The organism is Streptomyces sp. PsTaAH-137 (assembly GCF_003259365.1).
In the GTDB taxonomy this organism is placed as follows: Bacteria; Actinomycetota; Actinomycetes; order Streptomycetales; family Streptomycetaceae; genus Streptomyces.
This window is the reverse complement of record NZ_QLLY01000011.1, coordinates 189,680-245,081: the sequence shown is the minus strand read 5'-3', so window position 1 is coordinate 245,081 and position 55,402 is coordinate 189,680. Positions and strand designations below refer to the sequence as shown.

The 55,402-nt window shown below is 72.0% G+C and carries 57 protein-coding genes and 1 tRNA gene; 41 read left to right on the top strand and 17 right to left on the bottom strand.

All coding sequences use genetic code 11. The features are described from left to right. Positions 1 to 86 precede the first annotated feature (86 nt). The 10 genes from infC (at position 87) to K377_RS25095 (ending at position 11,079) form a co-directional block, all read left to right on the top strand. Positions 87 to 785, top strand: a complete 699-nt coding sequence (infC, locus tag K377_RS25140) for a translation initiation factor IF-3 (RefSeq protein ID WP_111665766.1) — start codon at positions 87 to 89, stop codon at positions 783 to 785. Positions 786 to 909: 124 nt separating this feature from the next. Continuing rightward, the gene (rpmI, locus tag K377_RS25135; RefSeq protein WP_007829094.1) at positions 910 to 1,104 is read left to right on the top strand and encodes a 50S ribosomal protein L35; all 195 of its coding nucleotides are present in this window, start codon (positions 910 to 912) and stop codon (positions 1,102 to 1,104) included. A gap of 96 nt (positions 1,105 to 1,200) precedes the next feature. After that, positions 1,201 to 1,587 (top strand): 50S ribosomal protein L20, encoded by a 387-nt coding sequence (rplT, locus tag K377_RS25130; protein ID WP_030493496.1) that lies wholly within the window; start codon positions 1,201 to 1,203, stop codon positions 1,585 to 1,587. A gap of 167 nt (positions 1,588 to 1,754) precedes the next feature. Next, on the top strand, positions 1,755 to 2,597 hold the full coding sequence (locus K377_RS25125; protein WP_111665765.1) for an RNA methyltransferase: 843 nt from the start codon (positions 1,755 to 1,757) through the stop codon (positions 2,595 to 2,597). A 57-nt stretch (positions 2,598 to 2,654) separates the two neighbouring features. After that, positions 2,655 to 3,791 (top strand): ATP-binding protein, encoded by a 1,137-nt coding sequence (locus tag K377_RS25120; protein WP_111665764.1) that lies wholly within the window; start codon positions 2,655 to 2,657, stop codon positions 3,789 to 3,791. A gap of 166 nt (positions 3,792 to 3,957) precedes the next feature. Next, positions 3,958 to 5,094: a phenylalanine--tRNA ligase subunit alpha gene (gene pheS / locus K377_RS25115; protein WP_111665763.1), complete on the top strand. Its 1,137-nt coding sequence runs from the start codon at positions 3,958 to 3,960 to the stop codon at positions 5,092 to 5,094. Further along, entirely contained in the window at positions 5,094 to 7,616 is a 2,523-nt protein-coding gene (gene pheT, locus K377_RS25110; RefSeq protein ID WP_111665762.1) for a phenylalanine--tRNA ligase subunit beta, read from the top strand. Before pheS ends, pheT begins: the two co-directional genes overlap by 1 nt. A 234-nt stretch (positions 7,617 to 7,850) precedes the next feature. Continuing rightward, a complete protein-coding gene (locus tag K377_RS25105; RefSeq protein ID WP_111665831.1) occupies positions 7,851 to 8,873 on the top strand; it encodes a PP2C family protein-serine/threonine phosphatase in 1,023 nt (340 codons plus the stop codon). 261 nt (positions 8,874 to 9,134) lie between these two features. Further along, positions 9,135 to 10,475 (top strand): transcriptional regulator, encoded by a 1,341-nt coding sequence (locus K377_RS25100; RefSeq protein WP_111665761.1) that lies wholly within the window; start codon positions 9,135 to 9,137, stop codon positions 10,473 to 10,475. A 73-nt stretch (positions 10,476 to 10,548) separates the two neighbouring features. Further along, entirely contained in the window at positions 10,549 to 11,079 is a 531-nt protein-coding gene (locus K377_RS25095; protein WP_111665760.1) for an NUDIX hydrolase, read from the top strand. 23 nt (positions 11,080 to 11,102) lie between these two features. On the opposite strand, the gene K377_RS25090 is transcribed toward K377_RS25095, so the two are convergent. Further along, the gene (locus K377_RS25090) at positions 11,103 to 11,360 is read right to left on the bottom strand and encodes a hypothetical protein (RefSeq protein ID WP_111665759.1); all 258 of its coding nucleotides are present in this window, start codon (positions 11,358 to 11,360) and stop codon (positions 11,103 to 11,105) included. Between the two features lie 214 nt (positions 11,361 to 11,574). Next, positions 11,575 to 12,435, bottom strand: a complete 861-nt coding sequence (locus K377_RS25085; protein WP_111665830.1) for a 3-hydroxybutyryl-CoA dehydrogenase — start codon at positions 12,433 to 12,435, stop codon at positions 11,575 to 11,577. A 198-nt stretch (positions 12,436 to 12,633) separates the two neighbouring features. On the opposite strand from K377_RS25085, the gene K377_RS25080 reads away from it, so the two are divergent. Continuing rightward, positions 12,634 to 13,863, top strand: a complete 1,230-nt coding sequence (locus K377_RS25080) for a glycoside hydrolase family 10 protein (RefSeq protein ID WP_111665758.1) — start codon at positions 12,634 to 12,636, stop codon at positions 13,861 to 13,863. Here the strand turns inward: K377_RS25080 and K377_RS25075 are convergent. Further along, positions 13,847 to 14,044 carry a DUF1918 domain-containing protein gene (locus K377_RS25075; protein ID WP_111665757.1) on the bottom strand — a complete coding sequence of 66 codons (198 nt, stop codon included), beginning with the start codon at positions 14,042 to 14,044 and terminating at the stop codon, positions 13,847 to 13,849. The genes K377_RS25080 and K377_RS25075 overlap by 17 nt on opposite strands. 80 nt (positions 14,045 to 14,124) lie before the next feature. Continuing rightward, positions 14,125 to 15,081: a DMT family transporter gene (locus tag K377_RS25070; RefSeq protein WP_111665756.1), complete on the bottom strand. Its 957-nt coding sequence runs from the start codon at positions 15,079 to 15,081 to the stop codon at positions 14,125 to 14,127. Between K377_RS25070 and K377_RS25065 the strand changes: the two genes are divergently transcribed. The 3 genes from K377_RS25065 (at position 15,080) to K377_RS25055 (ending at position 17,700) form a co-directional block, all read left to right on the top strand. Then, complete coding sequence (locus tag K377_RS25065) at positions 15,080 to 16,531, top strand: PLP-dependent aminotransferase family protein (protein ID WP_111665755.1); 1,452 nt, start codon at positions 15,080 to 15,082, stop codon at positions 16,529 to 16,531. The genes K377_RS25070 and K377_RS25065 overlap by 2 nt on opposite strands. Positions 16,532 to 16,549: 18 nt before the next feature. Then, a complete protein-coding gene (locus tag K377_RS25060) occupies positions 16,550 to 17,014 on the top strand; it encodes a GNAT family N-acetyltransferase (protein WP_111665754.1) in 465 nt (154 codons plus the stop codon). Between the two features lie 104 nt (positions 17,015 to 17,118). Then, positions 17,119 to 17,700, top strand: a complete 582-nt coding sequence (locus K377_RS25055) for a histidine phosphatase family protein (protein WP_111665753.1) — start codon at positions 17,119 to 17,121, stop codon at positions 17,698 to 17,700. Here the strand turns inward: K377_RS25055 and K377_RS25050 are convergent. Together K377_RS25050 and K377_RS25045 are read right to left on the bottom strand one after the other, a co-directional pair. Further along, positions 17,645 to 18,124, bottom strand: coding sequence for a DUF6314 family protein (locus tag K377_RS25050; RefSeq protein WP_111665752.1), 480 nt, complete (start codon positions 18,122 to 18,124; stop codon positions 17,645 to 17,647). The two genes, K377_RS25055 and K377_RS25050, sit on opposite strands and share 56 nt — an antisense overlap. Beyond that, a complete protein-coding gene (locus K377_RS25045; RefSeq protein ID WP_146614757.1) occupies positions 18,121 to 18,966 on the bottom strand; it encodes an ATP-binding protein in 846 nt (281 codons plus the stop codon). Before K377_RS25045 ends, K377_RS25050 begins: the two co-directional genes overlap by 4 nt. A gap of 344 nt (positions 18,967 to 19,310) precedes the next feature. On the opposite strand from K377_RS25045, the gene K377_RS25035 reads away from it, so the two are divergent. Further along, entirely contained in the window at positions 19,311 to 20,483 is a 1,173-nt protein-coding gene (locus tag K377_RS25035; protein ID WP_111665749.1) for an alanine--tRNA ligase-related protein, read from the top strand. Between the two features lie 16 nt (positions 20,484 to 20,499). Here the strand turns inward: K377_RS25035 and K377_RS25030 are convergent, their stop codons facing one another. Together K377_RS25030 and K377_RS25025 are read right to left on the bottom strand one after the other, a co-directional pair. Then, positions 20,500 to 20,907 (bottom strand): VOC family protein, encoded by a 408-nt coding sequence (locus tag K377_RS25030; RefSeq protein WP_111665748.1) that lies wholly within the window; start codon positions 20,905 to 20,907, stop codon positions 20,500 to 20,502. A gap of 59 nt (positions 20,908 to 20,966) precedes the next feature. Next, positions 20,967 to 22,142 carry an epoxide hydrolase family protein gene (locus tag K377_RS25025; protein WP_111665747.1) on the bottom strand — a complete coding sequence of 392 codons (1,176 nt, stop codon included), beginning with the start codon at positions 22,140 to 22,142 and terminating at the stop codon, positions 20,967 to 20,969. A 104-nt stretch (positions 22,143 to 22,246) separates the two neighbouring features. On the opposite strand from K377_RS25025, the gene K377_RS25020 reads away from it, so the two are divergent. From K377_RS25020 to K377_RS24995, 6 genes are all read left to right on the top strand, one after another. Next, the gene (locus K377_RS25020; RefSeq protein WP_111665746.1) at positions 22,247 to 22,822 is read left to right on the top strand and encodes an ABATE domain-containing protein; all 576 of its coding nucleotides are present in this window, start codon (positions 22,247 to 22,249) and stop codon (positions 22,820 to 22,822) included. Between the two features lie 120 nt (positions 22,823 to 22,942). Next, on the top strand, positions 22,943 to 23,971 hold the full coding sequence (gene argC / locus K377_RS25015) for an N-acetyl-gamma-glutamyl-phosphate reductase (RefSeq protein WP_111665745.1): 1,029 nt from the start codon (positions 22,943 to 22,945) through the stop codon (positions 23,969 to 23,971). Continuing rightward, a complete protein-coding gene (gene argJ / locus K377_RS25010; protein WP_111665744.1) occupies positions 23,968 to 25,119 on the top strand; it encodes a bifunctional glutamate N-acetyltransferase/amino-acid acetyltransferase ArgJ in 1,152 nt (383 codons plus the stop codon). The genes argC and argJ overlap by 4 nt, the downstream gene beginning before the upstream one ends. Next, a complete protein-coding gene (gene argB, locus K377_RS25005; RefSeq protein ID WP_111665743.1) occupies positions 25,116 to 26,075 on the top strand; it encodes an acetylglutamate kinase in 960 nt (319 codons plus the stop codon). The genes argJ and argB overlap by 4 nt, the downstream gene beginning before the upstream one ends. Further along, entirely contained in the window at positions 26,072 to 27,271 is a 1,200-nt protein-coding gene (locus K377_RS25000; RefSeq protein WP_111665742.1) for an acetylornithine transaminase, read from the top strand. The genes argB and K377_RS25000 overlap by 4 nt, the downstream gene beginning before the upstream one ends. 16 nt (positions 27,272 to 27,287) lie before the next feature. Further along, positions 27,288 to 27,860 carry an arginine repressor gene (locus tag K377_RS24995; RefSeq protein WP_202454760.1) on the top strand — a complete coding sequence of 191 codons (573 nt, stop codon included), beginning with the start codon at positions 27,288 to 27,290 and terminating at the stop codon, positions 27,858 to 27,860. Between the two features lie 34 nt (positions 27,861 to 27,894). Here the strand turns inward: K377_RS24995 and K377_RS24990 are convergent, their stop codons facing one another. From K377_RS24990 to K377_RS24980, 3 genes are all read right to left on the bottom strand, one after another. Further along, entirely contained in the window at positions 27,895 to 28,872 is a 978-nt protein-coding gene (locus K377_RS24990; protein ID WP_111665828.1) for a bile acid:sodium symporter family protein, read from the bottom strand. A gap of 88 nt (positions 28,873 to 28,960) precedes the next feature. Further along, positions 28,961 to 29,671, bottom strand: a complete 711-nt coding sequence (locus K377_RS24985) for a L,D-transpeptidase (RefSeq protein WP_111665741.1) — start codon at positions 29,669 to 29,671, stop codon at positions 28,961 to 28,963. Between the two features lie 2 nt (positions 29,672 to 29,673). Beyond that, a complete protein-coding gene (locus tag K377_RS24980) occupies positions 29,674 to 30,261 on the bottom strand; it encodes a pyridoxamine 5'-phosphate oxidase family protein (protein WP_111665740.1) in 588 nt (195 codons plus the stop codon). Positions 30,262 to 30,407: 146 nt separating this feature from the next. On the opposite strand from K377_RS24980, the gene argH reads away from it, so the two are divergent. Further along, positions 30,408 to 31,835, top strand: a complete 1,428-nt coding sequence (argH, locus tag K377_RS24975) for an argininosuccinate lyase (protein ID WP_111665739.1) — start codon at positions 30,408 to 30,410, stop codon at positions 31,833 to 31,835. A gap of 90 nt (positions 31,836 to 31,925) precedes the next feature. Here argH and K377_RS24970 read toward each other — a convergent pair whose 3' ends face one another. After that, the gene (locus tag K377_RS24970) at positions 31,926 to 32,195 is read right to left on the bottom strand and encodes a hypothetical protein (protein WP_111665738.1); all 270 of its coding nucleotides are present in this window, start codon (positions 32,193 to 32,195) and stop codon (positions 31,926 to 31,928) included. Between the two features lie 135 nt (positions 32,196 to 32,330). Between K377_RS24970 and K377_RS24965 the strand changes: the two genes are divergently transcribed. After that, positions 32,331 to 32,882, top strand: coding sequence for a TetR/AcrR family transcriptional regulator (locus tag K377_RS24965; RefSeq protein ID WP_220093183.1), 552 nt, complete (start codon positions 32,331 to 32,333; stop codon positions 32,880 to 32,882). Beyond that, on the top strand, positions 32,879 to 34,408 hold the full coding sequence (locus K377_RS24960) for an MFS transporter (RefSeq protein ID WP_111665736.1): 1,530 nt from the start codon (positions 32,879 to 32,881) through the stop codon (positions 34,406 to 34,408). Before K377_RS24965 ends, K377_RS24960 begins: the two co-directional genes overlap by 4 nt. 246 nt (positions 34,409 to 34,654) lie before the next feature. Here the strand turns inward: K377_RS24960 and K377_RS24955 are convergent, their stop codons facing one another. Next, the gene (locus K377_RS24955; protein WP_237551424.1) at positions 34,655 to 35,284 is read right to left on the bottom strand and encodes a 1-acyl-sn-glycerol-3-phosphate acyltransferase; all 630 of its coding nucleotides are present in this window, start codon (positions 35,282 to 35,284) and stop codon (positions 34,655 to 34,657) included. 341 nt (positions 35,285 to 35,625) lie between these two features. On the opposite strand from K377_RS24955, the gene K377_RS24950 reads away from it, so the two are divergent. From K377_RS24950 to K377_RS24940, 3 genes are all read left to right on the top strand, one after another. After that, a complete protein-coding gene (locus K377_RS24950) occupies positions 35,626 to 36,807 on the top strand; it encodes a glycerophosphodiester phosphodiesterase (RefSeq protein WP_111665734.1) in 1,182 nt (393 codons plus the stop codon). A gap of 74 nt (positions 36,808 to 36,881) precedes the next feature. After that, on the top strand, positions 36,882 to 37,409 hold the full coding sequence (locus tag K377_RS24945; RefSeq protein ID WP_111665733.1) for a sigma-70 family RNA polymerase sigma factor: 528 nt from the start codon (positions 36,882 to 36,884) through the stop codon (positions 37,407 to 37,409). 39 nt (positions 37,410 to 37,448) lie between these two features. Then, positions 37,449 to 37,949: a GNAT family N-acetyltransferase gene (locus tag K377_RS24940; protein ID WP_111665732.1), complete on the top strand. Its 501-nt coding sequence runs from the start codon at positions 37,449 to 37,451 to the stop codon at positions 37,947 to 37,949. Between the two features lie 43 nt (positions 37,950 to 37,992). On the opposite strand, the gene K377_RS24935 is transcribed toward K377_RS24940, so the two are convergent. Both K377_RS24935 and K377_RS24930 read right to left on the bottom strand, forming a co-directional pair. Further along, on the bottom strand, positions 37,993 to 38,478 hold the full coding sequence (locus tag K377_RS24935) for a hypothetical protein (RefSeq protein ID WP_181512635.1): 486 nt from the start codon (positions 38,476 to 38,478) through the stop codon (positions 37,993 to 37,995). Further along, positions 38,459 to 38,818 carry a hypothetical protein gene (locus K377_RS24930; protein ID WP_111665730.1) on the bottom strand — a complete coding sequence of 120 codons (360 nt, stop codon included), beginning with the start codon at positions 38,816 to 38,818 and terminating at the stop codon, positions 38,459 to 38,461. Before K377_RS24930 ends, K377_RS24935 begins: the two co-directional genes overlap by 20 nt. Before the next feature lie 71 nt (positions 38,819 to 38,889). Between K377_RS24930 and K377_RS24925 the strand changes: the two genes are divergently transcribed. The 10 genes from K377_RS24925 (at position 38,890) to K377_RS24880 (ending at position 51,501) form a co-directional block, all read left to right on the top strand. Further along, complete coding sequence (locus tag K377_RS24925; protein WP_111665729.1) at positions 38,890 to 39,540, top strand: HAD-IA family hydrolase; 651 nt, start codon at positions 38,890 to 38,892, stop codon at positions 39,538 to 39,540. A 426-nt stretch (positions 39,541 to 39,966) separates the two neighbouring features. Next, the gene (locus K377_RS24920; RefSeq protein WP_161195010.1) at positions 39,967 to 41,031 is read left to right on the top strand and encodes a methionine ABC transporter ATP-binding protein; all 1,065 of its coding nucleotides are present in this window, start codon (positions 39,967 to 39,969) and stop codon (positions 41,029 to 41,031) included. Next, the gene (locus tag K377_RS24915) at positions 41,028 to 41,747 is read left to right on the top strand and encodes a methionine ABC transporter permease (RefSeq protein ID WP_111665727.1); all 720 of its coding nucleotides are present in this window, start codon (positions 41,028 to 41,030) and stop codon (positions 41,745 to 41,747) included. Before K377_RS24920 ends, K377_RS24915 begins: the two co-directional genes overlap by 4 nt. Before the next feature lie 71 nt (positions 41,748 to 41,818). Beyond that, positions 41,819 to 42,649 carry a MetQ/NlpA family ABC transporter substrate-binding protein gene (locus K377_RS24910; RefSeq protein ID WP_111665726.1) on the top strand — a complete coding sequence of 277 codons (831 nt, stop codon included), beginning with the start codon at positions 41,819 to 41,821 and terminating at the stop codon, positions 42,647 to 42,649. Beyond that, positions 42,649 to 43,461 (top strand): MetQ/NlpA family ABC transporter substrate-binding protein, encoded by an 813-nt coding sequence (locus K377_RS24905; protein WP_111665725.1) that lies wholly within the window; start codon positions 42,649 to 42,651, stop codon positions 43,459 to 43,461. The genes K377_RS24910 and K377_RS24905 overlap by 1 nt, the downstream gene beginning before the upstream one ends. A gap of 168 nt (positions 43,462 to 43,629) precedes the next feature. After that, on the top strand, positions 43,630 to 44,268 hold the full coding sequence (locus tag K377_RS24900) for a GNAT family N-acetyltransferase (RefSeq protein WP_111665724.1): 639 nt from the start codon (positions 43,630 to 43,632) through the stop codon (positions 44,266 to 44,268). A 151-nt stretch (positions 44,269 to 44,419) separates the two neighbouring features. Further along, on the top strand, positions 44,420 to 45,646 hold the full coding sequence (gene cbiE, locus K377_RS24895) for a precorrin-6y C5,15-methyltransferase (decarboxylating) subunit CbiE (protein ID WP_111665723.1): 1,227 nt from the start codon (positions 44,420 to 44,422) through the stop codon (positions 45,644 to 45,646). 355 nt (positions 45,647 to 46,001) lie between these two features. Next, complete coding sequence (cobT, locus tag K377_RS24890; RefSeq protein ID WP_111665722.1) at positions 46,002 to 49,166, top strand: nicotinate-nucleotide--dimethylbenzimidazole phosphoribosyltransferase; 3,165 nt, start codon at positions 46,002 to 46,004, stop codon at positions 49,164 to 49,166. Positions 49,167 to 49,383: 217 nt separating this feature from the next. After that, positions 49,384 to 50,619: a uroporphyrinogen-III C-methyltransferase gene (cobA, locus tag K377_RS24885; protein WP_111665721.1), complete on the top strand. Its 1,236-nt coding sequence runs from the start codon at positions 49,384 to 49,386 to the stop codon at positions 50,617 to 50,619. 54 nt (positions 50,620 to 50,673) lie between these two features. After that, a complete protein-coding gene (locus tag K377_RS24880; protein ID WP_111665720.1) occupies positions 50,674 to 51,501 on the top strand; it encodes an RNA methyltransferase in 828 nt (275 codons plus the stop codon). Between the two features lie 9 nt (positions 51,502 to 51,510). Here the strand turns inward: K377_RS24880 and K377_RS24875 are convergent, their stop codons facing one another. After that, entirely contained in the window at positions 51,511 to 52,812 is a 1,302-nt protein-coding gene (locus K377_RS24875; protein WP_161195009.1) for a serine/threonine-protein kinase, read from the bottom strand. A 199-nt stretch (positions 52,813 to 53,011) separates the two neighbouring features. Between K377_RS24875 and K377_RS24870 the strand changes: the two genes are divergently transcribed. The 4 genes from K377_RS24870 (at position 53,012) to K377_RS24855 (ending at position 55,276) form a co-directional block, all read left to right on the top strand. Continuing rightward, positions 53,012 to 53,290 (top strand): hypothetical protein, encoded by a 279-nt coding sequence (locus tag K377_RS24870; protein WP_111665718.1) that lies wholly within the window; start codon positions 53,012 to 53,014, stop codon positions 53,288 to 53,290. Positions 53,291 to 53,508: 218 nt separating this feature from the next. Next, the gene (locus K377_RS24865; protein ID WP_111665717.1) at positions 53,509 to 53,733 is read left to right on the top strand and encodes a hypothetical protein; all 225 of its coding nucleotides are present in this window, start codon (positions 53,509 to 53,511) and stop codon (positions 53,731 to 53,733) included. Positions 53,734 to 53,965: 232 nt separating this feature from the next. Beyond that, positions 53,966 to 54,922: a phosphotransferase family protein gene (locus K377_RS24860; RefSeq protein WP_111665716.1), complete on the top strand. Its 957-nt coding sequence runs from the start codon at positions 53,966 to 53,968 to the stop codon at positions 54,920 to 54,922. Between the two features lie 69 nt (positions 54,923 to 54,991). Continuing rightward, on the top strand, positions 54,992 to 55,276 hold the full coding sequence (locus K377_RS24855) for a zf-TFIIB domain-containing protein (RefSeq protein ID WP_111665827.1): 285 nt from the start codon (positions 54,992 to 54,994) through the stop codon (positions 55,274 to 55,276). Positions 55,277 to 55,326: 50 nt separating this feature from the next. Here the strand turns inward: K377_RS24855 and K377_RS24850 are convergent. Further along, positions 55,327 to 55,401 (bottom strand) — tRNA-Val (locus tag K377_RS24850). Between the last annotated feature and the right edge of the window lies 1 nt (position 55,402).

Sequence of the window (55,402 nt, the reverse complement as noted above, 5' to 3'; positions counted from 1 at the left end):
CGTGTGTACCGTCCGGGGCATTTTTTGTGCTTCGACGCGGTTGGTACTTACGTAACAGACGTTACGCGGCGGTCCGCCAGGCCGTCGTGTGGTGCTACCGAGGAGGATCCATCAGCGCCGAGCCCCGCATCAACGACCGGATTCGCGTTCCCGAAGTGCGACTTGTCGGTCCCAGCGGCGAGCAGGTCGGGATTGTTCCGCTTGCCAAGGCCCTTGAGCTTGCTCAGGAGTACGACCTCGACCTGGTCGAGGTGGCGGCGAACGCCCGTCCGCCCGTCTGCAAGCTCATGGACTACGGGAAGTTCAAGTACGAGTCGGCCATGAAGGCCCGTGAGGCGCGCAAGAACCAGGCGCACACGGTCATCAAGGAGATGAAGCTCCGGCCGAAGATCGACCCGCACGACTATGACACCAAGAAGGGTCACGTCGTCCGGTTCCTCAAGCAGGGTGACAAGGTCAAGATCACGATCATGTTCCGTGGTCGTGAGCAGTCCCGGCCGGAGCTCGGCTACCGACTGCTGCAGCGCCTTGCGAACGACGTCGAGGACCTCGGTTTCGTCGAGTCGAACCCGAAGCAGGACGGCCGGAACATGATCATGGTTCTTGGTCCGCACAAGAAGAAGACCGAGGCCATGGCCGAGGCCCGCGAGGCGCAGGCCGCCCGCAAGGCCGACGCGAAGGCCAACCCGGGCAAGTCGCAGAACGCGGCCGAGTCCGAGGCCGACGCCGAGGTCGAGGTCGAGGCCGAGGTCGAGACCCCCGCCGAGGCTCCGGCCGAGGCATGATCCGTCGGCACACCGCCTGTGTGCTCCGGATACCCAACTGACACAACTGACGTTCCCCCGCGGCCGGTTCGCGCCTCTGGCACGAACCGGCCGGGAACGCCACTGACGAGGAGAGAACGGCGCTATGCCGAAGAACAAGTCGCACAGCGGTGCCAGCAAGCGCTTCAAGGTCACCGGCTCCGGCAAGGTGCTCCGTGAGCGCGCCGGCAAGCGCCACCTGCTCGAGCACAAGTCGTCGCGCCTGACGCGTCGCCTCACCGGCAACGCCGAGATGGCCCCGGGCGACGCCAAGAAGATCAAGAAGCTTCTCGGCAAGTGATGCGCGGGCGCTCATGCGCCCCGCACAGCTAAACCGGGACTATTCGAATTCGGGTCGGGTGACGACAACCCCGGCCCCGCTACAAGGAGTTACAAAGTGGCACGCGTCAAGCGCGCGGTGAACGCGCACAAGAAGCGTCGGGCGATCCTCGAGCAGGCCAGCGGCTACCGCGGTCAGCGTTCGCGTCTGTACCGCAAGGCCAAGGAGCAGGTCACCCACTCCCTGGTCTACAACTACAACGACCGCAAGAAGCGCAAGGGCGACTTCCGTCAGCTGTGGATCCAGCGCATCAACGCCGCTGCCCGCCAGAACGGCATGACGTACAACCGCCTCATCCAGGGTCTGAAGGCCGCCAACATCGAGGTGGACCGCAAGATCCTCGCCGAGCTGGCCGTCAACGACATCAACGCGTTCGCCGCGCTGGTCGAGGTCGCGCAGAAGGCCCTCCCGGCCGACGTCAACGCGCCGAAGGCTGCCGCCTGATCGCTCCGCTGAGCCGGACGTGATTTTCGGACCCGCAAGCTCGCCGCTTGCGGGTCCGAGTGCGTTCGGTGTCCCGTCTGCCGTCGTGTGTCGTGTGCGGGCCGGTTGTGGCCGGTCGCGCAGTTCCCCGCGCCCCTTCGGGGCGCTTCTTCCTCAGGTGAGTTGTCATGGTTGCTGTCCCTGAACTGATCTCTCCCAAGTCGTCCCGTGTCGCCGCCGCCCGGCGGCTCGGGAAGCGGAATTTCCGGGGGAAGGAGCGGCTGTTCCTCGCCGAGGGGCCGCAGGCCGTGCGGGAGGCGGGCGCGCACGGCGGGCTCGTGGAGATGTTCGCGACCGTCGAGGCCGCGGAGCGCTACGCCGACATCGTGGGGGAGGCCCGGCAGGCCGGGGCCCGGGTGCACCTCGCCGACGAGAGCGTCATCGCCGACATCTCCACGACCGTGACCCCGCAGGGCCTCGTCGGCGTCTGCCGCTTCCTGGACACCTCCTTCGAGGAGATCCTCGCGGCCAGGCCCAAGCTGGTCGCCGTACTGGCGCACGTCCGTGACCCGGGGAACGCCGGGACCGTCCTGCGCTGCGCCGACGCGGCGGGCGCCGAGGCCGTGGTCCTCACCGACGCCTCCGTGGACCTGTACAACCCCAAGGCCGTACGGGCCTCCGTGGGCTCGCTGTTCCATCTGCCGGTCGCCGTGGGCGTCCCCGTCGAGCAGGCCGTCGCCGGGCTCAAGGCCGCGGGCGTGCGCATCCTCGCCGCCGACGGCGCGGGCGAGGACGACCTGGACGACGAGCTCGACCAGGGCACCATGGGCTCCCCGACCGCCTGGGTCTTCGGGAACGAGGCGTGGGGGCTGCCCGAGGAGACCCGCGCACTCGCCGACGCCGTCGTGCGCGTCCCCATCCACGGCAAGGCCGAGAGCCTCAACCTCGCGACGGCCGCCGCGGTGTGCCTGTACGCCTCCGCCCGTGCACAGCGCGCCTCCGGAGGGTGCCGTTCCGTCACCGCCGACTAGTAGGGTGACCACCTCGGGCCTGTTTCTGGATGGGGACGAGAGGTGGGATACGGGGAGATGAGCGTCGTCGGCACGAGCGGCTCGCGAGGAGCGCGGGGACGGTGGGGACCGGTCGCGCCCCGAAGCGGCCGGGACGATTCCACCGGCCTCGGCGGACTCGGCGCGGACCCCGACGATCTGCCCGACGGACTCGTCGTCGCCGACGAGAGCGGCCACGTCGTCTGCTTCAACGCGGCGGCGGAGCGGATCACCGCCGTGCCCCGCGAGGAGGCCATCGGCACGCCGCTGGAGCGCGCGCTGCCCCTGGAGGACCTGGAGGGCCGGCGCTGGTGGCAGCTGACCGACCCCTACGGCGGCCTCGCCACCCGCGTCGGACAGCCCGAGCGCAATCTGCTGCTGCCCGGGGGCCGGGAGGTCCTGGTCACCGCCCGCTACGTGCGGGGCAGGCCCACCGGGCCCGTGTGCCGCGTCGTCGTCTCGATCCGCGACACCGAGGCCCGGCGCCGCACCGAGCGCAGCCACGCCGAGCTGATCGCCACCGTCGCGCACGAACTGCGCTCGCCGCTGACCTCGGTCAAGGGGTTCACCGCGACCCTGCTCGCGAAGTGGGAGCGGTTCACCGACGAGCAGAAGCGGCTGATGCTGGAGACCGTCGACGCCGACGCGAACCGGGTGACGCGGCTGATCGCCGAACTGCTCGACATCTCCCGGATCGACTCCGGACGTCTCGAACTGCGCCGCCAGCCCGTCGACATCGCCGCCGCCGTCTCCCGGCACATCCAGGCCCATGTCGCCGCAGGACAGGCCGCCGACCGTTTCCTGCTGCGGGTCACCCGGCCGCTGCCCGATCTGTGGGCGGATCCGGACAAGGTCGACCAGGTGCTCAGCAACCTTCTGGAAAACGCCGTGCGGCACGGCGAGGGAACCGTCACGATGGACATCGAGCCCGCGCCAGCAGGCACCTCGGTCACCGTGAGCGACGAGGGCCCCGGCATCCCGGAGGAGTCCATGAACCGCGTCTTCACCCGCTTCTGGCGGGGCAGCAAGCGCGGCGGCACCGGTCTGGGGCTCTACATCGTCAAGGGCATCGTCGAAGCACACGGCGGCACCATCACGGTCGGACGGGCGCCCGGCGGCGGCGCCGAGTTCCGATTTACGCTGCCCGTGGCGACGCCCGCGTATCTCACCAGCTGAGCGCGGGCCCACCACGGGCGCATCCGCAGACCGCACCCCCGTTAGACTCGTGCTTTGGCACATTGCGTCTCCATGTCCGAGACGATTCGTCATCGAGTCGTAGACGGGGCCATCAGCCAGGGGCCTCCCAGTGGTAGCTGGGGGACAAACGGAAGCACGGGAAGAGATGTCGGCACCGAACAAGTCGTACGACCCTGTCGAGGTCGAGGCACTGAAACCGGAAGAGATCGAGCGCGTCCGGGACGAGGCGCTCGCCGCCTTCGCCGCCGCGGACTCGCTCGACGCGCTTCAGGAGGCCAAGGTCGCGCACACCGGCGGCACGTCGCCGCTGTCGCTCGCCAACCGCGAGATCGGCGCGCTGCCCCCGCAGGCCAAGGCTGCGGCCGGAAAGCTCGTCGGACAGGCCCGCGCCGCCGTCGGCCGGGGCCTCGCCGCCCGCCAGGAGGAGCTGGAGGCCGAGCGTGACGCGCGCGTCCTGGTCGAGGAGGCCGTGGACGTCACGCTGCCCTACGACCGCACGCCGGCCGGTGCCCGCCACCCGCTGACGACCATGATGGAGCGGGTCGCGGACGTCTTCGTGTCCATGGGATACGAGATCGCCGAGGGCCCCGAGGTCGAGGCCGAGTGGTTCAACTTCGACGCCCTGAACTTCACGCCGGACCACCCGGCGCGGCAGATGCAGGACACCTTCTTCGTCGCCGGTCCCGAGGGCCGCGCGAAGACCGTCGGCGACGAGTCCGGCGTCGTGCTGCGCACCCACACCTCTCCGGTGCAGGCCCGCTCGCTGCTCGACCGGGAGCCGCCGGTCTACGTCGTCTGCCCGGGCCGCGTCTACCGCACCGACGAGCTGGACGCCACGCACACCCCGGTCTTCCACCAGATCGAGCTGCTCGCCGTGGACGAGGGCCTGACCATGGCCGACCTCAAGGGCACCCTCGACCACATGGTCCAGGCGCTCTTCGGCGACGGCATGAAGACCCGGCTGCGCCCGAACTACTTCCCGTTCACCGAGCCGTCCGCCGAGATGGACATGGTCTGCTACGTGTGCCGCGGCGAGTCCGTCGGCAACCCGGACCGTCCGTGCCGCACCTGCGGCAGCGAGGGCTGGATCGAGCTGGGCGGCTGCGGCATGGTCAACCCGCGCGTGCTCACCGCGTGCGGCGTCGACCCCGAGAAGTACAGCGGATTCGCCTTCGGGTTCGGCATCGAGCGGATGCTGATGTTCCGCCACAACGTCGAAGACATGCGAGACATGGTCGAGGGTGACGTCCGGTTCACCCGGCCGTTCGGGATGGAGATCTGATGCGGGTCCCGCTTTCCTGGCTGCGGGAGTACGTCGATCTCCCCGCCACCGAGACCGGCCGTGACGTGCAGGCCAAGCTGGTCGGCGTCGGCCTCGAGGTCGAGACCGTCGAGCAGCTCGGCGCCGACCTCAAGGGCCCCCTCGTCGTCGGCAAGGTGCTCACCATCGAGGAGCTGGAGGGCTTCAAGAAGCCGATCCGGTTCTGCACCGTCGACGTCGGCACCGCCAACGGCACGGGCGAGCCGCAGGAGATCGTCTGCGGCGCCCGCAACTTCGCGGTCGGCGACAAGGTCGTCGTCGTGCTGCCCGGCGCCGAGCTGCCCGGCGGCTTCGCGATCGCCGCGCGCAAGACGTACGGCAAGACCTCGCACGGCATGATCTGCTCCACCGACGAGCTGGGCATGGGCGACGACGGCACGCACGGCATCATCGTGCTGCCGCCGGAGCACGAGGCCGGCACCGACGCCATCGAGCTCCTGGAGCTGGTGGACGAGGTCCTGGACATCGCCGTCACGCCCGACCGCGGCTACTGCCTGTCGCTGCGCGGCATCGCCCGCGAGACCGCCATCGCCTACGGCCTGCCGCTGCGCGACCCGGCCCTCCTGGACGTCCCCGCGCCGAACGCGCACGGCTACCCGGTCAAGGTCGCCGACCCGATCGCCTGCGACCGCTTCACCGCCCGCACCGTCACGGGGCTGCACCCCGAGGCCCGCTCGCCGATCTGGCTCCAGCGCCGCCTCCAGAAGGCCGGCATGCGGCCGATCTCGCTCGCCGTGGACGTCACGAACTACGTGATGCTGGAGCTGGGCCAGCCCCTGCACGCGTACGACCGCTCCCTCGTCCAGGGCACGATCGGCGTGCGCCGGGCCGAGCAGGGCGAGAAGCTCACCACGCTCGACGGCACCAAGCGCACGCTCGACGCCGAGGACCTGGTCATCACCGACGACCGCGGGCCGATCGGCCTCGCCGGTGTCATGGGCGGCGCCAACACCGAGATCGGTGACCCCTCCGACGATGCCGAGGGCGCCGGGACCACCGACGTCGTCATCGAGGCCGCGCACTTCGACGCGATCACGATCGCCCGCGCCGCGCGCCGCCACAAGCTGTCCTCCGAGGCCGCCAAGCGCTTCGAGCGCGGCGTCGACCCGCAGGCCACGTCGGCCGCCGCCCAGCGCGTCGTCGACCTGCTGGTGCTGCTCGCGGGCGGCACCGCCGAGGAGGGCGTCACCGAGGTCATCGCCCCGGGCGCCCCGCGCACCCTCACCATCCCGGCCGACCACCCGGACAAGGTCGCGGGTGTGGCCTACGGCCGGGAGACCGTCGTGCGCCGCCTCCAGGAGGTCGGCTGCGACGTCTACGGGCAGGACGAGCTGGTCGTCTCGGTGCCGTCCTGGCGCCCCGACCTGACCGACCCGAACGACCTGGCCGAAGAGGTCATCCGGCTCGAGGGCTACGAGAACCTGCCCTCGACCCTGCCGAAGCCCCCGGCCGGCCGCGGCCTCACCGAGCGCCAGCGGGTGCACCGCCGCGTCGGCCGCGCGCTCGCCGGCGCCGGCTACGTCGAGGCCCTGAACTACCCGTTCATCGGGCAGGCCGTCCTCGACCAGCTGGGCCTGGCCGCCGACGACCCGCGCCGCACCACCGTCGAGCTGGTCAACCCGCTCTCCGACGAGGAGCCCTCGCTCCGTACGACGCTGCTGCCGGGCCTGCTCGGCGCGCTGCGCCGCAACGACGGACGCGGCAGCCACGACCTGGCGCTCTTCGAGACCGGCCTGGTCTTCCGGCCGACCGGCGACGAGCACAAGGCCGTCCGGCTGCCCGTCGACCGCCGTCCCACGGACGCCGAGATCGCCGAGCTGACCAGCGCGCTCCCGGCCCAGCCGCGCCGCGTCGCCGTCGTCCTCGCGGGCGCCCGCGAGCAGGCCGGCTGGTGGGGCAAGGGCCACCCGTCGACCTGGGCCGACGCCGTCGAGGCCGCCCGCGTCGTCGCGCGGGAGGCCAATGTCGAGCTCGCGGTCGACCAGGACCAGCACGAGCCGTGGCACCCGGGCCGCTGCGCCGCGCTGTACGTGATCATCGACGGGGTGAAGACCCTCGCCGGTCACGCCGGTGAGCTGCACCCGCGCGTCGTCAAGGCGCTCGGCCTGCCGGCCCGCACCAGCGCGATGGAGCTGGACCTGGACCTCCTGGAGCAGGCGAGCGACGGTGCCGTCGAGGCGCCCCGCATCTCCACGTTCCCGGTGGCCACCCAGGACGTCGCGCTCGTCGTCGACAAGGACGTCCCGGCCGCCGCCGTGGAGCACTACCTGCGCGTCGGCGCCGGTGAGCTCCTGGAGGGCATCCGCCTGTTCGACGTGTACGAGAACGCGGAGCAGCTCGGCGAGGGCAAGAAGTCCCTCGCGTACGCGCTGCGCTTCCGTGCCGGTGACCGCACCCTGACGGTCGAGGAGGCCAGCGCCGCCCGCGACGCCGCGGTCGCCCAGGCCGCCGAGAGCGCGGGCGCGGTGCTGCGCGGGGCGTAACCGCGCAGGCAGCAAGCCCGTGAGGGGCACACCCGGGACACTGAGTGTGCCCCTCACTCGTTCGGGTGAGGTATCGCGGTGATCCCAGCCGCGCGCCACGGCAGGTCGCAACAATCATTGCGGCCGTGTGCAACACCCTTTTCGTGTGCAACACCCTTTAGAGGGGCCGTCGGCATGTTTCGTTCTGAGACCAGGGCGCGTATCCGAGACCCCCGACGATTCCGGCGGGTGCTGATGCTGGGGCTGCCCACCGTCTGGGGCGCCGTCGCCATCTCGTACAAGTTCGCCTGCCCGCTCGCCCAGCAGACCGGCCTGGGCGCGCGGATCGTCAGCAGCGCCGTCTTCTTCGTGGTGGGCACCGGGCTGATACTCCACGCCCGCCACGGCCTGCTGCGGGAGCTGCGGCAGATGCGGGCGGTCGCCGGTGCCGCCCAGTCCGTGCTGCTGCGGCCGCTGCCGCCGCGGCTCGACGGGCTCGCGCTCGCGGCGGGCCAGCTCTCCGCCGACCGCGGGGCCAGCATCGGCGGCGACCTGTACGACGTCGTGGCCACCGACCACGGCGTACGGATCGTCATGGGCGACGTCCGCGGACACGGCCTCGCCGCGCTCGCCACCGTCGGCGCCGTCCTCGGCAGTTTCCGCGAGGCCGCCCACGACGAGAGCGAACTCGGCGGTGTGCTGCGCCGGTTGGAGCGCGCCCACGCCCGGCATCTGCGCCAGCGCTCGCGCGACGAACATCCCGCCGCCGGGGGCGGCGAACCCGAGAACCCGCTCGCCGAGGAGTTCGTGACCGTCCTGCTCCTGGAGATCCGGCAGGACGGCGCCGTGCACGCGCTCAACTGCGGTCACCCCTGGCCGTATCTGCTGCGCCCGGGCGCGGTGCGCCGCGCCGAGCAGCTGACCGGCGGCGATCCGCTGCCGCCCCTCGGACCGTTCCCGCTGCCGTCCGAGCTCGCGCCGGTGCGGTGCGGGCGGATCCTGCCGGGGGAGGGCCTGCTGCTGCACACCGACGGCATCGAGGACGCCCGCGACGCGCGCGGCCGGTTCTTCCCGTTCGGGGACGCGCTCGCCGAGGTCCTGCGGCCGGGCACCGTCGTGCCGACCGCCGTGGTGCACGCCGTGTACGCCCGGCTGCTGCGGCACATCGGTGGCCCGCCCGGCGACGACGCGGCGCTGCTGGTGCTGCGCAACGACCGCAGGCGCGTTCCGGTCCAGCACGGGGACCCCCTGGGGCGCACCGTGCACAAGGTTCCCTGACACCACCGCCTCTCCGGGGCGCGCCGTCCGCCCGCCGTGGAGTGTCGGGCAGACGGGCGGGCGGACGGCGCGGGTGCGGGCCGCCGCGCTGTACGAGGGGGAGCCGGCGGCCCGGCCGGCCTCTTTGCGAGGCAGTTCAGTCAACCGGGTGGAAACCAGCCACAACAGAGTGCTTTCGTGGCGGAGTTGGGCATTCCGATCACACCCCGTGTGAAGCCCCCTCCATTACGCTGGCCGTACCGAGCCAATCGGAGGGCATCCATGCAGCCCAACACCCTGCTCGACGCGATCCTCGACGAGGCCGGGGTCTCCCACGCGGGCCTCGCCGCTCATGTGAACCAGGCGGGCAAGGCCCGCGGGCTCGCCCTGAGATACGAACACACCGCCGTGGCGCGGTGGTTGAAGGGGCAGCGGCCGCGCGGCCAGGTGCCCGACCTGATCTGCGAGGTGCTGGCCGCCCGTCTCCAGCGGCACGTCACCCTCGACGACATCGGCCTCGGCATCCCCGGCGAGCCGGCCGTCCCGCACAACGGCACCCTCTCCGGGTTCGTGGAGCGGGCCACCGCGCTGTGGCGCTCGGACCAGCAGCAGCGCCGGCACATCCTGGACGCCCCCGCGGTCACCGGCACCCCGGCCGTGATGCCGGTGTGGGAGTGGGAGAACCCGCCGGAGGACACCGACGTCTCGCGCGGCGGCCGCCACCAGGTCAGCCTCGCCGACCTGGAGCTGATGCGCTCGGCCCGTACGCACTACGAGCAGATGTACCGCAAGGCGGGCGGCATCGCGACCAGGGTCCGCATCGTCGGTTTCCTCAACACCGAGGCGGCGCCGCTGCTGCGCGGCAGCTACACGGACGAGACGGGACGCGATCTGCACCGGGCCACCGGCGGACTGGTGGCCATCGCGGGCATCTGCGCCTACGACTCCGACGCGCACGGGCTCGCCCAGCGCTACTTCCACCAGGCCCTGCGGCTCGCCAAGGCGAGCGCGGACCGCGGCCTCGGCGCCTACGTCATAGCGCTGCTGGTCAACCAGTCGCTGCACATGCGCGAGTACCGGCAGGCGGTCGCCTTCGCGGAGGCCGCGCTGCGGGCGGCGGGCCGGCACATCACCCCCGCCCTGGCATCGGACCTCTACGCGATGCAGGCCAAGGCGTACGCCCACCTCGGCGACGGCACCAGCGCCCTGGAGTGCATCCGGCGTGCCGAGTCCGCGGCCGACCGGATCCGGCGCGGTCACGAGCCGGACGAGACGGGGTACGTCCAGCCGGGGTTCGTCAACGTACAGGTGGCGGAAGCCCTGTTGAGCCTCGGCGACTACGCCGGCGCCAAGGAGCACGCCACCGAGGCTGTGCACACGCCCGCGCACGACCGCGGCCGCGTCCACCGGCTCGCCGTCCTCAGCCAGATCCAGCTCAGACAGGGGAACACCGAACAGGCCGTCGAGACCGCCGTGCAGATGGCCGAGGCCGCCAGGGGAATGGAGTCCCAGCGGCTGCGCGACAGGCTCCGGGCGGTACGCGAGCACCTGGTGCGCAGCGGCTGCGCCGGCACGGCGGAAGCCGCCGAACTCATCGACGGGGCGCTGCGCGTACCGCTCTGAGCCCTTTCGCGGGGCGCTCGACCACGCCCACTGCTGCGATATTGCCATCAACTCGACGGAAGGTGGCAGAACCGTGCAGTGGACGAAACAGAACGAACAAACTGTGTATGAAAACCGGTGGTTCAGCGTCAACCTGGCAGATGTCGAACTACCGAACGGCGCGCACCTCGACCACTTCCTGATCCGGCTGCGCCCGGTGGCGGTCGCGACGGTGGTCAACGACGCGGACGAGGTGCTCCTGCTGTGGAGGCACCGCTTCATCACCGACAGCTGGGGCTGGGAGCTCGCCGCAGGCGTCGTCGAGGACGGCGAGGACATCGCGTACGCGGCCGCCCGAGAACTGGAGGAGGAGACCGGCTGGCGGCCGGGACCGCTGCGGCACCTGATGAGCGTCGAACCGTGCAACGGTCTGACGGACGCCCGGCACCACATCTACTGGACCGACGAAGCGACGTACATCGGCCACCCCCAGGACGATTTCGAGTCGGACCGCAGGGAATGGGTCCCGCTCAAACTCGTCCCCGACATGCTCGCCCGAGGCGAGGTCCCGGCCGCCAACATGGCGGCCGCCTTGTTGCTGCTCCACCAACTCAGGCTCGGCTGAGCTTTTCCCGCCGTGGCAGGCCCCTAGTGCCCGAGCGCCTGCCACACCGCGATGGCGAGGGCTCCGACCGCCGCCAGTGCGGCGACCGTGGGCAGGGGCCAGCGTGCGTGTTCCAACGCGGTGATCCGCGCGTTGAGGTCGTCCTGATCCTTGACGTTCTGGTCGTCGCGGTGGGCCAGCAGGGCCAGTTCACCGTCGATGCGGGTCAGTCCGACCTCGAAGACGCGGCGTAACTCTGCGAATTCTTCCGAGACCACGGGATGCTCCGGGTCGGTGGTCACCAGTCCGCTCCTTTCCGTAGTCGTCACATCCCTAGTTGTGCGCAACGGAAGTCAACTCGCCTGGTGGGCGCGGCGGGAGCGTGTGCGATGGGCATATGCGAGTCAGGCGCACGCACCCCGTGCGAAACGAACGGGCCCGGTGTTCCGAAGAACACCGGGCCCGCCGTACGAATACGCTGAGTGATCCCCGCGTGGGGAGCCACCCGGACGGGAACTACACGTACGTGTAGAAGCCCGATCCGGACTTCCGGCCGAGCCGGCCCGCGTCGACCATCCGCTGGAGCAGCGGGGGAGCGGCGTACAGCGGCTCCTTGTACTCGGCGTACATCGAGTCCGCGATGGAGACGATCGTGTCGAGGCCGATCAGGTCGGACAGCTTGAGCGGGCCCATCGGGTGGGCGCAGCCCAGCTCCATGCCGTTGTCGATGTCCTCGCGGCTGGCGATGCCCGACTCGAACATGCGGATGGAGGAGAGGAGGTACGGCACCAGCAGCGCGTTCACCACGAAGCCCGAGCGGTCCTGGGCGCGGATCGCGTGCTTGCCGAGGATCTTCTCGACCAGCGCCTGGGCGCGGCTGATCGTGCCCTCGGACGTGGTCAGGGCCGGGATCAGCTCGACGAGCTTCTGCACCGGGGCCGGGTTGAAGAAGTGGATGCCGATGACATGGTCCGGGCGGGACGTCGCCACGGCCAGCTTCACCAGCGGGATGGAGGAGGTGTTCGAGGCGAGGATCGCGTCGGGGCGGGTCACGACCTGGTCGAGGACCTGGAAGATCTCCGTCTTGACCTGCTCGTTCTCCACGACGGCCTCGATGGTGAGGTCGCGGTCGGCGAACTCGCCCAGATCCGTGGTGAAGGTCAGCCGGGCCTGCGTCTCCGCCAGCTCCGTCTCGGTGATCTTGCCGCGCTCGGCCGCCTTCGCGAGGGAGTTGAGCAGCCGGGTGCGGCCGATCTCCAGGGCCTCGCCGGTGGTCTCCGCGACCATCACGTCGAGGCCGCTGCGGGCGCAGACCTCCGCGATGCCGGCGCCCATCTGGCCACAGCCCACCACTCCGACGCGTGTGATGTCAGTCAAGGCGTCCGTCACCTCGTGCCTTTCGATGATTCGTCGTGCTTCATCCGGGTCTGTCCGGGGGTGCCGGAACAGAGATCCGGATACGTTTCCAGGGGGTTCCGGATCTGCACGTTACCCCGTAGACATGGGAGGGGTGGAGTCCGGGTTAACGGCTGTTTATATGGGGACTCACAGTTGCACGGGAATTCGGGGGGATCCATGGGACGTATGTCACGCCGAGTCTTCACGCTGGGTGCCGCGCTGACGCTGGCGGGGGTGACGGCCGGGGACGCGGTGGCCGGTGACCCCGTGCCGCGGCGCGGGCCCGCCCTGCGGGGGATGTGGCTGGCGAGCGTCGCGAACCGGGACTGGCCCTCGAAGCCCGGCCTCACCGCCTCCGCGCAGCGGGCCGAACTCCTCGCCCACCTCGACACGGCCGTCGCCCGCCGGCTGAACGCGGTGGTCTTCCAGGTGCGCCCGGCGGCCGACGCGCTGTGGCCGTCCCCGTACGAGCCGTGGTCGGAGGTGCTCACCGGGGTCCAGGGCAAGGATCCGGGCTGGGACCCGCTGGGCACCGCCGTGACGGAGGCGCACCGGCGCGGTCTCGAACTGCACGCCTGGTTCAACCCGTACCGCGTGGCCAATCACACGGACCCCACCCGGCTCGTGCCCACGCATCCGGCCCGGCTCCACCCGGAGTGGATCGTGCCGTACGGCGGGAAGCTGTACTACAACCCGGGCCTGCCCGAGGTCCGCCGGTTCGTGCAGGACGCGATGGTCGACGCGGTGCGCAAGTACGCCGTCGACGCCGTGCACTTCGACGACTACTTCTACCCGTATCCCGTGCCCGGCCAGACCTTCGACGACGACGCCACGTTCGCCGCGCACGGCGCCGGGTTCGCCGACAAGGCGGCCTGGCGGCGGGACAACATCGACCGGCTCGTACGGGAGACGGCGGGGCGCATCAAGAAGGCGCGGCCCGGCGTGCGGTTCGGGATCAGCCCGTTCGCGGTGTGGCGCAACAGGGCGACGGACCCGCGGGGCTCGGACACCACGGCGGGCGTGCAGACCTACGACGACCTGCACGCCGACACCCTCACGTGGGTCCGCGAGGGATGGATCGACTACATCGCCCCGCAGGTGTACTGGAACATCGGCTTCGCGGCCGCCGACTACGCGAAGCTCGTGCCCTGGTGGGCCGACGCGGTCCGGGGGACCGGAGTGCGGCTGTACATCGGTGAGGCGCTGTACAAGGCGGGTGATCCCGCGCAGGCCGCAGCCTGGCAGGACCCGGCCGAGCTGTCCCGGCACCTCACGTTCGCGGACAGTCACCGCGAGGTGCGCGGGCACATCTACTTCTCCGCCAAGGAGGCCGGGGAGGACCGGATCGGGGCGATGGCCCGGGTCGTCGCCGACCACTACACCCGCCGGGTCACTCCGGATTCTTGAGCGTGTGCCGCACGACCGCGTCCGGGCCCGGCGACATGATGGCCTCGTGGCCGTCCTCGAAGCGGACACGGAACGGCGGCGAGCCGTTCGCCCCCAGCACTTCGACGATCTGGGCGACCCGGTCGTGCTGCCCGACGATCCGGCCGTGCACCACGAGCTGGTCGCCTGCGGATGCCTGCATCAGGAGTGCCCCCCTCGCCCTGCCTGTGATGGGGGCAAGTCTACGGCGGGACGCGGGAGTTGTCCCTTTTGGGGCGCGTCCTAGCCACGGGCCCGCTGGGTGACGGCGATGCACACCAGGACCGCCGCTGCGGTGACCGGCGCCGCCACCGACAGCGTCTCGCCCAGCAGCAGGACCGACCAGACCAGCGTCAACAGCGGCTGGGCGAGCTGGAGTTGGCTGGCCCTGGGAATGCCGATGAGGCTCATGCCCCGGTACCAGAGGAGCAGGCCGAGGAAGGTCGAGACGGCCGCCACCCAGACGAGACCGATGACGGCGTGCGCGGTGAGGCGCACCGGCTCGGCCGACAGCGCGACGGCCGCCCCGGTCGCCGTGACCGGCAGGCACAGCACCAGCGCCCAGGCGATGACCTGCCAGCCCGGCATGAGACCGGCGAGCCGGCCGCCCTCGGTGTACCCGGCGGCGCAGACCAGCAGCGCGCCGAAGAGGTAGACATCGGCGCGGGTCAGGGTGCCGCCGCTCTGCTGCACGGTGAAGGCCACCACCGCGACGGCGCCCGCGCACGCCGCGATCCAGAAGGTGCGCGAGGGCCTGGCCCCGGTGCGCAGGGCCGAGCACGCGGCCGTGGTCAGCGGCAGCAGGCCGACGACGACGGCGGAGTGCGCGGTCGTCGCCGTCCGGAGCGCGAGCGTCGTGAGCAGCGGGAAGCCGAGGACGACTCCGGCGCCGACGACGGCGAGCCCGCTCCAGTGGCGGCGCTCGGGCACCCTCACGCGCAGGATGAGCAGCCCCGCGCCCGCGATCACCGCCGCGAGCACGCTGCGCACGCCCACCAGCGACCACGGCCCGAAGCCTTCGAGGCCCCACGCGGTGGACGGGAAGGTGAGCGAGAACGTGACGACGCCGAGGGCCGCCAGGACGGTGCCCCGCACTCTGCCGCCCGGTGCGGCGGCCGGGGGGCCGGCAGGGGGCGCGGGATCCGGCGGACCGCCGACCGCTATCGCCGTCTGGTCAGTAGCGCTATTCTCAGCCTTCATGCAACACGGTAGCAGCGTCGAAGAGTTGGTGAAACGGCTGAGGAGCGAGCTGAACCGCTACTCCGATCACGAGAAGCTGCCGTCGAGCAGGGTGCTCGTGGAGCGGTTCAGGGTCAGCCCCGTGACGGTGTCGCGGGCCCTCGCGCAGCTCGCCGCCGAAGGGCTCGTGGTGACCCGGCCCGGCGCGGGCGCCTTCAAGGCCGCCGCGCGCGTGGCCGCCCCGGCCGGAGACACCTCGTGGCAGGAGGTCGCGCTCAGCGCCGAGGGCGCCGCCGAGGGCGTACCGCGCACCGTCGACGCGTCCGGCGTCCTGGTCACGCTGGCCGCGCCGCCGCCCGGGGTGATCGAGTTCAACGGCGGCTATCTGCACGAGGTGCTGCAACCCGGCGCCGCCCTGTCCGCCGCGCTCGCCCGTGCGGGCCGCCGCCCCGGCGCCTGGTCGCGCCCGCCCGTCGAAGGACTGCCCGAGCTGCGGGAGTGGTTCGCGCGCGGCATCGGCGGAGCCGTCACCGACGCCGAGGTGCTGATCACCTCCGGCGGACAGTCGGCTCTGGTCACCGCCTTGCGCGCGCTCGCGCCTCCCGGGGCGCCGGTCCTGGTGGAATCGCCCACGTACCCCGGCATGCTGGCGATCGCGCGGGCCGCCGGGCTGCGTCCGGTCCCGGTCCCTGTCGACCGCGACGGAGTCCGCCCCGACCTCCTCGAACAGGCCTTCAGGGCCTCGGGCGCCCGGCTCTTCGTCTGCCAGCCGCTGTTCCAGAACCCGACCGGCGCCGTGCTCGCCCCGGACCGCCGCCTTGAGGTGCTGCGGATCGCCCGCGCGGCCGGGGCCTTCGTCGTCGAGGACGACTTCGTGCGCCGCCTCGCCCACGAGGACGCCGGACCGCTGCCCAGGCCGCTCGCGGCGGACGACGCCGACGGGGTCGTCGTGCACGTCTCCTCGCTCACCAAGGCCACGTCACCGAGCCTGCGCATCAGCGCGCTCGCCGCGCGCGGTCCGGTCCTGGAACGGCTGCGCGCCATCCAGGTCGTCGACCATCTCTTCGTGCCGCGCCCGCTCCAGGAGGCCACCCTCGAACTCGTCGGCTCGCCCGCCTGGCCCCGCCATCTGCGCACGGTGGCCGCCGAGTTGCGGCGCCGACGCGATCTGATGGCCGCCGCCGTCACCGAGCGGCTGCCCGAGCTCGTACTGCCGCACATCCCGGCGGGCGGCTACCACCTGTGGGCGCGGCTGCCCGACGGCACGGACGAGCGCGGATTGGTCACGGCCGCGCTGCGGGCGGGCGTCGCCGTCGCGCCCGGCCGCCCCTACTTCGCGGCCGAGCCACCGGCCCCGTACCTCCGGTTCGGCTTCGTCGCCGTGGCGAGCACCGCGGAGATCACCGAAGGGGTGCGACGCCTCGCGACGGCCTGGGACGAGCGGAAACGGGATCGACCGGATCCGGTGTGACGTGCGACGATCCCGCCCATGTCAGCAACCTCCGTGCCGACGGCACCGCTTCCCGACGGGTACGAGATCTCCGTCGACCCCGCGCGCATCGACGCCGCCCGCGTCCACCACTGGCTCTCCACCGACACGTACTGGGCCGAGGGCCGCCCGCGCGAGACACAGGACGCGGCGCTCGCGGGATCCCTCAACTTCGGTGCGTACGACGCCGCTTCGGGCGAGCAGGTCGCCTATGCGCGGGTCGTGACGGACTCGGCGACCTTCGCCTGGCTCTGCGACGTGTACGTGGACCGCTCCGTGCGCGGCAAGGGACTCGGCAAGGCCCTCGTCGTGGCCGTCCGCGAACACCTACGGCCGCTCGGCGTCCGCCGCGTCCTGCTCGCCACCAGCGACGCGCACGGCGTGTACGCGCAGGCCGGTTTCCAGCCGCTGCCGGAGCCGGCCCAGTGGATGGTGCACTACTACGACCCGGCCGTACGCTCCTGATCCCACGGCCCGATCACGGGCCCTGATCGCGGGGCCCGGTCACGCTGCCTGTGAACCGGGAGTGAACCCTTGACCGGCACTACCGGCCGGTTACACGATCAGGCATGCAGCTCAGCGTCACACTCCTCGCGGCCGCGCGCAGCTCCTCCCTGCTCACCGAGCGCTTCGACGACGACCGGCCGCTCGACCACGCGGGCTGGTACGAGGTGCTGCGCGCCGCGCCCGGGTTCGGCCCGCTGGCCGCCGCCGAGCTGCGCTACTGCTCGCCGACCCCGCGCAGCCGCGCCACCGGCGACGCGCTCGGCCTCGCCCCGCTGGTCCAGCCCGCCCTGCGCGACTGCGACATGGGCCGCTGGCGGGGCCGCACCCTGTCCGAGGTGACGGCCGTCGAACCGGCCGCCGTCGACCGCTGGCTGGCCGACCCCCGCGCGGCGCCGCACGGCGGGGAGCCGCTGCTCGCCTTCATCGCCCGGGTCGGCGCGTGGCTGGACACCCGGCCCGCCGACGACGGCACCCGGATCGTGGCGATCGCCGAGCCGTCGGTGGTCCGCGCCGTGCTCGTCTACGCGCTGAAGGCGCCCCCGTCGACGTACTGGAACATCGATGTGCCGCCGCTGTCGACGGCCACCGTCAACGGCCGGCCGGGCCGCTGGGGGTTGCGGCTCGGCGCCGGTAGTCCGTCGTGAGGACCAGGTCCTTCGCCGGGCCCTTCACCCGCCACACGGTCCGCCAGCGCCCGGCGTCGTACACCGTGAACTCGCCCCGGTAGAGGTCCGCCGAGCACGGGTGGTCCGCCACGTGGTGGCCGGTGCGCAGATCGAGGCCGTGGAAGAAGCGGCCGTCGGCGAAGCGCACGACGGCGGTGCCCGGTTCCTCGCCCGGCACGTAGAGCAGCGTCCGCTCGGCGGGGCGCGCCGTGCCCCGCCAGGTGAAGCTGCCCGACTCGACGTGCAGCAGCGTGCCCGCTTCCGCGGGGTCCGGGAGGAAGTCCGTCGTGCCGGTGAACGTGCCGGTGACGTCGGCGGCGAGATCCCGCACCGTCCGCTCCACCTGCCAGCTCCCGGCCAGGAACGCCAACGCGTCGGCAACCGGCCGGAGTTCATCCGTCACGTGCGCTTCTCCTGTCTGTGCCCCCGCCGCTGTCCGTCCGCGGTCGCCTCCCATCCTGCCTCTTCGGGGTCGAACGCCGCGATCCGGCGCCGGACCCGGTCTGTGCAGGTGGTGTCCCCGCACGCGCAGGAGAAGTCGGCCTCGGCCGTGTCCCGTCCGTCCGGCGCCCAGGGGCGGGCGAAGAACCCGTCGTACTGGGCGACGACCGCCGCGTTCGCCTCGCGCAGCAGGGCCCGGCGCTCCTCCCGGCCGGCGGCGTGCGGGCCCGCGGCCAAGTGCGGGGCCCAGCGCTCCTCGACCGCCCGCACGGTGTCCGTCCCGCCGTCGATCCTGAGGAAGGGCGCCCCTGACGCGCGTACCTCGTCCTCGACGACCTCGGCGAGACGGCGGTAGAGGGCGAGCGGGCCAGGTGCCAACTCCCTTTCCGCCAGCCGCTCTTCGAGGAGTTCGGGGGTCGGCAGCAGCCACAGCGCGGCCCGGCCGGGGAGCGCGTCGGCCAGGCGCGGGGTGATCACCGTGCCCTCGGCGATCGTGAGCGGCGTCGGCGGCAGGGACCGTACGTCGTCCGCGACCATCGGGCCGCGCTCGTGGTGCAGCGCCATCGCGTACAGCTCGTCGACGGGCGCCGCCCAGCGCTCCGCGGGGGAGAGCCGCTCGAACCGCAGGGCGGCCGGCACCCGCGCGGCGAGCGCACGATCCCGGTGCGCCCAGGTGCGGGTGTCCGCGTGGTAGCGGCGCAGCCCGTACCGGCGCGCCAGCCGCTCGGCGACGGTCGACTTCCCGACGCCGGGCGGCCCGCCCAGCCAGAGCACGTCCGTCATCCGGGCAGCCGTTCGCCGCATGCGGGCCTTCCGGTCACGTACTGCCTCCGTGGACGCGCTGACAGGGACACGGCCTCGACCGTAAGCCGTGGAGCGCGCTCCTGCGCAACCACCGCCCCTGCGCCGAAAAGCGGATGCGTGCGCGTCCGGCGCCGCGTTACCGTCGATGTCATGAACGTCATCGGCCGAACCACCACCGCGACCGCGCGAGCGACCAGCTCGCCGGTTGCCGCCGCCTGACTTCTTCTCTTCTCGGCGACCGGAAACGGTACGCCGATGACTTCCCAGGGCTCTTTCCCCCGCTCCCGGTGATCGCGCGCACCGTCCTCCGGCGCCGCCGCACGCACCCACCCCGAGGAGCCCCCATGGACACCGAGACCGTCCTGCGTACCTTCGTCGAGTACTTCGAGGAGCGCGGCCACCGCCGGATCACCGGGTCCACGCTGCTGCCGCCGCCCGGCGACCCGGTCCTGTTCACGACGTCGGGCATGCATCCCCTCACCCCGTATCTGGAGGGCCGCCCGCATCCCCTTGGGACCCGCCTCGTCAACGTCCAGCGCTGTCTGCGCACCACCGACCTGGACGAGGTGGGCGACCTCACGCATCTGACCGTCTTCGAGATGCTCGGCACCTGGTCGCTCGGCGACTACGGGCTGCCGCGCAGCCTGGAATGGGGACACGGGCTGCTCACCGAGGGGTTCGGCATCGACCCGGGACGGCTGCACGCCACCGTGTTCGGCGGCGACGAGCGCAGCGGACCCGACACCGACTCGCTGGAGACCTGGCAGCGGCTCGGCGTCCCGGTCGAGCCGACCGTCGACGACAACTGGTGGTCCGGCGGTCCGACCGGGCCGTGCGGCCCCGACTCGGAGATCTTCCTGTGGACGGGGGACACCCCGCCCCGCTCGACCCCCACCCGGGACGAGCGCTGGGTGGAGGTGTGGAACCACGTGTCGATGCGGTACCGCGGCCTGCCCGACGGCTCCCTCGTGCCGCTGCCCCGCCCCAACGTCGACACCGGGCTCGGCCTGGAACGGCTCGCCACGCTGTTGCAGGGCCGCACCTCGGTCTTCGACTGCGACGTCTTCACCCCGTGGCGGGAGCGGCTGCCCGGACTGTGGGGCCCGCTGGACGAGACGTCGACGCGGCTTGTCACCGACCACCTCCGCTCGGCCCTGGTGGTGCTCGGCGACGGCGTCCTGCCGGGCGCCACGGGACGCGGTTACGTCCTGCGCCGGCTCGTCCGCCGTGTCCTCACCACGCTGTGGCGCGACGACCCCGGCCGGCACCTCGGCGATCTGCCGGTCGAGCTGATCGAGCACACCCGCGACCACTTCCGCCAGGACACCGACACCGAGCGGGTGCGCCGCGTGCTGCTCGACGAAGAGCGCCGCTTCCGCCGGCTCCTGGACACCGGCCGCAAGGTGCTCGACCGGCCGCGCTTCCGCGGCCCGCTCACCGAGGAGGACCTGCACTACCTGCACGACACGCACGGCCTGCCGCGCGACCTCGTCCGGGGACTGCGCGGCGAGCGCTAGGGATTCGGGACACGGGCTAGCCCGCCGCCGTCTCCTGCTGCACGGCGGCGAGCTGGATCAGGTTGCCGCACGTGTCGTCGAGGACGGCGGTGGTCACCGGGCCCATCTCCACGGGCTCCTGGGTGAAACGGACCCCGAGGGCCGTCAGCCGCTCGTACTCCGCCCGCACGTCGTCGACGGCGAACTGCGCGAGCGGGATGCCGTCCGCGACGAGCGCGTCACGGTACGGCTTGACGGCCGGGTGCCCGGCGGGTTCCAGGAGGAGTTCGGTCCCGCCGGGCTCCTCGGCCGAGACCACGGTGAGCCAGCGGGCCCCTTCGCCCAGCGGGACGTCGTGCTTCTTCCGGAAGCCGAGGATCTCGGTGTAGAAGTGCTCGGCCTTCGCCTGGTCGTCGACGAAGACGCTGGTCATGTGGATCTTCATGGGGGTGCTCTCCTGTAGACGTGGAGCGGCAGTGGGGCCGCCCGCCCATTAACTCGTGGTCACCGGTGGGCGGCCAGCACCGCCGCGAGGCCCGCGCGCAGGTCGGCGACGAAATCCTCGGGGACTTCGAGCGACGGGAAGTGGCCCCCGGCGCCGGGCGTGTGCCACCGGACGATGTTCCGGAACCGCTCCCGCGCCCAGGGGCGCGGGCACTTCTCGATGTCGCGGGGATACACGGTGAGCGCCGACGGTACGTCGACCCGGAGGCCGGGGTCGAGCGAGTCGTGGCTTTCGTAGTAGATGCGGGCGGCCGACGCGCCGGCCCGGGTCAGCCAGTACAGGGTGACGTTGTCGAGGACGCGGTCCCTGGACATCGTCTCGAACGGGCTGTCCTCGGTGTCCGACCACTCGGCGAACTTGTCCAGGATCCAGGCGAGCAGCCCGACCGGCGAGTCGACGAGCGCGTAGCCGATGGTCTGCGGCCGGGCCGCCTGCTGCTTCGCGTACGCCGCGCGGGGGCCGCTCCAGAAGGCCCGGGTCTCCTCGGTCCACGCGCGCTCGGCCGCCGTCAGACCGTCCGTCGTCAGTCCGGGCGGGGCCTGCGGGGTCAGCGTGTGGATGCCGAGCACGTGCGCGGGGAACCTGCCGCCGAGGACGGTGGTGATCACCCCGCCCCAGTCCCCGCCGTGCGCGACGAACCGGTCGTACCCGAGCCGTCCCATCAGCTCCACCCAGGCGGCCGCGATCCGCTCGATGCCCCACCCGGTGGCGGCCGGCTTGTCGCTGTACCCGAAGCCCGGCAGCGACGGGACCACGACGTGGAAGGCCGGGGCGTCCGGGTCCCGGGGAGCCGCCAGCTCGTCCACGACATCGACGAACTCCGCGATGCTGCCCGGCCAGCCGTGCGTCATCAGCAGCGGAACGGCGTCCGCGCGCGCCGAGCGGCGGTGCAGGAAGTGGATGCCCAGGCCGTCGACGGTCGTACGGAACCGGCCGATCCGGTCGAGCCGCGCCTCGAACGCCCGCCAGTCGTACCCGGTGCGCCAGTACTCCACGAGCTCGGTGAGGTCGGCGAGCGGAATGCCCTGCTCCCATCGGCGCCGGCCGGGCGGGGCGCCCCGGACCGTCTCGGCCTCCGGCAGCCGCGCCGCGGCCAGTCGCGCGCGCAGATCGTCGAGGTCGGCGTCGGTCGCGCGGGCATCGCACACCCGTACGTCGTCGGAGGGGCGAGGCATGAGATCTCCAGGCCGTCGGGGAACCGGAACCGATCTATCGTGAACCGGCTAAGACGGTTCACGCAACCCCTCGCGCCGCATCGGAACCGGCTAGGCTGGTTCCCATGCGCTTCGGCTTCCCCGACTTCCGCCTCGGTCCCGTCCTCGCGACCAGCTTCACGGGCACGCTGTCGGAGCGTTCCGGGGATCCCGTGGAGCGCATTCCGGTACCGGGGCGGCTCGTCGACTGGCTCGCGGTGAGCGGCCTCGCCGTGGACTCCTGTACCGACGAGCAGCTCGACGGAGCCCGTGAGCTGCGGGAATCGATCCATGCCGCCGCCACCGCGGCCGCGCTCCGGGAGCCTCTCCCCGCCTCCGCCGTCCAGGTCATCAACGACCGCAGCGCCGAGGGCCGCGCCGCGGCGGTCCTGACGCCCGGCGGCACACGGCGCTGGCGGCTCGGCCCGACGTCCCCCGTGGCGGACGCCCTCGGTGTGATCGCCGCCGACGCGATCGCCGTCCTCGCGGGTGAGCGGGACGGGAAGCTGGCCCTGTGCGCCTCACCGACCTGCCGTGCCGTCTTCTTCGACACCAGTCAGAGCCGCACCCGCAAATGGTGCGACATGAACACCTGCGGCAACCGCCAGAAGAAGGCCCGCTTCCAGGCCGGTCGCGGCAAGGGATCCGGCCCGGCGCGCTGATCTCCGGCCTGCGTCTCTGCCTAGCGTCTCCGCGCCCTGAATGCGCCGGGGCGCCTCCCAAGGTCGATTGCATAAACGTGCAGCGAGACGTATAGTCATGCCATCTAGGAGGAGGGTTCCATGGCGGTACGCGCAGCAGTGGCAGGGGCGAGTGGATACGCGGGCGGCGAAGTGCTGCGCCTGCTTCTCGCCCACCCCGAGGTCGAGATCGGCGCCCTGACGGGCAACTCGAACGCGGGACAGCGCCTCGGTGCCCTCCAGCCCCATCTCTTCCCGCTCGCCGACCGCGTGCTCCAGGAGGCCACCGCCGACGTGCTCGCCGGGCACGACGTCGTCTTCCTGGCGCTGCCGCACGGCCAGTCCGCCGCCGTCGCCGAGCAGCTCGGCCCGGACGTGCTGGTGGTCGACATGGGCGCCGACTTCCGGCTGAAGGACGCCGCCGACTGGGAGGCGTTCTACGGCAGCCCGCACGCGGGCACCTGGCCCTACGGCCTGCCCGAACTCCCGGGCGCCCGAGCCGCGTTGGCCGGGACCCGGCGCGTCGCGGTGCCGGGCTGCTATCCGACCGCGGTCCTGCTGGCCCTCTTCCCGCTGTACGCGGCCGGGCTCGCCGGACCGGAGGCGGTGGTCGTCGCGGCGTCCGGCACCTCGGGCGCGGGCAAGGCCGCCCGGACGGACCTGCTCGGCAGCGAGGTCATGGGGAACATGTCGCCGTACGGCGTCGGCGGCGGCCACCGGCACACCCCCGAGATGATCCAGAACTTCAGCGCCGCCGCCGGGACCCGGGTCTCCGTGTCGTTCACGCCGACCCTCGCGCCCATGCCGCGCGGCATCCTCGCCACGTGCAGCGCCAAGGCCGTCCCGGGCGTGAGCGCCGAGACCGTCCGCGCCGCCTACGAGAAGGCGTACGCCGACGAACCGTTCGTGCACCTGCTGCCCGAGGGCCAGTGGCCGCAGACGGCGGCCGTGTACGGGTCGAACGCCGTGCAGATCCAGGTCGCCCATGACGCCGCCGCCGGCCGGGTCATCGTCATCAGCGCGATCGACAACCTGACCAAGGGCACCGCGGGCGGCGCCATCCAGTCCATGAACATCGCCCTGGGTCTCGACGAGACCACGGGACTTACGACGATCGGAGTCGCGCCGTGAGTGTGACGGCAGCCAAGGGATTCCAGGCGGCGGGCATCACCGCCGGGATCAAGGAGAGCGGGAACCCGGACCTGGCCCTCGTGGTCAACCGCGGGCCCCGTCTGGCGGCCGCGGGTGTGTTCACCTCCAACCGCGTCAAGGCCGCCCCGGTGCTGTGGTCCGAGCAGGTTCTCAAGGGCGGGCTCGTCTCCGCCGTGGTCCTCAACTCCGGTGGTGCCAACGCCTGTACGGGACCCAAGGGCTTCCAGGACACCCACGCCACCGCCGAGAAGGTAGCGGACGTCCTCGACCTGAACGCGGGCGAGGTCGCCGTGGCCTCCACCGGCCTCATCGGCGTCCTGCTCCCCATGGACAAGCTGCTCCCGGGCGTCGAGACGGCTGCGGGCCAGCTCTCCGAGCACGGGGGCGAGAAGGCCGCCATCGCCATCAAGACCACCGACACCGTGCACAAGACGGCGGTGTACGAGGGCGACGGCTGGACCGTCGGCGGCATGGCGAAGGGCGCCGGCATGCTGGCCCCCGGCCTCGCCACGATGCTCGTCGTCCTCACCACGGACGCCGACCTCGACAGCGACGTCCTCGACAGGGCGCTGCGCGACGCCACCCGCGTCACCTTCGACCGGGTCGACTCCGACGGCTGCATGTCGACCAACGACACCGTGCTGCTGCTCGCCTCCGGCGCCTCCGAAGTCGCCCCCGAGTACGCCGAGTTCGCCACCGCAGTACGGACCGTCTGCGACGACCTCGGCCGCCAGCTCATCGGCGACGCCGAGGGCGCCAGCAAGGACATCAAGGTCGAGGTGGTCAACGCCGCGACCGAGGACGACGCCGTCGAGGTGGGCCGCTCCATCGCCCGCAACAACCTCCTCAAGTGCGCCATCCACGGCGAGGACCCCAACTGGGGCCGGGTCCTGTCCGCCATCGGCACGACGAAGGCCGCCTTCGAGCCGGACCGGCTGAACGTCGCCATCAACGGCGTCTGGGTCTGCAAGAACGGCGGCGTCGGCGAGGACCGCGACCAGGTCGACATGCGCTACCGGGAGGTCGTCGTCACCGCCGACCTCGCCGCGGGCACCGAGACGGCGACGATCTGGACGAACGACCTGACCGCCGACTACGTCCACGAGAACAGCGCGTACTCCTCATGAGCGAGACGAACACGAGCGGGGCGAACACGAGCGGGGCGAAAGAGACCCAGCCCACGGCGCGCAAGCACACCGCGCTCCCCAAGGCGCAGACCCTCATCGAGGCGCTGCCCTGGCTGACCCGCCACCACGGCAAGACCGTCGTCATCAAGTTCGGCGGCAACGCCATGGTCGACGAGGAGCTGAAGGCCGCCTTCGCCCAGGACGTCGTCTTCCTGCACCACGCGGGCCTGAAGCCCGTCGTCGTGCACGGCGGCGGCCCGCAGATCAGCAGGGCGCTCGACCGGCACGGCATCGTCAGCGAGTTCAAGGCGGGCCTGCGCGTCACCACCGAGGACGCCATGGACGTCGTACGGATGGTGCTCGCCGGGCAGGTCCAGCGTGAGCTCGTCGGGCTGCTCAACCAGCACGGCCCGCTCGCCGTCGGCATCACCGGCGAGGACGCCCACACCATCACCGCCACCAAGCACCGCCCCCGCATCGAGGGCGAGCTGGTCGACATCGGCCGCGTCGGCGAGATCACCGAGATCGACACCGGCGCCATCGAGGCCCTGCTCGCCGACGGCCGCATCCCGGTCGTCTCCTCGATCGCCCGTTCCCAGGACGACCACCATGTCTACAACGTCAATGCTGATACGGCGGCTGCGGCACTCGCTGCTGCGCTGGACGCCGAGACGCTGATGGTGCTGACCGACGTCGAGGGCCTCTACGAGGACTGGCCCCACTCGGACGAGGTCATCAGCAGGCTCACGGCCGCCGAACTCGAGAAGCTGCTCCCCGACCTGGCGAGCGGCATGGTCCCGAAGATGGAGGGCTGCCTGCACGCCGTGCGCAACGGCGTGCACACCGCCCGCGTCATCGACGGCCGCGTCCAGCACTCGATCCTGCTGGAGATCTTCACCGACGAAGGCATCGGCACGATGGTCGTGGCCGATGCGGAGGGGGACACCAAGTCGTGAGCGGCAACGAAGAGCTGACGTCGCGCTGGCAGGGCGCGCTCATGAACAACTACGGCACCCCGCGGCTGCCCCTCGTCAAGGGCGCGGGCGCCACGCTGTGGGACGCCGACGGCAGGGAGTACACCGACTTCGTCGGCGGCATCGCGGTCAACGCCCTCGGCCACGCCCACCCCGCGATCATCGAGGCGGTCACCCGGCAGCTCGGCTCGCTCGGGCACGTGTCGAACCTGTTCATCGCCGAACCGCCCGTCGCCCTCGCCGAGCGGCTGCTCCAGCTGTTCGGCCGCGACGGCTCCGTCTTCTTCTGCAACTCGGGCGCCGAGGCCAACGAGGCCGCCTTCAAGATCGGCCGGCTCACCGGGCGGCGCCACATGGTGGCCACCACCGGCGGCTTCCACGGCCGCACGATGGGCTCCCTCGCCCTGACCGGCCAGCCCGGCAAGCAGGACGGCTTCACCCCGCTCCCGGGCGACGTCACGCATGTCCCGTACGGCGATGTGGACGCGCTCCGCGCCGCGGTCACCGAGGACACCGCGTTCGTCATCATCGAGCCGATCCAGGGTGAGAACGGCGTGGTCGTGCCGCCCGCCGGCTATCTGAAGGCGGCCCGCGAGATCACCCGCGCCACCGGCACCCTGCTCGTCCTCGACGAGGTGCAGACCGGCATCGGCCGCACCGGCCACTGGTTCGCACACCAGGCGGAGGAGGGCGTCGACCCGGACGTCGTCACGCTCGCCAAGGCCATCGGCGGCGGGCTGCCGCTCGGCGTGACCGTGGCGTTCGGCGAGACGGCGAAGCTGCTCAATCCCGGGCAGCACGGCACGACGTTCGGCGGCAACCCGACGGTGTGCGCCGCCGGACTCGCCGTGCTCGACACCATCGCCGCCGAGGGCCTGCTGGACAACACCAAGCGGGTCGGCGAGCGGCTGACGGCCGGAATCGAGTCGCTGGGACACCCGCTGGTCGGTCGTGTCCGGGGAGCCGGGCTGCTGCTGGGTATCGTGCTCAGCGGGCCGCGCGCACCCCAGGTGCAGCAGGCGGCCCAGGACGCGGGCTTCCTGGTGAACGCGCCCGCCCCCGACGTCGTCCGGCTGATGCCCCCGCTGAACCTGACCGACGCCGAGGCGGACGCGTTCCTCGCGGCGCTGCCCTCGGTCCTGGACGCCGCAGCGGCCGACGGGGAAGGACGATCCTGAGGATGGGACGACGACGATGAGCAGCCAAGCGGACTCCGCCGAGAGCGCGGCGAACACCGAGCGCGGTGTCAACGGCGCGCAGGGCCCGGCCGTGCCGCAGACGCGGACCGCGCGCCACCGCCGGATCGTGGACATCCTCAACCGGCAGCCGGTGCGCTCGCAGAGCCAGCTGGCGAAGCTGCTCTCCGACGACGGGCTGAGCGTCACCCAGGCCACGCTCTCCCGCGACCTCGACGAGCTGGGCGCGGTCAAGATCCGCAACACCAACGGCGAGCTGATCTACGCCGTGCCCAGCGAGGGCGGTTTCCGCACCCCGCAGGCCCCGCTCGGCGAGTCGGCGAAGGAGGAGCGCATGCGCCGCCTCGCCGGGGAACTGCTCATCTCCGCCGAGGCGTCGGCCAACCTCGTGGTGCTGCGCACCCCGCCGGGCGCCGCCCAGTTCCTGGCCTCGGCCATCGACCAGGCGGAGCTGCACGTCATCCTCGGCACGATCGCGGGCGACGACACGCTGATGCTGATCAGCCGGGACCCGGCGGGCGGCCAGGCGCTGGCCGAGCATCTGCTGCGGCTGGCGCAGAACGACCACTGAGAAACCGGCCGTTCGTGACCCGGCGCCCGCTCGTTCAGGCGGTGCGCCGGGACCGGTACGACATCCAGGCCGCCACGAGCGCGCCCGACACGTTGTGCCAGACCGAGAACACGGCGGCGGGCAGTGCGGCCAGCGGGCTGAAGTGGGCGGTCGCGAGGGAGGCGGCGAGCCCGGAGTTCTGCATGCCGACCTCGAAGGCCATCGCGCGCGACGCGGGCTTCCCGAGCCGGGCGGCCTTCCCCGCGCCGTAGCCGAGCGCGAGCCCGAGCCCGTTGTGCAGCACCACGGCGAGGAGGACCACCAGCGCGGCCGACTTGATCGCGGCGGCGCTGCCCGCCACGACCACCGCGACGATCACGGAGACCGTCAGCGCGGACAGCCAGGGCAGCGCGCTCAGCACCCGGTCCACGTACCGCCCGAACAGCAGCCGCACGACGAGGCCCGCGACCACCGGCAGCAGCACGGTCTTGAGGATGTCCGTCACCATCGAGCCCGCGTCCACCGGCAGGTACTCCCCGGCCAGCAGCAGCGTCAGGGGCGGAGTGACGAGCGGCGCGAGGACGGTGGAGACGGTCGCGACGGACACGGAGAGCGCGACGTCGCCGCGCGCGAGGTACGTCACGACGTTCGACGCCGTGCCGCTGGGCGCGCAGCCCACGAGGATCACGCCCGCCGCGAGCTGCGGCGACAGATCGAGGAGATTGGCGATCAGCCAGCCGAGCCCCGGCATGATCACGTAGTGCGCGACGAGCCCGATCCCGACGGCCCAGGGCCGCTGGGCGACCCCCTTGAAGTCGCCGAGGCTCATGGTCAGGCCCATGCAGAACATCACGATGCCCAGCAGGTACGGCACATCGGTCTTGAAGTCCGCGAACGCGTCCGGGAGCAGGAGCCCGAGCGCGCCCGCGACGAGGGCGAGCACCGGGAAGACGGTCACCGCGAGGCGGGCGGCGCGGTCGGTCGACGAGCTCTCGGGGGCGCTCCGGGTGGGGGATTCGGTTTCGCTTGGCACCGGGCGATGCAACGCCGCGACGGCGGGGCCGTGCAACCGCGTCTCGATATGTGGTCAGTACATCTTATTGTCGCGGCCGGTCCCGGTGTCAGTACTTCGTGATCGCCGTCGCCCCGCCCGCCGTCCCGATCGCGATGTGCGGAGCCCGCCCCGGCCGCACCCAGGTCAGGATCCGCCGCATGGCGTCCTTCGGCACGGACACACAACCGGCCGTCGCCGCCCGCCCGTTGACGTGCAGGAAGATCCCGGCGCCGCGCCCGCGCACCGGACGGTCGTAGTTGAAGCCGATCACGAGGGCGTGCGCGTACTGGGTGCCGTAGTCGGCGAGATGCTCGGACTCCGACGCACGGCAGTCGGCCGGACGGGGCTGCGTCCAGCGGTTGTAGGAGCGGGACCGGTTGTCCTGGCACCACCAGGAGGAGTCGCGCACCCGCCGGTACGTGACCGATGTGCCGCCCGGCGCCGCCCTGGTGCCGAAGGCGAAGGGGAGGTCGTAGAGCCCGGCCGGGGTGGTGTTCGTGCCCTGCTCGCGGCCGCTCCCCGCCACGAGCCCCTTCGCCCCGAACCGCGCGGGCGCCGAACCGGCCTTCACCCAGCGGCCGTCGGAGCGCCGGTCCCACCAGGTGACGGTGCCGGACGTCGAGGACGCGCGGGGCGCCTCGGCGGTGATCAGCTGGCTGCCGCCGCCGGTGTCCGCCATCCGGGCGGGCAGCGGCGCGGCGGCGCTCGCGGAGGGAGCGCCGCCGAGTGCGGCGCAGACGACGACAGTTGCGGCGATACCTGCTCGTAAGGGACGCATGGTCAGAAGCTAGCGGGCGGCAGCGGCAACGGCAGCCCCGGAAGTCCGTCCAGGCTGGTTCCGATGTGTTCCTTCTTCTGGAAGTACGCGTCGAGGCCGGCGTCGTCCTTGCGCGCGAAGAAGTCCCCGTGCAGCGTGCGCTCCTCGTCGTACGTCATGAAGGGAACGGCGTATCCGCAGGTGTCCCGGACGAGTTCGGCCCGTACGAGGATGATCGCGCGCAGCCCGTTGCGCGTCGGGTCGATGGCGTCGAAGTGTCCGAGGAGGTCGTCGAAGCGCGGGTCGTCACGGAAGACGGGTTCGCCGCGGCCGTGCACCCGGACGATGGTCGGCGGCCCCTGGAAGGCGCACCACATGAGGGTGATCCGGCCGTTCTCGCGCAGGTGCGCGACGGTCTCGGCGTTGGAGCCCGCGAAGTCGAGATAGGCCACGGTGCGGTCGTCGAGGACGGCGAACGACCCCTTGAGGCCCTTGGGGGAGAGGTTCACCGTGCCGTCGCCGGCCAGCGGGGCCGTGGCGGTGAAGAAGAGAGGCTGGGACTCGATGAAGGTGCGCAGTCTGCCGTCGATGCTCTCGTAGGTTTTGCCCATGCGGGGAGTATGACGAAGTGGATCACATGGTGGACAGCGTATTTTGAATAGCGAGACGGAGCGCGGTGCGCGATGCCGCGATTGACGATTCATGCGTGACTCTGCATAATCATGCATGACAACCACCGGCTTGAGGAGCAGAGCACGTGAGCAGCAACACCGGCGATGTCCGCCTCTGGGGCGGCCGGTTCGCCGACGGCCCCGCCGAGGCCCTGGCGAAACTCTCCGCCTCCGTCCACTTCGACTGGCGCCTCGCGCCGTACGACATCGCGGGCTCCCGCGCCCACGCGCGCGTGCTCACCAAGGCGGGCCTGCTCACCGACGACGAGCTGACCCGCATGATCGCCGGTCTCGACCAGCTCGAAGGCGATGTCGCGGACGGCTCCTTCGTCGGCACCATGGCCGACGAGGACGTGCACACCGCCCTGGAGCGCGGCCTCCTGGAGCGCCTCGGCGCCGACCTCGGCGGCAAGCTGCGCGCGGGACGTTCGCGCAACGACCAGGTGGCGACGCTCTTCCGGATGTACCTGCGCGACGAGGCCCGGATCATCGGCGGGCTGATCGCCGACCTCCAGGAGGCCCTCGTCGGCCTCGCCGAGGCGCACCCGGACACCGCGATGCCCGGCCGCACCCACCTCCAGCACGCCCAGCCGGTGCTCTTCGCCCACCACGTGCTCGCCCATGTCCAGGCGCTCTCCCGGGACGCGGAGCGGCTGCGGCAGTGGGACGAGCGCACGGCGGTCTCGCCGTACGGCTCGGGCGCCCTCGCCGGCTCCTCGCTCGGCCTCGACCCGGAGGCCGTCGCCCGCGACCTCGGCTTCGAGCACGGCTCCGTCGGCAACTCCATCGACGGCACGGCCTCGCGCGACTTCGTCGCCGAGTTCACCTTCATCACCGCGATGATCGGCGTGAACATCTCCCGGATCGCCGAGGAGATCATCCTGTGGAACACGAAGGAGTTCTCCTTCGTCACCCTCCACGACGCCTTCTCCACCGGCTCGTCGATCATGCCGCAGAAGAAGAACCCGGACATCGCCGAGCTGGCCCGGGGCAAGTCCGGCCGCCTCATCGGGAACCTGACCGGCCTGATGGCGACGCTCAAGGCGCTGCCCCTCGCCTACAACCGCGACCTCCAGGAGGACAAGGAGCCGGTCTTCGACTCCTGCGACCAGCTGCGCCTCCTGCTCCCGGCCTTCACCGGCATGATGGCCACGCTCACGGTCAACCGGGAGCGCATGGAGGAGCTGGCCCCGGCCGGCTTCTCGCTGGCCACCGACATCGCCGAGTGGCTGGTGAAGCAGGGCGTGCCGTTCCGCGTCGCCCACGAGGTCGCCGGCGAGTGCGTCAAGGTCGCCGAGGCCGAGCACAAGGAGCTCGACGGGCTCACCGACGAGCAGTTCGCGAAGATCTCCGAGCACCTCACGCCCGAGGTCCGCACGGTCCTGAACGTGCCGGGCGCCCTCGCCTCCCGCGACGGCCGCGGCGGCACCGCCCCCAGCGCCGTCGCCGTCCAGCTCGCGGAGCTCAAGCAGGACCTGGGCGTCCAGCGCGCCTGGGCCGACGCCAAGAAGTAACCGGCAGACACGCACCGAGGGCCCGGTTCGTCCGTACGAGGACGAACCGGGCCCTCGTCGTCGATACCGGCGGCGGTGGGTGGCAGCGGATCAGCGGCGGGCCCTGGCCCCGCCGCCGTAGCTCGACAGGTCCATCAGCAGCCCGAGCAGCACGACCAGCCAGCCGATGCCGCGCACCCCGGCCACGGGCGCGTACGCGAACACGAAGCCCAGCGTCGTCCAGGGCAGGAAGACCAGGCCGAGCAGCGGCAGCAGCACCCCGGTGAACGCCCGGTCCACGAGGTTCGTGAAGAGCCATGTGATCACGAGGGCGACGCGCGGCCCGATCGCCGCCATCGCCGCGAAGATGCAGCACCCCATGCCCGTACCTCCCGAGACTCACTCCGTCCCGTCAGTCGTAACACCGGGTGAGCGGGCGGGCCACCGGAGTCACGGCCATCGTCCGCGCGCCAAAATAATGAGACATCAATGTCTCATGTGGCTTACTCTTGTCTCATGTCAGTCGATCGCGAACAGGTGCTGCGCAACGCCGCCGCCCTGCTCACCCGCAAGTCCACCGCCACGATGGACGAGGTCGCCCGGGCCGCCGGCATCAGTCGCGCGACCCTGCACCGCCACTTCGCGGGCCGCGACGCCCTCGTCCGCGCCCTGGAGAGCCTCGGCATCCAGGAGTGCGAGACGGCGCTCGACCTGGCCCGGCTCGACGAGGGCCCGGCCGAGGACGCGCTGCGCCGCCTGATCCGGGAGATGGAGCCGGCGGCCCCGCTGCTCGCCTTCCTCACCACGGAGAACCAGCTCTTCGAGGGCGAGGGGCAGAACGCGGGCTGGGAGCGGCTCGACGGCCGCATGGTGGCGCTGTTCCGGCGCGGCCAGGAAGCCGGCGAGTTCCGCATCGACCTGACACCGGCCTGGCTCTGCGAGGCGCTCTACGGCCTCATCGGCAGCGGCGCCTGGGCCGTACAGGACGGCCGCGTCGCGGCCAAGGACTTCTCATACATGATCGCCGAGCTGCTGCTCGGCGGCGCACGACGGAGCGTGGAACCATGACCAGCACACACCAGCGCACCCCCGCGGCGGAGGTGGTGTCGCGCCCCGGCCGGTGGCTCGCCCTCTGCGTCCTCGTGCTCGCCGTGCTGCTCGTCGCCGTGGACGCGACGGTCCTCGGACTCGCGACCCCGTACATCAGTGAGGACCTCGAGCCGACCGGCACCCAGCTGCTGTGGATCGGCGACGTCTACTCCTTCGTCATCGCCGGACTCCTGGTGTCCATGGGCAGCCTCGGCGACCGCATCGGCCGCAAGAAGCTGCTGCTGACGGGCGCCGTCGCGTTCGGCGCGGTCTCGGTGCTCAACGCGTACGCCACGACGCCGGAGCTGATGATCCTGGCGCGCGCCCTCCTCGGTGTCGCGGGCGCCACGCTCATGCCCTCCACCCTCGCCCTGATCCGGAACATCTTCCACGACCCGCGCGAGCGCTCCCTCGCCGTCGGCATCTGGGGCGCCATGGCGTCCGCCGGTGCCGCGGTGGGCCCGGTCGTCGGCGGCTTCCTGCTCGAACACTTCTGGTGGGGCTCGGTCTTCCTGATCAACCTCCCCGTGATGGCGGTCCTGGTCGTCGTCGGCGCGAAGCTCATCCCCGAGTCGAAGAACCCCGTCCCCGGCCCCTGGGACCTGGCCAGTGTCGGCCTCTCCCTGATCGGCATGATCGGTGTGGTCTACGCGATCAAGGAGGCGGCGGCGCACGGTGTCAGCTGGGAGGTCGTGGCGGCCGCGGTCGTCGGCGTGGCGGCCCTGGTCACCTTCGTCCGGCGCCAACTCACCCTCGCCTCACCCCTGCTGGACATGCGGCTGTTCCGCAACCGCGGCTTCTCCGGCGCCGTCCTCGCCGACCTGCTCACGATCCTGGGCCTCGCGGGCCTGATCTTCTTCCTGTCCCAGTTCCTCCAACTGGTCCAGGGCCGCAGGCCGTTCGAGGCGGGCCTGGCCGAACTCCCGGCCGCGGTCGGAGCGGTGGGCGCGGGCCTGATCGCCGGATTCGTGGCGCGCCGCTTCTCGGTGCGCGTCGTGGTGGCGGGCGGCCTGGCGGCGGTGGGCCTGGCCCTGGCCGCACTCACGACGCTGAGCAAGTCGACGGGCTACCCGCTGCTCGGCACCGTCCTCCTGGTCGTCGGCGTCGGCGCCGGCTTCTCCTTCACGGTGACGGCCGACGTGATCCTCTCCAGCGTCCCCAAGGAGCAGGCGGGCGCCGCGTCCGCGGTCTCCGAGACGGCGTACGAACTCGGCGCGGCCCTCGGCATCGCCCTGCTCGGCTCGATCGTCACGGGCGTCTACGCGGGCTTCACGGCGCCCGCCGGGACCCCGGACGCGGTGGCCTCGGCCGCCCACGAATCCCTCGGCGGCGCGGTCGAATCGGCCTCGGCCCTGCCACCGTCCCAGGCCCACGACCTCCTGACGTCGGCCCAGAACGCCTTCGTGGACGGCCTCCAGGTGGCAGCGGGAGTGGGCGCGGCGGTCCTCCTGGCCACATCGGTGGCGGCCTGGTTCATGCTGAGAGGCCAACACCTGGAGAACTGACCCAGCCGTGGGCACCGCCTTGGGCAATCTGCCGCCACCCCCGCCGCCTTGGGCAATCTGCCGCCCCCGCCCCGGCCCACCCCCGCCGCCTTGGGCAATCTGCCGCCAGGGGCGGCAGGGTGGGCAAGGCGGCACCCCGGCGCCGGGCAGGCGCCTCGACGGGCCCCGGCCCACGGCCCCGCCCCAGAACGCCGACGGGCCCGTCGGAGAAATCTCCGACGGGCCCACGGCACGGGTCGAAAACGCCTACGCGGCCTTCGCCTTAGTGGCGTACATGTCCACATACTCCTGCCCCGACAACCGCATGACCTCAGCCATCACGGAGTCGGTCACAGCCCGCAGCACGTACCGGTCACGCCCCATCCCGTCGTACCGCGAGAACTCCATGGGCTCCCCGAACCGCACGGTCACCCGCCCGGGCCGCGGCATCCCGGCGCCACCCGGCTGCAGCTTGTCCGTGCCGATCATGGCGAACGGCACCACCGGCGCCCCGGTCATCAGCGTCAGCCGCGCGATACCCGTACGACCGCGGTACAGGCGTCCGTCGGGGGAGCGGGTCCCCTCCGGGTAGATGCCGAAGATCCGGCCCTCCTCCAGGATGCGACGGCCCGTCATCAGCGCGGCCACCCCGCCGTTGGCACCGTCCCGGTCCACCGGGATCATGCCGACGCCGGTGAAGAACCAGGCCATGAGCCGGCCCTTGAGCGTCTTCCCCGTGACGTACTCGTCCTTGCCGATGAAGCACACCTGCCGGTCGCAGACGACCGGCAGGATCATCGAGTCGATGAAGGTCAGGTGGTTGCCCGCCAGAATGACGGGACCGGTGCCCGGGATGTTCTCGGCGCCTTCCACACGGGTGCGGAACATCAGGCGCATGATCGGTCCGAGCACTGCCTTGATGAGCGCGAAGCGGGACAACGGGCCCTCCGATGTCGAGAGTGTCAAGATTTCGGTCGGTCACGGCTCGGGATCGGCCGTGACGGTCTGTGCAGGTGAGGACGATACTCGCGCCTGCGGGCCGGTCGCACATCGGGTTCACGGAGTGGATACGCAGAGTTGACCTGGGTTAGCGCACCGTTGACGTACCGGTGACCCTCAGCGGTCACCTCACCACACCCTCCCGTTCCGCACGAGGTCTCCCGTTCGTCACTCCCGCCCACCTACGATCGGGACCGCTTTGACAGGTGCAAGGCACGACCGGTCGGGAGGAGTGCTTCATGGGGAACGAGAAGTCACAGGCTGCGCGGGAGACCCGGGGAACCACAGGAGTGGGCCGCCGCTCGCTCCTCGGCGCCGCGGTGCTCGGAGCCGGCGCCGCCGCCCTCGCCGCGCCCGCCGCGGCCGGCACGAGTGGCGGAAAACACGGCGGACAGGGCATCAAGGGCCTGCCCGTGCCGACCGTCATCGGCCACCGCGGAGCCAGCGGCTACCGCCCCGAGCACACCCTGGGCTCGTACCAGCTGGCGCTCGACATGGGCGCCCACGTCATCGAGGCCGGGGACATCGTCCCGACCAAGGACGGCCACCTCGTATGCCGTCACGAGCCGGAAATCGGCGGGACCACGGACGTCTCGGCGCACCCCGAGTTCGCCTCCCGCAAGACCACCAAGATCATCGACGGGGTCTCGACGACCGGCTGGTTCACCGAGGACTTCACGCTCGCCGAGCTGAAGACGCTCAGGGCCAAGGAGCGCATCCCCGGCACCCGCCAGCACAACACCCTGTACGACGGCCGCTGGGAGATCCCCACCTTCGAGGAGGTCCTCGCCTGGCGCGCCGAGCAGAGCAGGAAGCGCGGCCGCGAGGTCTGGATCTACCCCGAGACCAAGCACCCCACCTACTTCCGCAAGCTGGGCCTCGGCCTGGAGGAGCGGCTCGCCAGGATCCTGCGCGCCCACGGGCTGCACCGGAAGAACTCGCCGGTCATCCTCCAGTCCTTCGAGCCGACCAGCATCCAGCGCCTGAACAAGCTCGTCGACAACCCGCTGGCCGTGCTGCTCTCCACGGCGAACTCCCGCCCCGCCGACTTCGTCGACAGCGGCGACCCGCGCACCGTCGCCGACCTGATCACGCCCAAGGGACTCGCCGAGATCGCCGGGTACGCCAACGGCATCGGCCCCACCCTCGACCTGATCATCCCGAAGGACGCCGCGGGCAAGCTCCTCGCCCCGACCACCCTCGTCAAGGACGCGCACGCGGCGGGCCTCATCCTGCACCCGTACACCATGCGCAACGAGAACACCTTCCTCCCCGCCGACTTCAAGAAGGGGACGGACCCGAACGCGTACGGCGACGCGTTCGGCGCCTTCAAGGCGTACTTCGCCACCGGGATCGACGGCATCTTCTCGGACAACTGCGACACCGCTCTCCTCGCCCGCGAGGACTTCGTCAACGGCTGACCGGCGAGCGCCGGTTGGAGTGATCACGGGCGGGCCCGGCAACCGGCGGCCGGACCCGCCCCGTCCCGACGTACATGACGTACGACATCCGGGTGCTCGACGCCCTGCGCCCCCTGCTCGCCGCGGAGGCGCACGCCGAACTCCCCGCCGCCGCCGACCGCGACGACCGGGCCGATCTGGAGCAGGACGTCTGGCTGCGCCTGCTCGAACGGCTCGCCGCACAGGGCCCGCCGCCCGACCCGGCCGCCTGGCTCACCCGGACGGTCCACGACGAGGCCCGCCGTCTGCGCCGCACCGGTCCGGCCGAACGGCCCGGCGCCGCCGAGCCCGCCGCCGACCCGCACGAGTCCGACCCGGAGCGCCGCACGCTCGCCCGGGAACGGGCCCGGACCCTGCACGCGGCCGTGCGCCGACTGCCCGGACGCTGCCCCCGCCTCATCGGCGCCCTGCTGTCCCCGCACGACCTCACGTACCGGGAGATCGCGGGCGAGTTGGGTATCTCACAGGGCAGCCTTGGGCCGGAACGTTCCAGATGTCTGGGTTGCCTGCGCAGAATCATGGCCGCCGAGGTTGCGCCGCGGGCCCACAGGGGAAAAGGCTGAGGGACACATGGCGGACAGGTGAGCGGGAGGCATGCACACATGGGCATGAGCGTGACCATCTCTGCGGCGACCGAAGAGGATGCCGAGCAGATCCTCAAACTGCAGTACCTCTGCTACCAGAGCGAGGCACAGCTCTACGGCGACTACTCGATCGAACCGCTCACCCAGAGCCTGGAGTCGCTCCGGGGCGAACTGACGAGCGGCACCGTCCTCGTGGCCCGCCTGGGCGACGAAGTGGTGGCGTCCGTGCGCGGCACGACCGACGCCGACGGCACGGCGCACATCGGCAAGCTGATCGTCCACCCGCGGCTGCGGCGCCACGGTCTCGGCGGCCGGCTGCTCGCCGCCATAGAGGCCCAGCTGGTCACCGGCGGCACGGCCAAGCGCTTCGAACTCTTCACGGGCCACCGCAGCGACCACAACCTGCGTCTGTACCGCAGGCACGGCTACGCCCCGGTCACCACCGAGAAGGTCGACGAGCGCCTGACCCTGGTGACCCTGGCGAAGGAGACCGAGGCGCCGACCCTCACCGGCGTCTGACCGGACGGCCGGGGCCCCGCCCCGGCCGCACCGACGAAGAGGCTCAGGCCTCCGCGGCCTCGGCCCCGTGCCGGAGCACGCCCTTGCGCAGCCAGTACATCGCGGTCAGCGGCAGGATCACGGGGATGAAGAGGTAGCCCATCCCGAAGTCCGACCACACGGTCGCGTCCGGGAACGCCGACGGCTCCACCAGCGTCCACACGCCCACGATCAGCACCCCCGCCAGCTCCAGCGCACAGCAGGCGAACGCGGCCCGCCGCGCCCGGTCCCCGCCGCGCACCAGCGAGTACGTGATGAACCCGTACACGACCCCCGCCACCGCGGACAGCGTGTACGCGAGCGGCGCCTTGCCGAAGTCCGTGGAGATCTGCACCGCCGAGCGCGACACGGCGCCGACGACCATGACGCCGTAGAGCCACACGAGCAGCATGCCCGGCCCGCTGATCAGCCGTCGCCGCCGCTTCTGCTCCCGCTTCCCGGACGCCTTCTCCGAAGAGGCCACAGCCACCTCATCCTCCCCAGATGTCATAGAGCCGCACTTCGAGAACGGCCAGCACCACACCGCCCGCCGCGACGGTCACCGACCCCCACCGGGTCCGCTCCGCCAGCGACATGAACCCCGCCGCCGGGACGCACGCGAACGCCCCGATCAGATAGGCGACGAAGATCGTCGTGCCCTGGTCCGGCTTCTCGCCGCGCGCCAGCTGCACGATGCCGACCACCAGCTGCACCAGCGCGAGCACCGACACCACGGCCATGCCGATGAAGTGCCAGTCCTTGGTGGGCTGGTCGCGAGAGGCGGCGAAGCCGCACCAGGCCGCGAGCGCGAGCGCGGCGAGACCCGTCACCAGGGTCAGGGCATCAAGCATGGCCGAGAGCCTATTACGGCCGAAATGACCCGCCGCCCGCGCCCCCGGCCCACCGCCCGTACGCTCGACGTATGAAGATCACCGCGGACGCCCTCCTCTTCGACAACGACGGAACTCTCGTCTCCTCGCTGGAGTCCGTGTACCGCTGCTGGACCCGCTGGGCGCAGGAGTACGGGATCACCGCCGAGCAGTTCGCGGCCATCGAGCTGCACGGCCGCCCCGCCGTCGAGATCGTCGCCGACCTGCTGCCCCCGGGGCGGGTCCTGGAGGCCGTCGCCCGGATCGAGGAGCTGGAGACCGAGGACGTGCCCAACGGCGGCACGCACCTGCTGCCCGGCGTCCGCGAACTCCTCGACGCGCTCCCGGAGGGCCGCTGGGCCGTCGTCACCTCCGCCACCCACCGGCTCGCCGCGGCCCGGCTCGCGGCCGTCGGCATCACCCCGCCGCTGATCATCGCCGCCGACGACATCACGCGCGGCAAGCCCGACCCGGAGCCGTTCCTGCTCGCCGCCGCGCGACTGGGCGCGGACCCGGCGCGCTGCGTCGTCTTCGAGGACGCCCCGGCCGGGCTGGCCGCGGGCCGCGCCGGCGGCATGACGACCGTGGCCTTGACCACAACGCACGCGGCCGCCGAACTCTCCGCCGACGTCGTGGTGAAGGACCTGTCGGCCGTGTCAGCACTGGTCACGGAGGCGGGCGTGGAGGTCGTCGCCGAGCCCTGAGCAGCCCCCGGCCACCATCCACGGCTGTCCGCTATTCGGACAGCCGTGGTGGATCGCGTCCTCACGTCTGCTTTACTTGCCCGCATGACCACGACGAGCAGCCGCACCCTTGCGACCGAGGCGACCCTGACGCCCGGTGCTCGTTGTATGTGTCGAATGTGCGCCTTCTGAGGGCCCCCACCGCCTGATCTCGCGCCCCGAAGCGAGACCCGCGCGCCCTGTTCCGTAGGGAGTGACTCCGCAGGGAGAAACAGTTCGCCTACGTGACCGGGCCTGCCCCGCGCACAGCTTCTCCGTACGGACATCAGCGCCGGCCCCGCGTCGGCGCGAGAACCTGTCGCGCGCCCGGAAACTCCTTCAGTTCCGAATGAATGCCCCGTGCCCGGCGCCACCCGTGCCGCGCACTCGACAGTGACGGACATCCACGTGATCACCACCCAGGGCCTCACCAAGGTCTACCGCTCGCGCGGCCGCGAGGTCACCGCCCTCGACGGCGTCGATCTGCACGTGCGCGAAGGCGAGGTGTACGGCGTCATCGGCCAGTCCGGCGCCGGCAAGTCCTCGCTGATCCGCTGCGTGAACCTCCTGGAGCGCCCCACCTCCGGCACCGTGACGGTGGCGGGCCAGGACCTCACCGCCCTCGCCGGGCGCGGCCCGCGCGCCGGCAAGGAACTGCGCGAGGCACGCAGCCGCATCGGCATGGTCTTCCAGCACTTCAACCTGCTGTCCTCGCGCACCGTCCAGGACAACATCGAGCTGCCCCTCGAAATCCTCGGCAAGACGGGGAAGGAACGTTCCTCCAAGGCGCTGGAACTCCTCGACCTGGTCGGCCTCGCCGACAAGGCGAAGTCCTACCCGGCGCAGCTCTCCGGCGGCCAGAAGCAGCGCGTCGGCATCGCCCGCGCACTGGCCGGCGACCCGAAGGTGCTGCTCTCCGACGAGGCCACCAGCGCCCTCGACCCGGAGACCACCCGCTCGATCCTCAAGCTCCTGCGCGACCTCAACCGGCAGCTCGGCCTGACCGTCCTGCTCATCACGCACGAGATGGACGTCGTCAAGACCGTCTGCGACTCCGCCGCCCTCATGGAGCACGGGCGGATCGTCGAGTCGGGCACGGTCAGCGAACTCCTCGCGACCCCGGGCTCCGAACTCGCCGCCGCGCTCTTCCCCGTCAGCGGCGACGCGTCCGGCGCCGACCGCACCGTCATCGACGTCACCTTCCACGGGGAGTCGACGACCCAGCCGGTCGTCTCGCAGCTCGCGCGCACGTACAACATCGACATCTCGATCCTGGGCGCCGCGATGGACACCGTTGCCGGCAAGCAGGTCGGCCGCATGCGCATCGAACTGCCCGGCCGCTACGAGGACAACGTCGTACCCATCGGCTTCCTGCGCGAGCAGGGCCTCCAGGTCGACATCGCCGAGAACGCCGAGAGCCCGTCCCGCGACGCCGCCGCGTCCGTACTGCTGAAGGAAGGTGTGTCCAAGTGACCTGGTCGGAGATGCAGCCGCTGTTGTCCCAGGCGTGTTGGGACACCCTCTACATGGTCGGCTGGTCCACGCTGATCGCCGTCGTCGCGGGCCTGCCGCTCGGCGTCCTGCTCGTCCTCACCGACCGTGGCGGCATGGTGCAGAACGCCGTCGCCAACAAGGTGATCGGGCAGATCGTGAACATCGTGCGGTCGATGCCGTTCCTGATCCTGATGGTCGCCCTGATGGGCTTCACCCGCTGGATCGTCGGCACCACCATCGGCCGCGAGGCCGCCATCGTGCCGCTCGCCATCGGCGCCATCCCGTTCTTCGCGCGGCTCGTCGAGACCTCCGTGCGCGAGGTCGACGGCGGGCTCGTCGAGGCCGTGCAGTCGATGGGCGGCAACACCTGGACCGTCGTCCGCAAGGTCCTCGTCCCCGAGTCGCTGCCCTCGCTGATCTCCGCGACCACCACGACGATCATCGCGATCATCGGCTACTCCGCGATGGCCGGCACGGTCGGCGCGGGCGGCCTCGGCGACCTCGCCATCCGCTACGGCTACCAGCGCTTCGAGACGTCCATGATGTGGATCATCGTGGCGATCCTCGCGGTCACCATCGCGATCATCCAGTTCGCCGGCGACAGCGGCGCCCGGGTCCTGCACCGCCGTGCGGGCAAGGGCGGCGAACCGCTCCGTTTCCGGGCCTTCCTCAGAACGGCGTCCACCAGCGCCTGACGGAAGCTCCCGATTCCCTGACTCCCCGCCCCACCCGGCGGGTTGCACCACCATGGAGAAAGGCACTTTTCGTGCGTAACACCACCAAGATCACCGCAACTGTCCTCGCCACCGGCGCCCTCACCCTGGGTCTCACCGCCTGCGGCTCCGACAAGGGCGACACCAAGGCCAAGGCGTCCGACCCGCTGGTCGTCGCCGCGACTCCCGTCCCGCACGCCGAGGTTCTCGACTACATCAAGAAGAACCTGGCGAAGAAGGCCGGCCTCAACCTCGAGGTCAAGGAGTTCACGGACTACGTCCAGCCGAACAACGCCACCGAGGACGGCTCGGTCGACGCCAACTACTTCCAGACCGTGCCGTACCTCGAGGACTTCAACAAGAAGAACGGCACGCACCTGAAGTCCGTCGCCACCGTCCACCTGGAGCCGCTCGGCCTCTACTCCAAGAAGGCCACGAAGATCGACGGCATCAAGAAGGGCGGCACCATCGCCGTCCCCAACGACGCCGACAACGAGAGCCGCGCCCTGCGCTTCCTCGCCGCCAACGGGCTCATCACCCTCAAGAGCGGCTCCGAGGCCACCGCGACCCCCCAGGACATCGCGAAGAACCCGAAGGACCTGACGTTCAAGGAGGTCGAGGCGGCCCAGACCCCGCGCTCCCTCCAGGACGTCGACGCCGCGGTGATCAACGGCAACTACGCCATCGGTGCCGACCTCAGCCCGGCCAAGGACGCCCTCGTCCTGGAGTCGGCGAAGAACAACAAGTACAACAACGTCCTCGCGGTCAAGGAGGGCAACGAGGACGACCCGCGCGTGAAGAAGCTCGCCAAGCTCCTCACGTCCCCCGAGGTGAAGAAGTTCATCGAGGACAAGTACAAGGGTTCGGTGCTCCCCTCCTTCTGATGCGTACGTACACGATTCCCGCTGCCGTGATCGCCGGGGCACTCGCCCTCGGCCTCACGGCCTGCGGATCGGAGAAGAGCGACAGCGCGAACGGCACGCTGGTCGTCGGGGCCACCCCGACCCCGGCCGGCGAGGTCCTCGCGTACGTCAAGGACCACCTGGCGAAGAAGGCCGGACTCGACCTGGAGATCAAGGAGTTCACGGACTACGTCCTGCCGGACACCGCACTCCAGGACGGCACCCTCGACGCCAACCTCTACCAGCACACGCCCTACTTGGAGGACTTCAACCGGTCCAAGGGCACCACCCTGAGCGCGGTCACCGACGTGTACCTGCCGCCCATGGGCGTCTACTCCAAGAAGGTCGACGACGTCACGAAGCTCGCCGAGGGCGCGACCGTCGCACTGCCCAACGACACCACCAATGAAGGCAGGGCGCTCGAACTCCTCGCCTCCAAGGGCGTCATCGAGCTCAAGAAGGACGCGGGCGCGAACGCGAGTCCCCAGGACATCGCGGAGAACCCGAAGGGCCTGACGTTCAAGGAGCTCGAACCGGCGCAGCTGCCGCGCTCGTTGAGCGACGTCGACGCGGCCGTCATCAACAACAACTACGCGCTCGACGCCGACCTGAGCCCCCAGAAGGACGCCATCCTCCTGGAAGCGGTGAAGGACAACCCGTACAACAACGTCCTCGCCGTCAAGAAGGGCAACGAGGACGACCCGCGCGTGAAGAAGCTCGCGAAACTGCTCACGTCGCCCGAGGTGAAGAAGTTCATCGAGGACACGTACAAGGGCTCGGTCCTTCCGGCCTGAGGCAACGCACGGGCCGTACGACCCGCAGACACACCCCACATGGGGGCCGTTCCCGGCAACAGGGGCGGCCCCCATGTGCAGTTACGTGCCTGCATGCTGCATGCTGGGCACTTCACCCCCGGCCGACACGAGGGACGACAGGCGGCCACGAAGGTTACGGAGCGGCCCATGACGACCACCTTCCCCGAGATCTCCATCAGCACGGAGCGCTTGGTGCTGCGTGCGCTCGACGAGGACGACGTCCCCGCCCTGGCCGAGATGATGAACGACGAGCTGGTCGCCGCCTGGACGTCGGTACCGCAGCCCTTCACGGAGGACGACGCCCGGACCTGGATCAGGGAGTACGCCCCGCGCGAGCGCACGGCCGGCACCGGACTGGTCCTGGCCGTCACCGAGTTCCTCACCCAGCGCCTGGTCGGCGTCATCCGGCTCACCGGGACCGACTGGCACGTCCGCGCGACCGAACTGTCGTACATCGTGGCCCCCTGGGCCCGCGGCGAGGGCTACGCCTCCGAGGCGGCGCTCGCCACCGCCCAGTGGCTCTTCCGCGACCAGGCCCTGGAGCGCATCGAACTGCGCACCGCCGCCGACAACACCGCCGCCCAGCAGGTCGCCCAGAAGATCGGCTGCATCAGCGAGGGCGTGCTGCGGGGCGCCTGCATAGCGCGTACCCGCACCGAGGACGGCACCTGGGCCGACGTCCGTACCGACTTCATCGTGTGGAGCCTGCTCCCCGAGGACATCGAGGGCGTCACCGAGCAGCTCGCCGAGGCCGGCGGATTCACCGCGTTCTCCGACTGGAACTGACGCGGCCGGGAAACGGTCCGGAAAGAGACCGGAACCCACGCACAGGCAACGGCCGGATCCAGCAGGTACGCTCACGGTGCCCCGCCCGGCCCTGCCCATCGGCGGCTCCCTCTCGCGTACGCATCCGCACCTCTCCTGGAGACTGACAACGATGGCCGACCGGGTCACGGTGATCGGCTGGGACGGCTCGCCCCTGACCGCGGCAGCCCGTTCCGCACTCGGCGCGGCCACCCTCGTGGCCGGCGCCGCCCACCACCTGGCGCTGCCCGAAGTGCCCGGGCGCGCCGAGCGCGTCCGGCTCGGCAGCGTCTCCCTCGCCGCCCGCCGGATCACCGGGCACCGCGGCACCGCCGTCGTCATCGCCGACGGAGACCCCGGCTTCTTCGGCGTCGTGCGCACCCTGCGCGCCCCCGAGTACGGCCTGGAGGTCGAGGTCGTCCCGGCCGTCTCCTCCGTCGCCCAGGCCTTCGCCCGGGCCGGCATGCCCTGGGACGACGCCCAAGTGGTCGTCGCCCACCGCCGCACCCTGCGCCGCGCGGTGAACGTGTGCCGGGCCCACACCAAGGTCGCCGTCCTCACCTCGCCCGGCGCCGGCCCCGCCGAACTCGGCCTGCTCCTCGAAGGCGTCCACCGCACCTTCGTCATCTGCGAGGAGCTGGGCACCGACCGCGAACAGGTCACGGTCGTCACCTCCGACAAGGCCGCCGACCACACCTGGCGCGACCCCAACGTGGTCATCGTCGCCGGCGGCACGGTCACCACTCCGGCCCCGGAGAACGGCGGCTGGCTCGCCGGCGGCGAGCCGCGGGACACGGCCTCCGCCCCGCGCGGCTGGGCCCTGCCCGCCGCCGAGTACACCGGCCCCTTCGGCGAGGGCGAGACCGAACAGCTGCGCGCGGCCCAACTCGCCCGCCTCGGACCGAGGACCGGCGACCTGGTGTGGGACATCGGCTGCGGCAGCGGCGCGTTCACCGCCGAGGCCGCCCGGTTCGGCGCCGCCGTCATCGCCGTGGACCGCGACGAGGACGCCTGCGCCCGCACCCTGTCGGCCGTCCGCGGCTTCGGCGTCCAGGCGCAGATCGTGCACGGCACCGCTCCGCACGCCCTGGAGGACCTGCCCGAGCCCGACGTCGTCCGGGTCGGCGGCGGGGGAGCGGCGGTCGTCTCGGCGGTCGCCGACCGCCGCCCCGCGCGGATCGTCGCGCACGCGGCGACACGCGACGCGGCCGAACTCATCGGCAGGGACCTGACGGAGCACGGTTACGACGTCGAGTGCGCCCTTCTGCAATCCGTCGAACTGGACACTCGCGTCTGGACGGAGAAGGAGCGGACTGTGGGATTCCTCCTGTCCGGACGCCTGCCGGACCGCCACCCGTGACCCGGACGGCCCAGTACGCGCGGTAGGCTGGCCGATCGTTGTACCGCGCCGTGGCGTCCGACAATTCGTCGGTCAATGTCCGGAAAGCGCGCCACCTTTGGGGCGTGTTGTGGTACGGCGCCGACCGGAGGACGCGCAACGTGGCGCAGTCCACAGAAGGCCATGGGTGATCTACGTTCCGTGGCCGCGTTCCGACCGGGACAATGCCTGTTGTCCGGGGCGGTTCGTGCCGCGCGGCGCGCACGCTCGTTCATCATGACGGGCGGTTGACGCACCGCTCCGGTCAAGGGGGTTGCTCACCGGGCCACGGGCCCGGGGCGGCCGGCAAGTTCTCATCGATGGGCGAGGGGTAGGCATGACCGACACCGGTCAGGTTCCGGGCGAGGGGCTGCCGGAGAACGCAGGCGCGGTGGACCAGCCGGGCGTTCCCGCCCCGGGTGCGTACACCTACCTCGATCCCGCCGAAGCCACCGCCGAGGACGACGAACTCCTCCTGATGCCGGGCTCCCAGGGTGCCTGGGGCCAGCCGTACGAGGCCCAGATCCCGGCCCCCGCGCCGCAGCAGGGCTATGCCGCCGCGCCCGCTCCCCAGGCGCACGAGCCGGGCCCGCACGAGATGGCCGGCCGCGACAGCGGGCACCACGACATGGGCGGCATGCACCTGCAGAACCAGCCGGCCGCCGCCGGTGCCGTGAACCAGGGCCCCGCCCGCCGCCCGCTGCACATGGGCCCGCCCACGCCCGAGACGGGCGGCACCGTGCGCTCGCTCGCCGACCGCGGCCCCGCGCAGCAGACCCCGGCCAACCCGATGCCCGTACGGCAGTCGGGTCCGCCCACCACGGGTCCCGAGTACCTCGACATCCCGCCGCAGGGCGCCGCGCCGTGGGAGTCCGCGGACGCGCAGCCGCAGCCGGGGTTCGAAATGCCGCAGATCCCCGCAGAAACGGTCGTTCCGGAGGCGTACGCCGTCCCGCAGGAGCAGGTGGCCGCGGCGCAGTTCGCGCCGGTCGCCGAGCCCGCCCCGGTCGGTGCCTACGCGGGCCAGGCCGAGCAGGCCGACCCGTACGGCATGCCGCAGGAGACCGGGCAGCAGCCGCTCGGCCAGTTCGTGCCCGTCGAGGGCGTCGTGCCCACGACCCCGCACCTGGCCCCGACGCCGCCGCACGCCATGACGGTCCCGCCGATGCCGGAGCCCGCCGCGGAGCAGATGCCCGAGCCGGTCGCCGCTGAGCCCGAGCAGATCGCCCAGCCCGAGCCGGTCGCCCCGGCCGAGCAGCTCCCGCAGCCCGCCGAGCCGGTCGCGCAGCAGGAGCCGCTGGAACCGATCGCCGAGCAGCCCGTCCCGGAGCCCGTGGCCCCGGCGGAGCCCGAGCCGCAGCCCGAGGCGCCGATCGCGCTGGGCCCGGTACCGGTCGAGCCGCTTCAGCAGCCGGAGCCCGAGGAGCAGGCGCTCGCCGAGGTGCCGGTCGCCCCGCAGGCGGCCGAGGAACAGCCCGAGCAGCAGCCCGAGCCCGCCGAGGGTCCTGAGCAGATCGAGATCGCGGCCTCGGTGCCCGCCCCGCGCGACGGCGGCCCCGCCGCGGCCCCGACGCCCGAGCAGGCCCCGGTGCCCGAGCCCGTCATGGTGCAGGAGCCCGTCGCCGACGAGGAGCCGGAGCTGATCGAGGTCGCCCCGGAGCCCGTCCACGAGCCTCAGCTGCTCCAGGACGCCCAGCCCGTTCAGCTCGTCGACGAGGCGCAGCCCGAGCCCGAGCCGCTGCCCGAGGCGGGGGAGCCGGAGCCGATCGGCACCGCGGCCCCCGGCTACGACGACGCCGAGCGCGAGGCCGTCCTGCGCGTGATGCGCGAGCGCCGCGACATCCGCAACGGCTTCCGCGGCGACCCCATCCCGCACGAGGTGCTGCTCCGCGTCCTGGAGGCGGCCCACACGGCGCCGTCCGTCGGCCACTCCCAGCCCTGGGACTTCGTCGTCATCCGCTCCGCCGAGACCCGGCGCACGATGCACGAACTGGCCATGCGGCAGAAGGACGCGTACGCGAAGTCCCTGCCCAAGGGCCGCGCGAAGCAGTTCAAGGAACTGAAGATCGAGGCCATCCTCGACACCCCGGTGAACATCGTCGTCACCGCCGACCCGACCCGCGGCGGCCGCCACACCCTGGGCCGGCACACGCAGCCCCAGATGGCGCCGTACTCCTCCGCGCTCGCGGTCGAGAACCTGTGGCTCGCCGCCCGCGCCGAGGGCCTGGGCGTCGGCTGGGTCTCGTTCTTCGACGAGCGCGAGATGGTCCGCACGCTCGGCCTGCCCGACCACCTCGAAGTCGTCGCCTACCTCTGCGTCGGTTACGTCGACGAGTTCCCGGAGGAGCCCGAGCTGATGCAGGCGGGCTGGTCCAAGCGCCGCCCGCTGTCCTGGGTCGTCCACGAGGAGACGTACGGGCGTCGGGCCCTGCCCGGCGAGGACCCGCACGACCTGCTCGCCGAGACCGTCTCCAACATCCGCCCGCTGGACGCCAAGGCGCTCGGCGAGGCCTGGGAGCGGCAGAAGCGCATGACGAAGCCCGCCGGGGCGCTCGGCATGCTGGAGATCATCTCCGCGCAGCTGTCCGGCCTGTCCCGGATGTGCCCGCCCCCGGTCCCGGAGCCCGCGGCCGTCGCGATCTTCGCGGGCGACCACGGCGTGCACGCCCAGGGCGTCACCCCGTGGCCGCAAGAGGTCACCGGCCAGATGGTCGCGAACTTCCTGGGCGGCGGCGCGGTCTGCAACGCGTTCGCGAACCAGGTCGGCGCCGAGGTCTGCGTCATCGACGTGGGCGTCGCCTCCGAACTCCCGGCCACGCCCGGCCTGTTGCCCCGCAAGGTGCGGGCCGGCACCGCCGACATGACGACCGGTCCCGCGCTGACCCGCGAAGAGGTCAAGGCGGCCATCGAGGTCGGCATCGAGACCGCCCGCGACCTGGTCGCGGCGGGCAACAAGGCGCTGCTCACCGGCGAGATGGGCATCGCGAACACGACGGCGTCGGCCGCCCTGATCTCCGTCTACACCGAGGTCGACCCGGCCGAGGTCACCGGCCGCGGCACCGGCATCAACGACGAGACGCACGCCCGCAAGATCGAGGTCGTGCGCCGCGCCCTCGACGTGCACCGGCCCGACCCGGCGGACCCGATCGGCGTCCTCGCGGCGGTCGGCGGCCTGGAGCACGCGGCCCTCGTCGGCCTGCTCCTGGGCGGCGCCTCGCTGCGTACGCCGGTCATCCTCGACGGCGTCAGCGCCGGTGCGGCCGCCCTGGTCGCCCGGGCCATCGCCCCCGAGGTGCTCGCGGCCTGCATCGCGGGCCACCGCAGCGCCGAGCCCGGCCATGTCGCGGCCCTGAACAAGCTGGGCCTGCGCCCCCTGGTCGACCTCGACCTCCGCCTCGGCGAGGGCACCGGCGCCCTCCTGGCCCTTCCGATCGTCCAGAGCGCGGCGCGGGCGATGCACGAGGTGGCGACGTTCGACTCGGCGGGCGTCACCGAGAAGTAGACGCAAGCCTGCCCACAGCTCCGCGCTGTGGGCAGGCGTTCCGTCCGGGGGCACCTCCCACGCCCTCAAGGCTGTGGGGGACGGAACGGGTGGGCACAGCCCTACGGTGCCGGGTGACTGTCACAGAGGCCCCGACATAAGCTGCCCTCACCAGAACCTGCACGTCACAGGGCTCCAAAGTCGCAGCCCCCGAGCCCGCCGCCAGGAGCCGCCCGCCATGCCGTCCCCCCAGCACCCCGCATACCCCGTCGGCCTCCGCCTGACGAACCGCAGGACGATAGTGATCGGCGGCGGCCAGGTAGCCCAGCGCAGGCTGCCCGCGCTGATAGCGGCCGGCGCGGACATCACCCTGATCTCCCCGTCCGCGACCCCCTCCGTCGAGGCCATGGCCGACGCGGGCGAGATCACGTGGACCCGTCGCCGCTACGAGGAGGGCGACCTGACCGGCGCCTGGTACGTCCTCGTCGCCACGGCGGACCGCGCCGCGAACGACCTGGCCTCCGCCGAAGCGGAGCGCAACCGCACCTGGTGCGTCCGCTCCGACGACGCCGAGGCCGCGACGGCCTGGACCCCGGCCACCGGCCGCACCGAGGGCGTCACCGTCGCGGTGCTGTCCACCGAGGCCGCCGACCGCGACCCGCGCCGCACGGCCGCGGTACGCGACGCGCTGGTCGAGGCCCTGCGCGACGGCACGGTCACCGCGGAACGCACCCGCACCCCGGGCGTCGCCCTGGTCGGCGGCGGCCCCGGCGACCCCGACCTGATCACGGTCCGCGGCCGCCGGCTCCTCGCGGAGGCCGACGTCGTCATCGCCGACCGGCTCGGCCCGCGCGACCTGCTCGACGAACTCCCGCCGCACGTCGAGGTGATCGACGCGGCGAAGATCCCGTACGGCCGTCAGATGGTCCAGGAGGCCATCAACCAGGCCCTCATCGACCACGCCAAGCAGGGCAAGGCCGTCGTCCGCCTCAAGGGCGGCGACCCCTACGTCTTCGGCCGCGGCATGGAGGAGGCCCAGGCGCTCGCCGCCGAGGGCATCCCGGTCACCGTCGTGCCCGGCATCTCCAGCTCGATATCGGTGCCCGGCGCGGCCGGCATCCCCGTCACCCACCGCGGTGTCGCCCACGAGTTCACCGTGGTCAGCGGCCATGTCGCCCCCGACGACGCGCGCTCCCTCGTCGACTGGCCGGCGATGGCCCGGCTGACCGGCACCCTCGTGATCCTCATGGGCGTCGACAAGATCGGAAAGATCGCCGAGGCCCTGATCGCGCACGGAAAGCCGGCCGACACCCCCGTCGCCCTCGTCCAGGAGGGCACGACGTCCGCCCAGCGCCGCGTCGACGCGACCCTCGCCACGGTCGGCGAGCGGGCCGTCGCGGAAGGCGTGAAGCCCCCGGCGGTCATCGTCGTCGGCGCGGTGGTCCACGAGAACCCCACACGTAACCAGCGGTAGCAAGAGCAGTACTCAACCGTTGGCACCACAACCAGAACAAGGCAGTATCGATCCGTGGCTGAACCCAGAGGTCTCATCACCATCGAGGACCCCGACGACCCGCGCCTGCGCGACTACACGGGCCTGACCGACGTGGAGCTGCGCCGCAAGCGCGAACCCGCCGAGGGCCTGTTCATCGCCGAGGGCGAGAAGGTCATCCGCCGGGCCAAGCTGGCCGGCTACGAGATGCGCTCGATGCTGCTCTCCGCCAAGTGGGTCGACGTCATGCGCGACGTCATCGACGAGGTCCCCGCCCCGGTCTACGCGGTCGCCCCCGACCTGGCCGAACAGGTCACCGGCTACCACGTGCACCGCGGCGCCCTCGCCTCCATGCAGCGCAAGCCGCTGCCGACGGCCGAGGACCTGCTCGCGACGGCCCGGCGTGTCGTGATCATGGAGTCGGTGAACGACCACACCAACATCGGCGCGATCTTCCGCTCGGCCGCGGCGCTGGGCATGGACGCGGTCCTGCTCTCCCCGGACTGCGCGGACCCGCTCTACCGACGCTCGGTGAAGGTCTCCATGGGCGCGGTCTTCTCGGTGCCTTACGCCCGCCTGGAGACCTGGCCGAAGTCGCTCGAGTCGGTGCGCGAGGCGGGCTTCAGCCTGCTGGCGCTCACCCCGGCCGAGCGGGCGAAGTCCCTGGACGAGGTGGCCCCGCACCGGATGGACCGGGTGGCTCTGATGCTCGGCGCCGAGGGCGACGGCCTGACGACCAAGGCCCTCATGGCCGCCGACGAATGGGTCCGCATCCCGATGGCCCACGGCGTGGACTCGCTGAACGTCGGAGCGGCGGCCGCGGTCGCGTTCTACGCGGTGGCCACCGGCCGCCCCGAACTCTGATCGGAGCGCTCAGCCCGCGCTGTCGCCGGCGGACGGCGTCCGCGGCTGCGTCGCACTGGCGTGCGGCACACCGAGGTCGCCCAGGCCGCGCGAAGGACCCTGGCAGCCCTGCATGGCCGCGATGGCCAGCGCCACGAGCAGCGTCACGACCACGAACACGAAGAGCCGCTGGCCGAGCAGCCGCGGATTCGCGGGGCGCAGCCGCTTGCCCGTCCCCGTCCCGTTCGTCCGCGGCGCCGGACGCCCCGCGCCACTGCGCGGCGCCGGCCTGCTGCCCGACCGCGACGTGCTGTTGCGGGAGCCGCCGCCGGTCCGCCCGTTGCTGGGCCGGGGCGTGGCCGTGCCCGGCTGGGTACGCCGCTGCGTGCGCTGCTGCTCGTGCTGCTCGTGCGCATCGTGCCGCTCGGTGGGGTGGGCGAGCCGCCCCGTCGGCCGGTCCTGCTCCGCCATCCGCTGCGCCGGCGGCCGCGCCTCACCGAGGCCCTGGGCCTCGCGGGCCGCGATCTCCTTGAGCCGCAGCGACAGTTGCAGCGTGCTGGGCCGCTCCTCGGGATCCTTGGCCAGACACGCGCGCAGCAGCGGTGCCAGTGCGTCCGGCACCCCGTGCAGCTGCGCCTCCTCGTGCACCACGCGGTAGAGCATGACCTCGGAACTGCCGTGACCGAACGGCGAGTCGCCCATCGCCGAGTACGCGAGGGTGGCCCCGAGGGCGAACACGTCCGTGGCCGGGGTGACGGCGGCCCCGCGCACCTGCTCGGGCGCCAGGAAGCCGGGGGAGCCCACCGCGGTCCCCACGTGCGTCAGCGTCGAGGCGCCGGTCGCCCAGGCGATACCGAAGTCGATGATCCGCGGCCCCTTCGGGGACAGCAGGATGTTGGACGGCTTGAGGTCCCGGTGCACGACGCCCGCCTCGTGCACGGCGACGAGCCCCTCCGACAGCGCGGCGCCCACGGCGGCCACGTCGGCCGCGGCCAGCGGGCCCTCCTCCGCCACCTTGTCGTGCAGCGAGGGGCCGGGCACGTACTGCGTGGCGAACCACGGACGGTCGGCCTCCAGGTCGGCGGCCACCAGGCGCGCCGTACACCCGCCCCGGATCCTCCGTGCGGCGGACACCTCGCGCGCGAAGCGCGACCGGAACTCCTGATCCTCCGCCAGATCCGGCCTGATCACCTTGAGCGCGACCCGCTGGCCCCTGCGGTCGGAGCCGAGATAGACCACGCCCATCCCGCCGGCCCCGAGCCGTCTGTGAAGCCTGAACGAGCCGACGACGCGCGGGTCCTCGCGCCTCAGGCGCATCATCGCCATGTCCATCCCCGCTGCTGCCCGGTCCGTCTGACGAGCCACAGCTTACGTTTCCGCGCCCGGCTGCGCGCAGAGGCCGCGCCCTCACGGCCCATTCGATTGTCAGTGCCGGGTGGGAAACTTGAAGAGTGGTCAGGGAGCGCGGGAGCAGGGCGGATCCATACCGCCCGATATCCCAACCACCCGTCGCAGAAGGGGGATTGAGCCCATGAAGGGTGATCGGGTCGAGATAGTCGTGGACGCCGGGGACACGACACGCACGTACGAGGTGGTGGCCAGCCGCGCCGGTCGAAGAGTGGAGACGGCGGTGCGCAGGGGAGTCGTGGAAGTGAGCGAAGTCACCCGGTCCGGCTCCGTGGTGCGCACCGCGCGCTTCATGGCGACCCGGGTGCTGGCCCTGGTCGAGCAGCCGGTGCCGCGCGAGGAGGCGGCCGAGCGGGAGGCGCGGACGGGCCGTTCCCTGGGGGAAGACCCCGAGACCTCGTAGCCCCACGGGCCACCGTCTCCACCCAGGGGAGTACACGAGCCGGAAGCGCTCATCCTCCGGGAGGCCCGGCAATCGGTACGAGGGCATGACGACCGGGACGTGCGGCGACCGTAGATTTGAGGTCAAGCGGCGGGTGCAGCACTCGTCCCCCGAGGTCAGGTGCCCGCCGCTGCCAACCACACAGGACAACAGAATCTTGACCGGGAAGGGAGAGGGCCATGGCGGACACGGCATCGCGGACCACTGCGTTCCGCACGCGGATCGGCCGGGCCGGCGCGTCCGGCCTGTTCGGCCTCTTCGGTGGCCCCGCCACCGGCCGGCGCCACCCCCTGGTGGCCACGGCCATGGTCCTTCCTCTCGCTGCCCTGCTCGTCGTCGTCTTCGGCGGCTGGGACGCGATGGTCACACAGGCGTCGTCCGTGGGCGTGATGCTGGGGCGCTGAGCGGCGCCTCCAGACCCGGAAGAGCGGTCCGGGCGGGGACATCCGGCCATGAAACCCCGTGGGGACGGGGGTGCGGCGGACGGCACAAATACTGCGCGCAGCTGGGGAGCTGCGCGCAGTATTGCTTTTCGGTCCGCTTTTCCCGGTCTTCCGGATCCCCTTTTCCCGGGGGTACGCGCGAGGGCCGGGAGCCGTAGGCTCGGCGCGACCACGCACCACACCCGGGGGACCCGTGACCACCTCCACGCCCATCCTTCCCGAGCTGCGCGCCAAGGCCCGTACGGCCGCCCACCCGGCGGGCATCCCGTGCGTCTGCGGCGCGACGACGCTCGCGGACCGCCCCGACGGCGCCGTCGTCCGGCACGGCGACACCGTCGCGAAGGCCCACGGCCCCGGCACGGACCCCGCCGACCTCGACCGCCGTCTCGCCGTGGCCGCGCACCCCGCCCTGACCGGCGTACTCCTGCCGCCGCTGCGCCCCACCGCGTCGCCCCTGCACGACCGCCTGGTCACGCTCTGGCCCTACGGCACCCCGGTCGACCCGGACCATCCCGAACGAGCGCCGTGGGAGGCCGCCGGCGCCCTCCTGGCCCGCCTCCACAGCGTCCCGGCGCACCGGCTGCCGCCCGGCCTGCCCGCGATGCGGGGCCCGCTCAAGGCCGCCGCCGCGCTGGACCGCCTGCGCGCCGCCGCTCCCGGTCATCCGGCCGCGCCGCCGATCCTCGCCGCCTGGCGCGCCCTGCCGCCCTGGGCCCGCGCCGAGGCCCCGTACGACCACGCCCGCGCGCTCTGCCACGGCGACCTCCACCTCGGCCAGCTGGTCCGCCACCCGGCCGACCCTGCGGCCTGGCTCCTCATCGACATCGACGACCTCGGACTCGGCGACCCCGCATGGGACTTGGCGCGTCCTGCGGCCTGGTTCGCCTGCGGTCTGCTGCCCGCCGAGGACTGGATACGTTTCCTGACCGCCTACCAACGCACGGGCGGCGCAAAGGAGCTGAGCCTCGACGACCCCTGGCCGGCCCTCGACGTACCGGCCCGCGCGCTCACCGTGCAGACGGCGGCCCTCGCCGTGGCGAAGGCCACCGGAGCGGGACGTGTGCTGGACGAGGTGGAGGAAGCGGTCGTCGACGCCTGTGCCCGCATGGCATCCGTGCCGACCCAGTTGGGGACCGATCCGGCCAAGTAGGGTGCGGGGGACGGAAGCCGGGAAGTGTTCCGGCGAAGCAGCACCGACCGGCAGGGAGTTGAGCCGACCATGCAGTGTCCCAAGTGTCACGCACCGATGCACACCTACAACCGCAATGGCGTCCAGATCGAGCAGTGCAGCGGTTGCCGCGGGATATTCCTGGACTACGGCGAGCTGGAGTCGCTGACCCGCCTCGAATCCCAGTGGCAGCAGCAGGCCCCACCGGCCCCGCCCGCCCCACAGGCCTATCCCGCCGCCCCGGCCCCCGCCTGGGGCGCCCCGCACCACGGCGGCCACCACGGGCACCACGGCCACCACCAGCGCGGCTTCGGCCGGATGCTCTTCTCCTCCTGAGCCCTGACACACGAAGAAGCCCCCGGTCACGAGGACCGGGGGCTTCTTGCTGGTGCGCGATACTGGGATTGAACCAGTGACCTCTTCCGTGTCAGGGAAGCGCTCTCCCGCTGAGCTAATCGCGCG

Coding starts and splice junctions, on each gene's coding strand:
- K377_RS24930 (WP_111665730.1), bottom strand. CDS start 38,818: ATGCTTGATGCCCTGACCCTGGTGACGGGTCTCGCCGCGCTCGCGCTC.
- K377_RS25080 (WP_111665758.1), top strand. CDS start 12,634: ATGGGACGTATGTCACGCCGAGTCTTCACGCTGGGTGCCGCGCTGACG.
- K377_RS24870 (WP_111665718.1), top strand. CDS start 53,012: ATGAAGGGTGATCGGGTCGAGATAGTCGTGGACGCCGGGGACACGACA.
- K377_RS24950 (WP_111665734.1), top strand. CDS start 35,626: ATGGGGAACGAGAAGTCACAGGCTGCGCGGGAGACCCGGGGAACCACA.
- K377_RS24985 (WP_111665741.1), bottom strand. CDS start 29,671: ATGCGTCCCTTACGAGCAGGTATCGCCGCAACTGTCGTCGTCTGCGCC.
- K377_RS24970 (WP_111665738.1), bottom strand. CDS start 32,195: ATGGGGTGCTGCATCTTCGCGGCGATGGCGGCGATCGGGCCGCGCGTC.
- argB (WP_111665743.1), top strand. CDS start 25,116: ATGAGCGAGACGAACACGAGCGGGGCGAACACGAGCGGGGCGAAAGAG.
- K377_RS24995 (WP_202454760.1), top strand. CDS start 27,288: ATGAGCAGCCAAGCGGACTCCGCCGAGAGCGCGGCGAACACCGAGCGC.
- K377_RS25120 (WP_111665764.1), top strand. CDS start 2,655: ATGAGCGTCGTCGGCACGAGCGGCTCGCGAGGAGCGCGGGGACGGTGG.
- K377_RS24980 (WP_111665740.1), bottom strand. CDS start 30,261: ATGGGCAAAACCTACGAGAGCATCGACGGCAGACTGCGCACCTTCATC.
- K377_RS25125 (WP_111665765.1), top strand. CDS start 1,755: ATGGTTGCTGTCCCTGAACTGATCTCTCCCAAGTCGTCCCGTGTCGCC.
- K377_RS24955 (WP_237551424.1), bottom strand. CDS start 35,284: ATGCGCCTGATGTTCCGCACCCGTGTGGAAGGCGCCGAGAACATCCCG.
- K377_RS24900 (WP_111665724.1), top strand. CDS start 43,630: ATGACGACCACCTTCCCCGAGATCTCCATCAGCACGGAGCGCTTGGTG.
- K377_RS24935 (WP_181512635.1), bottom strand. CDS start 38,478: ATGACATCTGGGGAGGATGAGGTGGCTGTGGCCTCTTCGGAGAAGGCG.
- K377_RS24875 (WP_161195009.1), bottom strand. CDS start 52,812: ATGGACATGGCGATGATGCGCCTGAGGCGCGAGGACCCGCGCGTCGTC.
- K377_RS24940 (WP_111665732.1), top strand. CDS start 37,449: ATGGGCATGAGCGTGACCATCTCTGCGGCGACCGAAGAGGATGCCGAG.
- K377_RS24965 (WP_220093183.1), top strand. CDS start 32,331: ATGTCAGTCGATCGCGAACAGGTGCTGCGCAACGCCGCCGCCCTGCTC.
- K377_RS24925 (WP_111665729.1), top strand. CDS start 38,890: ATGAAGATCACCGCGGACGCCCTCCTCTTCGACAACGACGGAACTCTC.
- K377_RS25100 (WP_111665761.1), top strand. CDS start 9,135: ATGCAGCCCAACACCCTGCTCGACGCGATCCTCGACGAGGCCGGGGTC.
- K377_RS25075 (WP_111665757.1), bottom strand. CDS start 14,044: ATGCAGGCATCCGCAGGCGACCAGCTCGTGGTGCACGGCCGGATCGTC.
- K377_RS25045 (WP_146614757.1), bottom strand. CDS start 18,966: ATGCGGCGAACGGCTGCCCGGATGACGGACGTGCTCTGGCTGGGCGGG.
- pheS (WP_111665763.1), top strand. CDS start 3,958: ATGTCGGCACCGAACAAGTCGTACGACCCTGTCGAGGTCGAGGCACTG.
- pheT (WP_111665762.1), top strand. CDS start 5,094: ATGCGGGTCCCGCTTTCCTGGCTGCGGGAGTACGTCGATCTCCCCGCC.
- K377_RS25055 (WP_111665753.1), top strand. CDS start 17,119: ATGCAGCTCAGCGTCACACTCCTCGCGGCCGCGCGCAGCTCCTCCCTG.
- cobA (WP_111665721.1), top strand. CDS start 49,384: ATGCCGTCCCCCCAGCACCCCGCATACCCCGTCGGCCTCCGCCTGACG.
- K377_RS24865 (WP_111665717.1), top strand. CDS start 53,509: ATGGCGGACACGGCATCGCGGACCACTGCGTTCCGCACGCGGATCGGC.
- K377_RS25030 (WP_111665748.1), bottom strand. CDS start 20,907: ATGAAGATCCACATGACCAGCGTCTTCGTCGACGACCAGGCGAAGGCC.
- K377_RS25070 (WP_111665756.1), bottom strand. CDS start 15,081: ATGAAGGCTGAGAATAGCGCTACTGACCAGACGGCGATAGCGGTCGGC.
- K377_RS25020 (WP_111665746.1), top strand. CDS start 22,247: ATGCGCTTCGGCTTCCCCGACTTCCGCCTCGGTCCCGTCCTCGCGACC.
- K377_RS24905 (WP_111665725.1), top strand. CDS start 42,649: ATGCGTACGTACACGATTCCCGCTGCCGTGATCGCCGGGGCACTCGCC.
- rpmI (WP_007829094.1), top strand. CDS start 910: ATGCCGAAGAACAAGTCGCACAGCGGTGCCAGCAAGCGCTTCAAGGTC.
- K377_RS25035 (WP_111665749.1), top strand. CDS start 19,311: ATGGACACCGAGACCGTCCTGCGTACCTTCGTCGAGTACTTCGAGGAG.
- K377_RS24960 (WP_111665736.1), top strand. CDS start 32,879: ATGACCAGCACACACCAGCGCACCCCCGCGGCGGAGGTGGTGTCGCGC.
- cobT (WP_111665722.1), top strand. CDS start 46,002: ATGACCGACACCGGTCAGGTTCCGGGCGAGGGGCTGCCGGAGAACGCA.
- K377_RS24855 (WP_111665827.1), top strand. CDS start 54,992: ATGCAGTGTCCCAAGTGTCACGCACCGATGCACACCTACAACCGCAAT.
- cbiE (WP_111665723.1), top strand. CDS start 44,420: ATGGCCGACCGGGTCACGGTGATCGGCTGGGACGGCTCGCCCCTGACC.
- K377_RS25105 (WP_111665831.1), top strand. CDS start 7,851: ATGCTGGGGCTGCCCACCGTCTGGGGCGCCGTCGCCATCTCGTACAAG.
- K377_RS25060 (WP_111665754.1), top strand. CDS start 16,550: ATGTCAGCAACCTCCGTGCCGACGGCACCGCTTCCCGACGGGTACGAG.
- K377_RS25065 (WP_111665755.1), top strand. CDS start 15,080: ATGCAACACGGTAGCAGCGTCGAAGAGTTGGTGAAACGGCTGAGGAGC.
- K377_RS24945 (WP_111665733.1), top strand. CDS start 36,882: ATGACGTACGACATCCGGGTGCTCGACGCCCTGCGCCCCCTGCTCGCC.
- argC (WP_111665745.1), top strand. CDS start 22,943: ATGGCGGTACGCGCAGCAGTGGCAGGGGCGAGTGGATACGCGGGCGGC.
- K377_RS25025 (WP_111665747.1), bottom strand. CDS start 22,142: ATGCCTCGCCCCTCCGACGACGTACGGGTGTGCGATGCCCGCGCGACC.